The sequence below is a fragment of the Micromonospora sp. DT231 genome (assembly GCF_049847025.1).
Taxonomy (GTDB): domain Bacteria; phylum Actinomycetota; class Actinomycetes; order Mycobacteriales; family Micromonosporaceae; genus Micromonospora.
On the sequence record NZ_JBNCNO010000001.1, the window covers coordinates 571,675 to 626,721 of the forward strand.

Genomic DNA, 55,047 nt, shown 5'->3' on the forward strand with positions numbered 1-55,047 from the left:
CGCCCGACCGGGCCGGGTGTCAGTCGGCCGGGCGGCGCAGGACGCTCACCGCGAACGGGGCGTCGTCGCGCCACGGGCGCAGGTCCCAGGTGGCGAAGCGCTGCTCCACACGCAGCCCGGCGGCCACCGCGTCGGCGTCGAACGCGGTCAGCGGGTAGCCGCGCTCGGTGCCGAAGCCCACGGTCAGCACGCCGTCGGGCCGCAGGTGCTCGGCGACCCGGCGCAGCACCTCCGGTTCGGTGCCGACGGCGACGAAGGCGAGGACGTTTCCGGCCAGCACCGCCGCGTCGAACGGCTCCGCCTCACCCATCGCCGGCAGGTCAAGCTCGGCCAGGTCGGCGACCAGCCACGTCGGGCCGGGATAGTCGACGCGGGCGGCAGCCACCAGGGCGGGGTCGGCGTCCACCCCGACCACCGTGTGGCCGCGCTGGGCCAGCGCGGCACCGACGCGGCCGGTGCCGCTGCCGGCGTCGAGAATCCGGGAGCCGGGCGCGACAAGGGTGTCCACAAGCCGAGCCTCGCCGGCCAGGTCCGCGCCCTCGGCCGCGAGTTTCCGGAACCTGTCGATGTACCACTGCGAGTGCTCGGGGCCGGTGTCGGTCGCCCAGCGGGTCGGGTTGGCCATACGGCCACCGTAACCGGGCCGGTGGGGATGCTGCGGGGGAGTCGAGGGGTCGGTGACGGCCTGGTCGACTACGGCGCTCCAGGCGCACCGATCGGTGGCAGCTCAGCAGGGCGGCGCTCGGTGTGTCGAATCGCCCAGCTGCCAACGATCGAGGAACGGTGGGGCGCTGGACGGCGTCACGCCGCCCAGCGCCCGTACGCCTTCGGTCATCCCTTCTCCGCGCCGCTGGTGAGCCCCTCGGTGAGCAGCCGCTCGCTGGCGAAGAAGAGGATCACGATGGGCAGGGTGAGCACGACCGACCCGGCCATCAGCACCGTCTTGGGCACCTCCACCCCGTCGGAGAGCAGGGACAACCCGAGCGACACCGTCCACCGGTTGGGTTTGTCGATAAGGAACAACAGGGCGAAGAGGAACTCGTTCCAGGCGATCATGAAGTCGTAGAGCGCGACCGCCATGATCGACGGCATCGCGAGGGGCAGGCTGACGCGGCGGATGATGCCGAGTCGACCAGCGCCGTCGATGGCGGCGGACTCCTCCAGACTGACCGGGATGGTCTCGAAGTAGTTCCGCAGCATGTAGACCGACACCGGCAACGTCTGCGAGATGTAGACCAGCACCAGGCCGAACAGCGAGCCGCGCAGGTCGACGAGGCTGAACGCCACGAACAGCGGGATCGCGATGACGATCGACGGGAACAGGTAGACCGCCAGGAACAGGAAGTCGACCTGCCGCCGGCCGAAGAACCGCAGCCGGGCCACCGCGTACGCGCCGGGGATCGCCACCAGCAGGGTGAGCACGGTCGCCGCGACCGCGACCAGCCCACTGTTGCGGATGAAGGTGAGGAACCCCTGGCCACCGTCGTCGGTGGCCTTGAGGACCTCGGCGTACGTGGCGACGGTCAGCTCACCGAAGCCGACGAGCAGCGCGCCGGGGTCGAGCAGCAACTTCTCGATGGGGCGCACCGACAGCACGAGCATGTAGTAGAAGGGGAAGACGGTGACCACCAGGAACGCGGCAATCACCAGGCGGCGCAGCCAGCGCAGGCTGACCGTCTCGACCATGTCCCGGTCCATCAGCTCACCCTCCGTCCGAAGAAGCGCAGATAGATCACCACGAACACGATGAGCACCACGGCCAGCACGACCGCCTGCGCGGAGGCCGCGCCGATGTCGGTGCGGGCGGTGAGGAACTCGTAGACCCGCACGCTGACCACCTCGGTGCCGGCGGCGCCACCGGTGAGCAGGTAGACGTCGTCGAACTTGTTGAACGTCATGATGAAGCGCAGCACGCCCAGCAGGGCGATCACCGGCAGCAGTTGCGGCAACAGGATGTGCCGGAACCGCTGGGTGGGGGTCGCGCCATCGACCCGGGCGGCCTCCTCCAACTCACCTGGCACCGCCTGGAGCCGGGCCAGCAGGAACAGGAACGCGAAGGGGAAGTATCGCCACGCCTCGAAGGCGATGACGGTGCTCAGCGCCGTCGACTCCTGGGACAGGAACGGCACCGGAGTGTCCCAGCCCAGCAGGCGCTGGCCCCACGCGTTGACGATGCCGAGCTGCGGGTCGAGCATCACCTGCCACACGAACGTCACCGCGACCACCGGCGCCACGTACGGCAGCAGCATGGACGCCCGGACCAGCGTGCGGCCCCGGAACGGCCGGCGGACCACGAGGGCCGCCACCAGACCGAGCAGGATCGAGCCGACGGTGCCGCCGATGCTGTAGATCAGCGTGACCCACAGCGTCTCGGCGAAGCCGGGGGTGTGCAGCACCCGGTCGAAGTTGTCCATCGTGACATCGCCGAACAGACCGGTCTTGCGCAACGTGGCGAGCCGGACCCGCTGGAAGGCGAGCACCACGGTCCACACGATCGGAATGCCGATGACCGCGATGGTGACGAGCAGGGTCGGTGCGACGAGCGCGAGCCCGGCACGGGATTCGCGGCGGCGCAGGGTCAGTGGGCGACGGCGGGCGGCCCGTCCCGGCCGCTCCCCGCTGGGGGAGCGGCCGGTCTCGGGCGCGGTGGTGGTCAATTGACGCCCGCCTTGATGGCCTCGACGTCCTTCTTGGCCCGGCTGGCCGCGGCCGCGGCGTCGGACTTGCCGGAGTAGACGTCGGTCAGCGCCTTGGGCACCGGTAGCTCACCGAGCATGGCGCCGACCAGCTTGCCCTGCCCCTGGGTGAGCCCCCACCGCTGGAAGGTGTCCGGGCTGCGGCGCAGGGTGGCGAGCACCTCCTCGCCGTACACGTCGGTGAGGGGCTTCTTCGCGTCCACGCCGGCCTGGCTGGTGTTCCAGGCGGTGAGGTACGCCTCGGGCTCGGCCGTGGTGCCCTTGCGGACCGGGAAGCGGCCCTCGGGGGACATGCCGAACCAGCGCGGGTAGCCGTCGCTGAGCATGTACTCCACGAAGGACTTGGCCGGGTCGGCCACGGCGCCGTCGAGCACCGCCCACGAGCTGATCTCGCCGTACTGTGCCGGCTCGGTGCCGTTCGGGCCCTTGATCGCGGTGACGAACCCGCTGTTCTTCGCGAGGAACGCCGGGTCGGTCTGACACTGTGGGCAGGTCGGCTTGGCGTCGTTGCGCAGCCCGGCCAGCTCGTCGAGGATGAACGGCGACCAGATGACCATGGCCGCCTTGCCGGCGAAGTAGGTGGCCCGGGTGGTGTCCACGTCCTGGGCGCCCTTCACCGAGCTGGTGCGGATCAGGTCGCCGTAGAAGCGGATCGCCTCGACGCACTGGGGTGAGTCGAGGGTGACCTTTCCGGAGTCGTCGGTGAGCTGGCAGCCGTTGGCGAGTGCCAGGTGCTCGAAGGTCTGCTGGGTGAACACGTCACTGGCGGAGGTCGCCGCGGTGATCCCGGCGACGCCGCCGGTGTTGAGTTTCGCCGCGGCGTCGGTGATCCGCTCGTACGTGTCGGGGGCGGGCAGGCCGGCGGCGGCGAACAGGTCCTTGCGATAGACGAGCAGCTGCCCCCACCCGTCGCTGGGGACGGAGAGCTGCTTGCCGTCGTCGGAGGTCAGCTCCAGCGCCCGGGGGGAGAACGTCTGCTTGCCCAGCTTGTCGACGACCTCCGCGTTCGCCGATGCGTGCAGCAGCTCGTTGCCGGCGAGCGTACGGATGCCGGCCAGGGAGACCGAGCCGACCACGTCGGGCAGGTCGCCGGCGGCGGCGTTGGCGGCGATCAGGGAGGGGAACTGGTCCTCGTTGACGGTCACGAGGTCGACCTGGATCCCGGTCTTGGCGGTGAAGTCGGCGATGATCGCCTTGGTGGCGGTGACCCGGTCGGCGACGTCTTCCAGGCTCCAGACGGTGATTTTTTTGCTGTTGCTGTCCGGTTCGTCGTCGCCGCAGGCCAGCAGGGTGGACGCTGTCAGTGCCATGATCAGGGTGGTGGCGAGTATCCGCCTCGGAGGTGCTGACATCGGTGGCACTCCTCTCGAAGGGTACATGACGGATTCAACACGTTCGATAGATCAATAACAAGACATATGGATATTTTTTGCTATCCTGGAGCCCAGTGCTACCGGGATGTGACACATGGGCAACTGGGTCGTCTCTCTCGCCGGGCCTCGACGGATCAGCCTCGAGCCCTGCCCGCCGGATCCGCTCGGCCCCGGTCAGGTCCGGGTCCGCACCTGCTACTCGGGCATCTCCGCCGGCACCGAGTTGACCCTCTACCGGGGCAGTAATCCCCGGCTCAGCAAGGACTGGGACGACACCGCCCGGATGTTCGTCCCCCGGCAGACCCCGGTTCCCTACCCGCTGATCGGCTTCGGCTACGAAGAGGTCGGCGAGATCATCGAGGTGTCCCCGGAGGTCACCGACCGGCACCCGGGGCAACTCGTGTGGGGCATCTGGGGGCACCGGGCCGAGGCGGTGCTCGCCGCCGGCGCGGTCCGTGCACTCCCCGCCGGGCTGGACCCGCTCGCCGCCGTCTTCGCCCGGCCCGGCGCCATCGCGCTGACCGCAGTGCTCGCCGGTGACCTGCACCTCGGCGACTGGGTCGGTGTCTTCGGGCAGGGCGTCATCGGGCTGCTCGCCACCCGGCTCGCCGTGCTCTCCGGCGCCCGGGTGGTGGCCGTCGACCCGGTGCCCGGCCGGCTGACGCACGCCGTCGACTACGGAGCCAGATCCACTGTGGACGCTCGGACCGAATCCGCGGCGGCAGTGCTACGTCTGGCCACCGGCGGCCGGGGCGCGGACGTCTGCCTGGAGTTGTCCGGCGCGTACCCGGCGCTGCACGAGGCGATCCGGTCCACCGCACACGCCGGACGGGTGGTGGCCGCCGGCTTCTACCAGGGCCAGGCCGATGCGCTCGGCCTCGGCGAGGAGTTCCACCACAACCGCATCCAGTTGGTGGCCGCCCAGGTCTCCGGACCCACCCCCGCGCCGAGCATGGCCGGCCGGTGGACCGGCGACCGGGTGGCGCAGACCTTCATGGATCTGGTGGCTGAGCACAGCCTCGACCCGATGCCGCTGGTCAGCCACATCGTCGACGCCAGCGCCGTCGCCGACGCCCTCGCGCTGCTCGACCGCGGCGCCGGTGACGTCCTCCAAGTGGTGCTGAGGTTCTAGATGACCACCATCGCGCTGGCCTGCCAGGAACAACTCCTGCCGGGCACCGACCTGACCCAGAAGTACGCGCTCGCGCTCGCCCTCGGCTACCAGGGCATCGAGTTACGCGGGCGTGGCGACCTCGCGTTCGCCCGCCGCCTGCCGGAGCTGCGTCGGGCCCGCGCCGGCGGGGCCGTGCTGCCCACCGTCTGCGTCGAGATGGACCACTTCATCGGCGACTTCGACCCGGCCCGCTCCGCCGACGCCGTCCGTAACCTGCGCTCGCAGCTCTCGGTGATCGCCGAGCTGGGCGGCGTCGGGGTGATGACCCCGGCGTCCTGGGGGATGTTCTCCCGCCGGCTACCGCCGTTCGAGCCGCCGCGTTCGCCGGCCGGTGACCGGCAGGTCCTCCTCGACGCCCTCGGCGAGCTGGGCGAGCACGCCAGGTCCGAGGGGGTCACCCTCTTCCTCGAACCCCTCAACCGGTACGAGGACCACATGGTCAACCGTCTCGACGAGGCGGTCGCGCTCTGCGCCGCGCTCGGGATGCCGTCGGTCCGGGTGGTCGCCGACACCTTCCACATGAACATCGAGGAGGACGACATGCACCGCGCGCTGCGTGCCGCCGCGCCGTACCTCGGGCACGTGCAGGTCAGCGACTCCAACAGGTGCCAGCCCGGTGCCGGGCACCTGGACTGGCCGGCGCTGCTGCGGACCCTGCTGGAGCTGGACTACCGGGGCTGGCTGGCCCTGGAGTGCCGGCTGCGCGGCGACCCGGTCCGGGCCCTGCAACAGGCCGCGACGGTCCTGCGACACGCGCAGCCCCGCGAGGCCGCCGCGTGACCGCCGGCGGTGTGACGGCCGACGCCGACCCCGCCCGAACCGGCGGGCCGGCCGACGTCGCCGGGCTGCGCCAACTCGCCGTCGACACGCTCGACGCCAACTGGGAACGCGACCACACCGTGCCCTCGCGCACCCTCTACCCGCACCAGTGGAGCTGGGATTCGGCCTTCATCGCCATCGGGCTGGCCCAGGTCCGCCCCGAGCGCGCCTGGCGGGAGCTGGCGAGCCTCTTCCGGGCGCAGTGGGCCGACGGGCGGGTGCCACACATCGTGTTCAACCCGGCGATGCGGGTCGGCACGTACTTCCCCGGCCCGGAGCTGTGGCGCTCGGCGAGCGTCGCGGGCACGCCCGCCGTGGACACCTCAGGTCTGGTCCAGCCACCGGTGCACGCGCTCGCGGCGTGGCTGGCGTACCAGCGGGCGCCCGATCCCGCCGGCCTGGCCGTGCTGCGCCGGCTCTATCCCGCGCTCGTCGCCCAGCAGCGCTACCTGGCGACGCGGCGGGATGTGGCAGGTGACGGGCTGGTCTGCATCGTGCACCCCTGGGAGTCCGGGTTGGACAACAGCCCGGCCTGGGACGAGCCGATGGCCGCCGTCGCGGCGGAGGCGGCCGTCATGCGCGCGTACCGTCGGCACGACACCGCGCACGCCGACGCCGCGCACCGCCCCACGGACCTGGACTACGCGCGCTACCTGGCGATCGTCGCGGCCTACCGGGACCACGGCTACTCCGACCGCCGACTGGCCGACGATCATCCCTTCCTGGTGGAGTGCCCGCTGTTCAACGCGGCGTTCGGGTCCGCCGAACACGCCCTCGCCGAGATCGCCGTGCTCGTCGGCGCCGATCCGGGACCGCACCGGGCTCGCGCGGCCCAGGTCACCGAGGCGCTGCTCCGCCGGCTCTACGACCACGACACCGGGACGTTCCAGCCCCGTGACCTGCGCACCGACCGGTTGGTAAGCGCCCGTACCGTGCTCGGGTTGACGCCGCTGATCCTGCCCGACCTGCCCGCGCGGCAGGCCGACGCGCTGGCCGTCGAGGCCCGCTCGGCGCGGTTCGGGGTTGCCCGGCGGATGGACCGGCCGTTGCCCACCTACGACCGCACCGCCGGTGACTTCGAGCCCCTGCGCTACTGGCGGGGACCGAGTTGGCTGAACATCGGCTGGCTGGTCCGGCGTGGGCTGCTCGCGCACGGGCACCCGGAGCTGGCCGCCGGACTGCGGCGTTCGATGATCGACCTGGTCAGCGGGGCCGGCTGCCACGAGTACTTCCACCCGGACACCGGCGCCGGGCTGGGCTCGCCGGCGTTCAGTTGGACCGCCGCGCTGCTGCTCGACCTGCTGGCCGAGTGATCGCGCCCCGGCCACCTGTTGGTAGCGTGCCCGATCTTCGACCGGAAGGGGCGGCGTGCGCGAGATCGACAAGGTGGCCTGGATCCTCATCGAGGACGGGCGGGTGCTGAGCACCCGGTCGGCGGGCAAGGACGTCTGGTATCTGCCGGGCGGCAAGCGTGAGCCGGGGGAGACCGACCTGGAGACCCTGCGCCGGGAGATCGACGAGGAGTTGAGCGTCGACGTGGACGTGGACCACGCCGTGCACGTGGGCACCTTCACCGCGCAGGCGCACGGGCACGCGGGCGGTGTCACCGTACGGATGACCTGCTACCGGGCCGGTTACCAGGGACGGCTGCGGCCAGCCAGCGAGATCGCCGAGATGGCCTGGCTCGGCTACGCCGACCGGCACCGTACCTCGCCTGTCGACCACCTCATCTTCGACCACCTGCGGGCCGAGGACCTCCTGCGCTGACGGCGCCGTTTGTCGCGCCCGGCCGGGGGTAACCGCCCCGACGTGACCGACCGCGACGGGTTCCCGTACTTCATCGACGCGGTGTCCCGCCGGTCCGGCCTGCCGGCCGAGCAGGCCGCCGCACTCGCCCGCGCCGTACTTCAGACGTTGGCCGAGCGGGTGACCGGCGGCGCGCCCGACGACCTCGTCGGGCACCTACCGAACGAGGTCGACGGCTACCTGACGGGCCCGGCCCCGGACCTGACGGGACCTCTCCCGGACCTGCCCGGCTCTGTCCCGAATCGGGCCGGGGCGATTCTGGACCCGGCCGGGTTCGGCGGACCGGGTGACGGTGTGGACGGGCTGGACACCGGCGTCGGGCTGGAGGTCGGCGGGGCCGCCCCGGTTTCTCCGCCACCGGACGCCGGCCCGGCGGAGTTCCTACGTCGGGTGGGAGAGCGCGCCGGAGTGGACCCGGCCACCGCTCGAGCGGGAACCGGCGCGGTCTTCGGCACCTTGCGGTCGGCGATGACCGTACGGGAGTTCCGGCAGTTGGTGGCGCGACTGCCGCGCGACGGCGACGCTCCGCGATACCTGCCCTGAGCCGCCCCGCGCCGTGCTGCCCGGAACACGAGCCACTCATCGCGCCGACGGCGCCGTCCGCGCGCATCTGATCGCGGGCTCACGTCGCGGAGTCGGACAGCTCCTCCGGCTCGGTGACCCAGGCGGAGAACACCGGCACCCCGTGCCACGGCCCGGTCGTCCCGTCCGGCCGGGCGTCGGTGGCGAGGGCCACCACGGCGTACGGATGGCCGAAGCGCAGCTCCGCGGTGCGGGCCACGCCCTCCGGCGGCAGGCTGACCAACCCGAACATCCCGGTCACCGCGGCCGCCTCGAAGCCGTACCGGCCGTACCGGGCCAGCGCGGTCTGTCGTGCCTCGAAGCCCCGCACCGGTTGGGCAAGCGCTCCCGCCAGCGCCACCGTCGCCGCCGGAAAGCCCAGCTCGGCAGCGCTCAGGTCGTGCTCACTGCGGGCCGACCAGCAGGGGAGTACGGCGGTGTGCCGTTCCTCGCGACCGTCGCGGGCCCGGGTCCGGACCCGCTCCTCGCTCAGCGTCCACAGCGCTGTCTCGCCGAGCGGCAGGTCGAACAGCGATCGGCTGCCGGCCGGCGGGGTGCCGTCGGCCGCGCCGGCGCTGAGGTCGTACGCGAGGGCCAGCACCTCGGCGGGCGACACCTGCGGTGCGGCGGCCACCGAGAGGACGACAACCCCCGCGCCGTCGCTGCTCTGGGCGGGTGCGGCGTGCACGATCACGTCGCCGACAGGCGTGCCGGACACGATGGCGCACCGGTGGCCCTGGGCCGGGCTGCGCAACACCTGGCGTAGCCGGCGCGCCCAGGCACTGCCGGCGCCGAGCGCGCGGGCGTCGGCGGCGTCGAACGGGGTCGCCCAGGAGATCCGGGTGGCCAGCGCGCTGGCCAGGGCGAAGACCACCTCCGGGCCGATCTTCAGGGGGAACGTGTCGATCAGGCCGTCGGTGTGCTCGCGCGCCCAGGCGTCCAACCCGGCCTGGTCGGGCAGCGCGCCGACCTCGGTCGTCGCGGGCAGCGTGGCCCGCCAACCGGTCGACCCGCCGCCCTGGCCCGCCCGGTGCCAGAGCGCGGTGGCGGACGCGACAAGCGGATGCGGCGCGTCCAGTAGCGTTCGGGCGACCTCCGCCGCGCTGGCCAGGTCGGTGCCCAGAGCGCGAGCCAGGTCCTCGGCGGCCGGGTCGGAGTCGGCCGCGGTGGCGCAGACCGCGAGCAGCAGCCAGGCGCCGAGCGGGGAGGCGACGTGGTGCCGGTCGCCGATCGTGGCGTGCAACCGCGCGGCGTACGCGGCGAGTGGCCCGTGCGGAACGGTCGTCATGCCCCCACTCTGCCCGCCGGCCCGGCTCACGACCACAGCTCGAAGGGCTCGTCGATCTCCTCGCCAGCCAGGAAGGGTGTGATCAGCCGGGGGAGTTGCCCGGGGTAGAACCGGTCCGGGCTGGCCACCACCTCCGGCAGCGGCCACCAGCGGAAGTCGAAGTAGTCCTCCCGCTCGTAGTCGAGGCGGTGCGCCTCGTCCACGTCCGGGCCGGGGCCCGTGAGTCGTACGCTGACGACGACCTCGTCCTGGACGTGCCGCACCTGACGGTGCAGGAAACTCGCCCGCCGTCGCCAGGTCGGTGCGCCCAGCTGGTCGGCGGCGACCACGATGCCGGTCTCCTCGCGTAGCTCGCGCACCGCCGTGTCGCGGTAGGTCTCCCCGGGGTCCATGCCGCCACCCGGCAGCTCCCACCACCTGCCCAGCCGGGGATGGTCCGGGTCGTGGGTGTGGAACAGCAACACCCGTTCGGTGTGGTCGACGACCACCACCCGCACCGCACGCCGTTCGAGGATCGGCAGGTCGTCGGGTACGGCAGTCATCGGCCCAGTCTGCCGCAGCAACTCCCACGCCGGTGGCTGGCGCGGCGACCGGTAGGCTGCCCGCCGTGGCTGGTCTGTTGAGGAATGTCGCGGCGCGTATCTCCCGGGTGGGCGCGGTGATCCCGTCGCCCCGGCGTACCGGGCCGGCGCCCGCGCAGGTGGCCCGCCGCCGTCAGGTGAGCGCGTTGCAGCGACGGGAGCTGACCTACGCCCCGGAGCGGGACGGTCAGGCCGACCCCGGCGAGATCGTCTGGACGTGGGTGCCGTACGAGGACGATCCCCGGCAGGGCAAGGACCGGCCGGTGCTTGTCGTCGGGCGGCACAGTCGGACGCTGTTCGGGCTGATGCTGTCCAGTCAGAGCGAGCGGGACGGGCAGCGGCACTGGTTCGCGCTCGGGCCGGGTGAGTGGGACCGGGACAACCGGCCGAGCTGGGTTCGGCTGGACCGGGTGCTCACCATGCGGGAGGACAGCATCCGCCGCGAGGGCGCCGTGTTGGATCGGCCCCGCTTCGACCGGGTCGGGCAGGCGCTGCGCGCGGGCTACGGCTGGCGCTGACCGCGCGCCCCGGCGCGGTTGCCCCTGTCGACCTGCTGCGGGGACGCTGGCGGTGGTGCTCGGTGCGTCACTGGTCATGCCTACTCGCGGCTCGGGCCGACCGCGGCGCCCTGCGCGTCGGGCGGTGGGTACGGCTGGTCGGCGAGCAGTCGTGCCAGGTGCGCGGTATTGAGTGCCAGGGCCTTCGTGGTGCGGCCGGTCGTGTCGGGCTTCGGACCGACGTCGCGGTAGTCCACCTTGTGCAGTGCCTCGCCGACCCAGTAGGTCGCGGCGGCGGCGGCGAGGGTGAATCCGACCTCGTTGAGCGCCTGCTGCACCTCGCCGATGGTGTGGTGCGCGCCGTCCTCGTTGCCGACGACGGCGACGCCGGCCACCTTGCCGTAGGTGAGCAGCCGACCGGCGTCGTCGGTCTCGGACAGCTCGGCGTCCAGGCGTTCGAGGACCATCTTGCAGACGCTGGCCGGCTGACCGAGCCAGATCGGCGTGGCGATGATGAGCACTTGGGCCGCGAGCAGCTTGGCGCGGATCGTCGGCCAGCCGTCGCCGTCGCCCTCGTCCGTGGATACCCCGAAGCGCACGTCGTGGTCGACGACCCGGACCAGCTCGCCCTCGACGCCCTGCGCGGCCAACTCGGCAAGCACCTCCCGACCGAGCTGCTCGGAGCTGGACGGGGCCGGTGACGGCTTGAGGGTGCAGTTGAGCACGAGGGCGCGAATCGTCGCCACGTCGGTTCCTTCCCGGCAGTTGTCTGGGGCCGCTGTCTCATACCCGGACAGTGGCCCCGGACACCCCCCACTCGCATCCGACCGCCTGCTGTGGGACGACCGTTACGACACCCCGGACACCGCTGGTCGCCGGTAGGTCTGGTCACCCTCGCCGACGCGGCGCTGCGCGACCTTGAGCACCGCCGCTGAGCGGCGACCACGCCCGGGGTTGGCAGGCAAGAACAAAGGCGAGGGGGTCGTCCCCCTCGCCACTCCCACCATATAGCGCAGCCGGGGCCTTGCGGCAAGACCCGGGTGGTGCAGCAGAATCCTCAGCCGAAGCCCAAACTCGGGAAAATCGGGGGATTCTGTGCTCGATGTGATCATTGCTGGCGGTGGACCGACCGGCTTGTGGCTGGCCAGCGAGTTGCGGCTGCACGGGTTGCGTCCGCTCGTGGTGGAGAAGCAGACCGAGCCGACCAGGTACGTCCGCGCGCTCGGCCTACACGCGCGCAGCCTCGAGGTGCTGGACCAGCGCGGTCTGCTGGAGCGGTTCCTCGCGCTCGGCACGCGGCACCCGGTCGGCGGCTTCTTCGCGGCCATTCCCAAGCCGTCGCCGGGCGGGCTGGACACCGCGCACGCGTACGTCCTCGGCATTCCGCAGACCAGCACCGACCGCCTGCTGGGCGAGCACGCCAGCGACGTCGGCGTCGAGATCCGGCGCGGCAGCGAGCTGGTCGGGCTGAGCCAGGACGACCACGGGGTGACCGTGGAGCTGGCCGATGGCACGCGGTTGGGCGGGCGTTTCCTCGTCGGTTGCGACGGTGGCCGCAGCACCGTACGCAAGCTGCTCGGCGTCGGTTTCCCGGGTGAGCCTTCGAGGGTCGACACCCTGCTGGGCGAGATGGAGGTGGGGGTGCCACCGGAGGCGGTGGCGGAGGTCGTGGCCGAGGTCCGCAAGACCCATCTCCGGTTCGGTCTCGGGCCCCTCGGCGACGGGGTCTACCGCGTCCTCGTCCCCGCCGAGGGGGTGGCCGAGGACCGCGCGGTCCCGCCGACCATCGGGGACTTCAAAGACCAACTGCGGGTGTACGCGGGCACCGACTTCGGCGTCCACTCACCGCGCTGGCTCTCCCGCTTCGGCGACGCCACCCGGCTGGCCGAGCGTTACCGGGTCGGCCGGGTGTTGCTGGCCGGGGACGCGGCGCACATCCATCCACCGACCGGGGGACAGGGCCTCAACCTCGGAATCCAGGACGCGTTCAACCTTGGCTGGAAGTTGGCCGCCGAGATCGACGGCTGGGCGCCGGAGGGGCTGCTGGACAGCTACCACACCGAGCGGCACCCGGTGGCCTCCGACGTGTTGAACAACACCCGCGCGCAGATGGAGCTGCTGTCGCCCCAGCCCGGCCCTCGGGCGGTGCGCCAGTTGTTGTCGGAGCTGTTGGACTTCGAGGACGTCAACCGGTACCTGATCGAGAAGATCACCGCCATCGGGGTCCGCTACGACGTCGGCGAGGGCCACGACCTGCTCGGCCGACACCTGCGCGATGTGCGGCTGCGGCGAGGGCGCCTCTACGAGCTGATGCACGCCGGGCGCGGACTGCTGCTCGACCAGACCGGTCAGCTCTCCGTCGCCGGGTGGTCGGACCGGGTCGACCACGTCGTCGACGTCAGCGACGAATTGGACGTACCCGCCGTACTGCTGCGACCGGACGGACACGTGGCCTGGGTGGGCGACGACCAGACGGGCCTGCTCGGCCAACTGCCCAGATGGTTCGGCGCGCCCGGTCAGCTCCCGGGGTGACCTTGCCGGGTCGACGTCGGTCAGCGTTCGGCCAGGCGGGCGCTGTCGACGAGTTGCCGGGGTGACCGGGCGCCGCCGAGGCTCTTCGCCTGGTACATGGCCGCGTCGGCACGACTGAGCGCGTCGGTGAGCTGGGCCGGACCGGTCACCGGGGCGAGCCCGACGGACGCGGTGACCCGGACGCTGCATCCGCTCAGCCGGATCGGCGCGGCGACGGTCTCGCTCAGGCGGCGGGTGGCGTGCTCGATCCAGCGCCGGTCGACGGTGGGGGTGGAGAGCAGTCCGGCGAACTCGTCTCCGCCGAGGCGGGCGACGAGGTTGTCCCCGGCGAAGCCGGCGAGCCGCTCGGCCACACTGATCAGCACCTGGTCGCCGGCGGCGTGCCCGTACTGGTCGTTTATCTGTTTGAAGTCGTTGAGGTCGAGCACGACGGCGATCAGCGGCTCGCCGGCCGCGTCGGTGAGCAGGGTGGCCGCGAGGCGGTAGAAGGCGCGGCGATTGGGCAGCCCGGTGAGTGGGTCGTGGCTCGCGGCGTGCCGTTCGGCGGCCAGCTCGGCGTGGAGGTGCCCGATCTCGGTCTCGGCGCGCAGCGCCCGTCGGCGTAGTTGCCAGGAGGAGAGCAGGGCGCCAGCGGCACAGATGCCGGAGGCGACACTCATCGGATCCGGCACGAACCCTCCCATCGCCTCGACCGCCCCCAGCCTCGCCTCGACGCGGCGTGCCGCGTCCGGGCCACGTTTTGCCTGATAGTTGCCCCTGCGGGGGTAACTCATAGTGAACGGATGGCCACCGATCACGTGCGTTATCATGCTCGCCGTCCGGTGCAGATGCAATAGCAGATGCACGTGCATGACCGTCCGATGTCGATATGGCACCCCCCTCGCCGTCACCGCTCCTCCCACGGCCACCGGCGGGCTCGTGAGCAGAAAGACGCCTCCATGCAGCAGCCACCCAATGGCGTACCGATCCACCAGTTGCCACCGCTGACCTGGCAGAAGAGCCGCCGGAGCAACCCCAGCGGCAACTGTGTCGAACTCGCCGAACTGCCCGAAGGAGCGGGCATCGCGGTCCGCAACTCGCGACACCCGGAGGGGCCAGCACTGATCTACACGGTGGACGAGATCACCGCCTTCGTGCTCGGTGCCCGAGACGGCGACTTCGATCACCTCATCAACTGACCGTTCGTCAGCGGGAGCGTCCCGGCGACGGGACCGAATCGCCGGTCCGGAGGAGTTCACCTCACTGTCGGTCCATGGCATGCTTACACGTCGGCCGGGCCGGGGTGCCCGGCCATCACGGGTTGGTGTCCGGAGGTCCGCACGTGACGATGGTTCCTGCCGAGGGTGGCCCGACAACCGGGCCGACGGTGCTCCGGATGCTGCTCGGCGCCCAGTTGCGCCGTCTGCGGGAGTCCAGCGGGGTGACCCGCGAGGGCGCCGGCTGGGAGATCCGCTCCTCCGAATCCAAGATCAGCCGGATGGAGCTGGGCCGGGTCGGTTTCAAGGAGCGCGACGTCTCCGACCTGCTGACCCTCTACGGCGTCACGGAGGAACACGAGCGTGACGCGCTGCTCAAGCTCGCCCGGGACGCCAACAGTCCCGGCTGGTGGCACCGCTACGGGGACGTGTTGCCGACCTGGTTCCAGTCGTACCTCGGCCTGGAGGCCGCGGCCGCGCTGATCCGCAGCTACGAGGTGCAGTTCGTGCCCGGCCTGTTGCAGACCCGGGAGTACGCCAGGGCGGTCGTGCTGCTCGGGCACGGCACGGCCGGTCCGGGCGAGATCGACCGACGCGTCGCCCTGCGGATGCAGCGTCAGCAGTTGCTGCACCGGGACAGCCCGCCGCAGCTCTGGGCCGTGGTGGACGAGGCGGCGTTGCGTCGACCGATCGGCGGCGCCGAGGTCATGCGCGGTCAGCTCACCGCACTCATCGAGGCGACCAAATCCCCGAACATCCGGCTCCAGGTGATCCCGTTCGCCGCCGGGGGGCACGCCGCCGCCGGGGGCGCCTTCACCATCCTGCGCTTCGGCGACCAGGAGTTGCCCGACATCGTCTACATCGAACAACTCACCAGCGCGATCTACCTCGACAAGCGCGATGACCTGGACTACTACGCGGTGGCCATGGAACGGCTCTGTGTCGAGGCCGAGCCACCCGAGCGTACGGCGGAGATTCTCGGCCGGCTGCTGGACGACCTCTATCCCGCGTGATCGTCGGGTGGGGCCGCGGCCCCACCCGACGTGGCACTACCATGGTCCGCGAACGGCGACAGTGGACACTCGTCATTGCGGGGGCTGCCTTGACCACCGATGCTGCTGGCACGACGGCCGGCTCGCCGAGCGACCGGATCGACACCTCGGTGCCGCACCCGGCGCGCCGCTACAACTACTGGCTGGGCGGCAAGGACAACTTCCAGGCCGACCGGGAGTCCGGCGACGCGATAACGGCCGCCTTTCCGACCGTCCGCACCGCCGCCCTGGAAAACCGCCGCTTCCTGCAGCGGGCGGTGGGCTACCTGGCCCGTGAGGCGGGCATCCGGCAGTTCCTCGACATCGGCACCGGCATCCCGACCGCCAACAACACCCACGAGGTCGCCCAGGCCATCGCGCCCGAATCCCGGGTGGTCTACGTGGACAACGACCCGATCGTGCTGGCCCACGCCCGCGCGCTGTTGAGCAGCTCGCCGACGGGCGCCACCGCCTACATCGACGCCGACCTGCGCGACCCGCAGCGGATCCTCGCGCACCCGGAGTTGAGCCGCGCCATCGACCTGTCGCAGCCGGTCGCGCTCATGCTGGTCGCGGTCCTGCACTTCCTGCCCGACGAGGACGACCCGTACGCGTTGGTGCGGCAGGTGCTCGACGCGCTGCCGCCCGGCAGCTACCTGGCCGCCTCGCACGGCACCCACGACTACCTTCCGTCGGCGGTCGCGGCCGACTTCCGGGCGAAGGCCCGAGAAGGCGGCCCGCACGGGCTGATCAACCTACGCGGCAGTGACGAGTTCGCCCGCTTCTTCGCCGGCCTCGACATGGTCGAGCCGGGCATCGTCTCGGTCGCCGAGTGGCGGGCGGAGAACGAGCCGCCGCCACGTCCCTCGCCCGTCGAGGTGAGCGTGTACGGCGCGGTCGCCCGCCTTCCCTGACCCGGCCGGGCGACGCCTCCCGAGTGGAGGCGTTCAGCTCTCCGGGGCGTCGTAGTGGGCCCGCGCGGCGTGCACCTCACCGATGTGCGTCTCGGCCCAGGCCTTGATCGCCCGCTGCACCGGCAGCAGGCTCTCGCCCAGCGGGGTGAGCTGGTAGTCGACCCGGGCCGGCACGCCGACGGTCACCGACCGGCTGACCAGGCCGTCGCGCTCCAGTTTGCGCAGCGTCTGGGTGAGCATCTTCTGACTTGCCCCGGCCACCGTGCGGGCCAGCTCGCTGTGCCGTCGCGGCCCGTCGGCGAGCGCGCTCACCACGAGCGTCAACCACTTGTCGCTGAGCGTCGCGAGCAGTTCGTGACCCGGGCACTCGGCCAGGAAGGCGTTGTACGAGCGCCGGTCCCGCTCGCGGCGTTCGTCGGCGGTCATGGTGGCCATCGTGTCCCTCCCGGGTACCCAGGGCACCTCGCGGTGCCTTCTTCTCGCCGGATGCTAACGCTTCTAGCGTCGTCGGCATGAGAGCTGTGATCGTCCGCCGGTTCGGCGGCCCCGAGGTCCTGGAGATAGCCGACCGGCCCGAACCGGAGCCGGGGGTGGGGCAACTACGGGTGCGCGTCGCCGCCGCCGGCGTCAATCGGATCGACCTGTCCACCCGCAGTGGCGCGCTGACCGCCGCCGGCCTGCTGCCCCCGTTGCCCGTCGTGGGGCTGGGCTGGGATGTGGCGGGGACCGTGGACGCGGTCGGGCCGGGAGTGCGGCGGTTCGCGGTGGGTGCCGCGGTGATCGGTCTGCGGGACCTGCTATCCGCGCCCGGAACCCAGGCCGAGTGGGTGGTGTTGGACGAGGGGGCGGTGGCGCGGGCACCGCGTACCGTCGCTCCGGAGGTCGCGGCGACGCTGCCGTTGATCGGTCTCACCGCGTCCCGGTCGCTCGCCCTCACCGGCCTGGACGCCGGGCGCACGCTGCTGGTCACCGGCGCGGCCGGCGGGGTGGGTGGGCTTCTGCTCGAACTGGCCGCGTTGCGCGGCATCCGGACCGTCGCCGTGGCCGACGCGCGGGACGAGGAGTTGGTCCGTTCGCTGGGCGCGGACTGGTTCGTGGCGCGGACCGACCGGCTCGGGACGGCGGTTCGCGCGGTGGTGCCGGGCGGGGTGGACGCGGTGGTCGACGCGGCGGTTGTCGGCGTCGCCGCGCACGAGGCCTTGCGGGGTGGGGGAGTGTTCGTCGCGCTCGTGGCGCCGTTCGCCCCGCCGCCGCTGCGCGCCACCCGGGTCGTCGTGCAGGAGGTCCACGCCGACGGTGCGCTCCTGGCCGAGCTGTCGGCGTTGGTCGACAGTGGCCAGCTCAGCCTGCGGCTGGCCGGGCGGCTGCCGCTGACCGACGTGGCGGCGGCACACCAGCGGCTGGCCGCCGGCGGGTTGCGGGGGCGCCTGGTGCTGGAGCCCTGAGGCCGACGCCGCCGACCGCCGTGCTGGCGGGTCCGACGTGCTCGTCAGCGGCGGCGGTTCCCGGGTCCGGATCCACGTATTGACCGACGCCGACCGGTCGAGCTAGTCTCTGTATCGATACAGACTGAATCGATACAGAGAGGTGCCGGTGAAGCCGACCCTGCAAGCCGTGGCCGACGCTGTCGGCGTCTCCCGCAGCACCGTGTCCAACGCCTACGGCCGCCCCGACCAGCTCTCGGCCACCCTGCGCGAGCGGATCCTGGACGCCGCGCGGCAACTCGGCTACCCCGGCCCCAACCCCACCGCACGGTCCCTGCGCCGGGGCTTCGTCGGGTCGATCGGCGTGCTGTTCACCTCGCACCTGTCGTACGCCTTCACCGACCCGTTCGCGGTCCGCTTCCTCGCCGGGGTCGGCGTGGCCGCCGAGCGGCACGGCACCAGCATGCTGCTGGTGCCGCTGCCGCCGGCGGTGACCGACGCCCGGCGGGCGGTGGAGAACGCCGCCGTGGACGGGTTCTGCGTCTACTGCGTCGCCGACGAGGAATGGGCGTTGGACGTGATCCGCGCCCGCGGGCTGCCGTTCGTCAGCACCGCCGCCCGCGACGACGCCGGCCCGGACGAGCGGTTCGTCGGCATCGACGAGCGCGCCGCCGCGCGTGGTGTCGCCGCACACGTGGCCGGCCTCGGTCATCGCCGGGTGGCGCTGCTCGCCGATTCCGTCGTCCCCGACGCCCCCGCCGGCCCGCTCCGCCTGTCCGGCGTGCACGAGGCGGGGCACCCCACCACCCGGGGCCGGCTCGCCGGATTCGCCGACGCGTTCGCCGAGGTCGGCGTCCAGTGGGCCGACCTGACCCTGCTCAACGCCGCGGGCAACAGCCGCCCGGCGGCAGCCGCCGCCGTCGCCGGCCTGTTCGACTCACCGACGCCGCCGACCGCCGTGCTGGCCGGCTCCGACGTGCTCGCCCTCGGTGTGCTCGACGCCCTCGAGCGGCAGCCGGGCAGCATCCGACCGGCCGTCTCGGTGACCGGTTTCGACGATGTCCCCGAGGCCGCCGCTGCCGGCCTCACCACGGTCCGGCAGCCCGCCGAGGAGAAGGGCCGCATCGCCGCCGAACTCCTGCTCGACCCGCCCGCGGACGCCGCGGCCGGCCATGTGTTGTTGCCCACCACACTCGTCGTCCGGACCTCCACCGGACCTGTCCCGAGGAGCTGACCATGGAACTTCCCACCGGATACGTCACCGCGCTCGACGCCATGAACCGGCACGTCAACTCGGCCCGACCGAACGCCCCGGTCCAGGTCGAACGCGTCCGCCCGGCCCTGCTGGCCCCGACCCGGCAGGCCGCCGCCGTCGCCCTGCGCCGCCTCGCCGACCGCATCCAGCCGCGACCGCTGCCCGCCGCGCCGCGCTGCTCCTGACCCGCTCGAAACTCATTCCGGTACGCACGGGACGAACAGTGTGGGTCCGGGCACGCAGGGTGGTCGAGTGGGGCGTGGCCAGGCAGACTGGTGAGGCCATGTCACCCTTCATGCCCACCCTCCGTCTCCACGACCGCTACGTGCTGCACGAGCGGATCGGTCTCGGTGGCATGTCCGAGGTGTGGCGGGCCGACGACGACGTGCTCGGCCGACCGGTCGCGATCAAGGTCCTCGCCGGGCAGCTCGCGGCCGATCCGCAACTGCGGGCCACCATCCGACGCGAGGCCCGCGCGGCCGCCCGGCTGACCCACCCACACGTGACCCAGGTGTACGACTACGCCGAGGCGACCCTGGCCGGCGGCGTCGTGGTCCCGTACCTGGTGATGGAGCTCGTCGACGGTCACAACCTGGCCGACCGCCTACGGAACGGGCCGCTGCCCTGGCCGGAGGCGGTCCGGGTGGCCGGGCAGATCGCCGCCGCGCTCGCCGCCGCGCACCGCATCGGCGTCGTGCACCGCGACGTCAAACCGGGCAACGTCATGCTCACCGACACCGGCGCCAAAGTGCTCGACTTCGGCATCGCCGCGCTCGGCGGACTCGACGGCCAGTCCGGCGAGCCCCTGATGGGCACCCCCGCCTACTTCGCCCCGGAGCGACTGACCGCGGGCCCGCCCGATCCGGCCAGCGACGTCTACGCCCTCGGCGCGCTGCTCTACCGCACCCTCACCGGGCAGGCGCCGCTGCCGGTGCAGAGCTGGGAGGACGCCCTCGAGGTGCACCGGCGCGGCACTCCGGTGCCGCCGCTGCGGGTGCCCGGCCTCCCCGCCGACATCGCCGAGCTGACCCTCGCCTGTCTGGCCGCCAACCCGGCCGACCGGCCGAGCGCCGCGCACCTGGCCCGCCGCTTCGGCGCCGGCCAACCTGTCGAGCCGCCCACCGAGCTGCTGCGCATCCAGCCCGTGGCGCACCCGCCCACCCTGATCGACCGCTCGGCGGTCCGTCCCGCCCCGGTCGCCGCCGAGCCCACCCGCCGCCGCTCACGTCGACCCCTCGCCGTGCTGGTCGCGGCCGGCCTCGCCGTGCTGGTCGGCGTCGGCGCCCTGCTCGCCGAGGGGCAGTTGGGCACGCCGAGCGCGCCCACCTCGCCCCAGGTGGCCGCCCCGCCGTCGTCCTCCGCTCCGAAACCCGCGCCCACCACGCACTCGCCGACGCCGGCGGCACCCCGACCCAGCGCCAGCACCGCGCCCCCGACCACCGGGCAGGTGCCGGTCAGCCTCCGGGAGGTGACGAGCGAGTTCGCCGCGGTCCTCGCCGGGGCGGTCGCCCGCGGAGACGTCGACTGGAAGACCGCCGCAGACCTGCGCGACGACCTCACCGACCTGGACCGGCACACCAGGGACCGGGCCAAACGCGTCGCCGAGTTGCGCGAACACCTCGCCGAGCTTGTGGAACGCGACCGGCTGCCCGCGCAGACGGGCGCCCAACTGGACGCTCTGCTGACCCGGGCCGGCAGCTTCTCCACCGGCCGTACGGACGACTGACAGCGCTGTCGATGCCGCTGGCATGATGTGCCGATGCGGACACGTCTGATCTTCGTACGGCACGGCGAGTCGCTTCACCAGGTCGAGGGAATCGTGGGTGGGCCGCGTGGTTGCCGAGGCCTCACCGCCCTCGGCCACGAGCAGGCACACGACCTGGCCAACCGGCTCTCCCGTGACGTCGCCGGCGACGGACCGGTGGCCGTCTACTCGTCCGTCCTGCGCCGAGCCGTCGAGACCGCGCAACCGATCGGCGCGGCGCTCGGCGTCCGACCGGTGGCCGACTGCGGCCTGTGCACCTGGCACACGCCCCCGTACGCCGACGGCCTGCCGACCGCCCGCTTCCGGACCGACCACGCGGTGGCCGGTGGGGGTGTGTTCCGTCCCTTCGAGGAGGGCAACGAGAGCTGGGCCGAGCTGGTGGTCCGGGTCAGCCGCGCGATCATGGAGATCGCGCATCGACACCGGGGCGCCACAGTGGTGCTCGTCGGTCACAGCGAGACCGTCGAGGGCGCCTTCCACGCGCTCGCCGCGCAGCCGATCTTTCGGGCGTTCGACCTGGACGTCGCCCCGGCCTCGATCACCGAGTGGACGACCGATCACGACCCCGGCGGTTGGCCGCCGGCCCGCTGGACGCTGCGCCGCTTCGGCGACCTGGGCGGCTGGGCCAGGGCGTGATCCAGGAGGGCCGCGTCGGGCCTCCAGCAGGGCCGCGTCGGGCCTCCAGCAGGGCCGTGCCGGGCCTCCAGCAGGGCGGTGCCGGGCCGAGATCGCCGGCACGGCGTGCTCGCCCATCGGTTTCCGCCGGCCGTAGTCTCACCGACATGACGACAACGCAGACGCACACCCTCGCCGTGCCCGGCGTCGACCTGGTCTACGACGTCCGCGGTCCGCTGCCCCCGTCCGGCGGGCGCCCCGTCCTGCTCATGATCGGTCAACCGATGGCCGCGGAGGGCTTCACCGCGCTCGCCCCGCACTTCACGGACCGCACCGTGGTCACCTACGACCCGCGCGGCCTCGGCCGTAGTGTCCGCACGGACGGCCGCACCGACCACACGCCGCAGCAGCAGGCGGCCGACCTGCACCACCTGATCGAGGCCCTCGGGGCCGGCCCGGTCGACCTGTTCGCCAGCAGCGGCGGCGCGGTGACGGCGCTCGAACTCGTCGCGGCCTACCCGGGCGACGTCGTCACGTTGGTGGCGCACGAGCCGCCGATCAACGCCGTGCTTCCCGACGCCGGGGCTGCCGAACGCGCTCGGGCCGACTTCTACCAGGCGTACCAGGCGAAGGGCGCCGGCGCGGGCATGGCCGCGTTCATCGCGATGACGTCGTGGCAGGGCGAGTTCACCGACGCCTACTTCGCCCAGTCCGCGCCGGACCCGGCGACGTTCGGCCTGTCCACCGAGGACGACGGCAACCGCGACGACCCGCTGCTGTCGGACCTGTCCTGGGCGATCAGCGACTACCGGCCCGACGCGAGCCGGCTCACCTCGGCGCCGACCCGGATCGTGGTCGCCGTCGGCGAGGAGTCGGCCGGGACGTACACCGCGCGGACGGCCCTCGGCCTGGCGGCCCTGCTCGGCCAGGAGGCCGTGGTGTTCCCGAGTCACCATGGTGGCTTCCTCGGAGGCGAGTTCGGCTATGCGGGCAAGCCGGAGGAGTTCGCGGCACGGTTGCGGGAGGTGTTGGACGCCGGCTGACCGCCCGAACTACTCGGCCAGGAGTTGCTCGCGCAGGATCTCCGCGTGCCCGCAGTGCTGGGCCAACTCGCGCAGCACGTGCAGGTACACCCAGCGCAGCGGCAGTGGACCGCGCCGGTTGCCGCGCAGGATGTCGTCCAGACCCAGCGAGGACGTCGCGCGGCGAGAGGCAGCGCATGCCTCGCGGTGTGCCCGCTGGACGCTGTCGATCGTGTCGTCGTCGTCCAGGCTGAACGACTCGTCCGGGGTGGCGGGGATGCCGATCTCGGCGCGGGACCGGCACGTGACGGCCTCGTCGAACCAGACCTTCTCCACGAAGGTGGCGTGCTTCACCAGACCCAGCAGCGTGGTCCGGGACGGCACCAACGAGCGGCGCACCTGCTCCTCGGTCAGCCCGTCCAGACAGCCGTTGAGCGCTCGGCGATGCTCGTCGATGAACGTCTCGACCTGCGCCTGTGCCGGCTGGTCGATGACATCGTCGGCGAAGGTCCCGGGAAAGGAAGTCACCCGCGAAGCATTCCAAGGTCGTGGACGAGGCGCAAACACCTGCCACTCAGCCGAACCCGACGAGCGCGCCGCGCTCGTCGAAGCGGGCCGAGCCGGCCCAGGCGATCTCCCAGCGGTTGCCCTCCGGGTCGGCGACGTAACCGGAGCGCCCACCCCAGGGCCGGTCGGTCGGCTCCGCCACCACCGTCGCGCCCGCGGCGACCGCCGCGGCGAAGGCCCTGTCGACCTCCCCGCGACTGTCGACATTGCAGGCCAGGGTGACGCCGGACCAACCTCCCGCCGGACTGGGCACGCCCGGCGCCGCCTCGGCGGCCAGCTCCGGCAGCGGGAAGAGCGCGAACAGGACGCCACCGAGCAGGAAGGCCGACCAGCCGTCGTCGCTGGCCGGCAGCTCGGGCCACCCCAGGGACCGGTAGAAGGACCGCAGCGCGCCGATGTCACGTGCTCCCAGCGTGACCACGGACAGGCGGGAGGGGACGGTGCTCATCAGCCGATCCTGCCCGAGGCGTACGACACGTGCGAGTCAGCCGGCGGCGTTTCGCACGGTGTCGGGGAGGGTCACGGCTACCGACTCTCCCGGCTCGGTGCCCGCGCGCGCGAGGACCTTTCCCTCCGGCGTCCACACCCCGGACCGTCCCGCCGCCTCGGTGTAGCCACCGCCGGTCGAGCCGGCGAAACTCGCCACCGCCACCCAGACCCGGTGGGCGGTGGCGATCCGGTGCGCCCGCTGGTCGGTCACGGAGGCGTCGCGCGCGGACTCCAGGACACCCGCCGCGTAGACGTCGATGCCGAGCGCCGCGGTCCGCTCCGCGTGCGCGGTGACGCCGGTGTCCTTGCAGACGGCCAACCCCACCCGCCAGCCGTCCACGTCGAGCACGACCGGCGCCTCGCCCGGCCGGAACCGATCGGCCTCGTCGGCGCCCAGCCACATCTTCCGGTAGGCCACCGTCACTCCGGTGCCGGTCACCGCCAGCACCGCGATGTGGTCGCCGGCGACCGGCGCGCCGACGAGGGCCACCGTGCCCGTCTCGGCGCACGCCTCGACAAGCGGCACCAACCGCGGATCGTCGACCGGCACGACCGGCGCGTCCAACTCGTACCCCGTCAGGGACAGCTCGGGAAAGACCACCACTCGGGCGCCCGCCGCGCGGACCGCGGCGGCGTGCGTCCGCGCGTTTGTCGCGACATCCCGGGGTACGCACCGCGGCTGCACGACGGCGAGCCGCAGTGGGGTGCGGTTTTCCACACCCTCAGCGGTGTGGTCGAGTCGCGCGGCCGGGAGGTCAACCGCATGGTCGGCTCTCAGGATCGCTTCGTACGGTGGGCGCATGATTCGAACGTCCCACGCCCTGCTCGCCACCGGAACCCCCACCGCCGCGGCCGAACCACCGCAGGGTGGCCTCGTCGGTTACGTCACCGACCTGGTGGAACGACTCGGCGGGCCGGGCGCCGGCCTGGCCGTGGCGCTGGAGAACCTGTTCCCGCCGATCCCCAGCGAGGTGATCCTGCCGCTGGCCGGGTTCGTCGCGGCGCAGGGCCGGATGAGTCTGGTCGGTGCGATCTTCTGGACCACGCTGGGCTCGGCGGTGGGCGCGATGGCGCTCTACCTGGTCGGCGCATCGCTGGGCCGCGACCGGATGCGCGCCATCGTGGCCCGGCTGCCGCTGGTGAAGCTCAGCGACGTGGACCGGACCGAGGCGTGGTTCCTCCGGCACGGCGTGAAGGCCGTCTTCTTCGGCCGGATGATCCCGATCTTCCGCAGCCTGATCTCCATCCCGGCCGGGGTGGAGCGCATGCCGGTGGGCACCTTCCTGCTCTACACCACGCTGGGCAGCCTGATCTGGAACACCACATTCGTGCTCGCCGGCTACCTGCTCGGCGACAACTGGCACCTCGTCGAGGGGTACGCGGGCACGCTGCAGAAAGTGGTGATCGTGGTCTGCGCGGCGGCGGCCGCCTGGTTCGTCGGGTCCCGCGTGCTGCGCGCCCGCCGGGCCGCCCGCGACCCCGAGCCGGCCGATCCCGGGCACGGCGAGCCGGCGCTCGGCGTGCCCGACCCGGGCGGGCGCGGCACCCTCTACCGAAGCGGCTCGTGGACCTCGGACGAGCGCTAGCACTTCCTGGCTCTGCTCCACCTGTCGGAGCAGGGCCGTGGACGACGGATTCGGCCCGGGAGGGGGAGGGCAGGTGACCGGGGAGTCCCGGATCGACAGGTGGTGGACCCGTCTCCGACTGCCGGTCGGCGTCGCCGCCGGCAGCGTGACCGCCGCTGTCGAGCTTGCCTTCCTGGTCGTCACGGCCGTCGCGACCGCCGTGTCCGCCCCCGCGCCACCGGCCGCTCGCGGGGTCACCAGGCTCACCCAGCGGTACGCCGGATAGCTCGTCCGCTGGGAACGCGACCGACTCCGTCGACTGCTGCTCCCCGAGGGCGAAACGCTCCCGGTCCACCCGGTGGCGACCCGCCGGCAGATCGGCTACCTGGCGGCCCGACTGGTGCCCGGCGCGCTCGGCCTCCTGGCGTACGCGATGCTCGGCGTCGGCCTGGTCTTGGCCGGCATCGTGCTCCGCGCGGCGGTACGCGGTGAGCTGTCCCCTGTCGACACGCTGGCACAGGTCGCCGTCGGGGTGGTCCTCCTGCTGCTCAACGTCCAAGCCCTCGCCAGCGTCGCCGCGCTGGACGTCCGGTTGGCTCGGCGGCTGCTCGGCCCGGGGAGTCGGGCCGAGTTGGCGCGGCGGGTCGACGAGCTGACAAGCAGCCGGGCCGGGGTCCTCGCGGCGGTCGACGCCGAACGGCAGCGCATCGAACGCGACCTGCACGACGGCCTCCAGCAGCGGTTGGTCGCCCTCGGCATGCTGCTCGGCCGGGCTCGGCGGGCCCGCGACGCCGATCGCACCGCCGCCCTGCTCGCCCAGGCACACGAGGACGTGCAGCGGGCCGTCGAGGAACTGCGCGAGGTGGCGTGGCGGGTCTACCCGTCGGCGTTGGAGGGCAGCGACCTCGGTGCGGTGCTCACCATGGTCGCCCGTCGTTCCGAGGTGCCGGTGCGGATCCACTGCGACCTGCCGACCCGCCCCGATCGGCAGATCGAGACGGTGCTGTACTTCGTGGCCTGCGAAGCGCTCACCAACGCCGCGAAGCACGCCGCCGCTACGCTGGTCGCGGTCGAGATCGGGGTACGGGAGGGGTGGGTCCGGTTGCGCGTACACGATGATGGTGTCGGCGGCGCGGACCCCGCCGGGCGAGGCCTGGCCGGCCTGGCCCGACGGGTCGCCGCACTCGACGGCCGGCTGTTGGTGACCAGCCCGGTCGGCGGCCCGACCACCGTGCTGGCGGAGCTGCCGTGCGGCTAGTCCTCGCCGAAGACTCGACCCTGCTCCGCGAAGGCCTGACGCGGCTGCTCGCCGAGGAGGAGCACGAGGTGGTCGCGGCGGTCGGCACCGCCGACGAACTGCTCGAGGCGGTCGCGCGAACCCGTCCGGAGGTGGTCGTCACCGATGTCCGGATGCCGCCCACCCACACCGACGACGGGCTGCGGGCCGCCCTGGAGATCCGTCGACGGTGGCCCGAAACCGGTGTCCTGGTGCTCTCCCAGTACGTGGAGCGGCGCTTCGCCGGCCGTTTGCTCGCGGACCGTCCCGAGGGGGTGGGCTACCTGCTCAAGGACCGGGTCGCCCAGGTGGACGACTTCCTCGACGCGCTGGACCGGGTGGCCGCCGGGGGCACGGCACTCGACCCGGAGGTGGTTCGGCAGGTGGTGGCCGGTTCGCAACGGCCCGACCCGTTCGGGCGGCTCACACCGCGCGAACGGGACGTCCTGCACGAGATGGCCCAAGGCCACACGAACAGCGCTGTCGCGCAACGGTTGCACGTGTCGCAGAGCGCGGTGGAGAAGCACGTCAACGCCATCTTCGACAAGCTCGATCTCGGCGAGACCACAGGTTACAGCCGGCGAATCCTCGCGGTGCTGCGCTATCTGGGCGCCTGACCCCCGCATCGCTATCTGGGCGCCTGACCTCGCATCCTCAGGCCCGGCCGGGACGTCATCAACCCGGTGTCCGTGATGTCTGGGTGTCGGGTGTCGGGTGTCCGGTGTCCGTGGTCTCCGACTTCCGCTGAGGCGAGTGGATCGTGCCCGGCGGCGGCGGCTCGGGGGTCGATGCCGCGTGGTGTGGGTGGTTTGTCCGATCGAAGGGAGTTGTGGGCTGTGACCGGTCGCATCCGTGGGCCGGAATCGTGGCCGGGGCGGGGTCGTTACACATCCTGACGATCGCAGCAACACCGGCTCGCGCCCCCGTGCCTCGGGGTGGGAATGCCCGCCCGCGCTCGGTCGTTGCAGTCCCCACGAACGGCCAACCGGGCACCGCCTCCACGAGAGCGCGACCGATGGGCCACCCCCGGAATGACCCCGGCCCCCGGGCCGTTACACCTGGACCCGGCGCCACGAGCCCAACCGCTCGCAGGCCGCCGACCCCAAGACTTCCCCCTTGTTTGTGCAGCGCCGGACGAGGTGCTCACACCCGTGCCGCCGACCCCCGTTTGGTGGCTGGGTGTTTCCTACCCCCGAAGGAGCTACCCCCATGAACACGATCATGCGTAAGAGCGTGCTGTCTGTTGCTGGTCTCGCGTTCGCCGGTGGTGTCTTCGCCGGTCCGATCGCCGCCCACGCCAACCCGGTGGATGCCAAGCCGGTCGCGGTGGCCGTGCAGACCGCTGCGCCGAAGCCGCAGGGCGACCAGTCGCACATCTCCCTGAACGATGAGCAGACTGCGAACGTCAAGGCGATCATCGCCGCGACGAAGAAGGCCGGCCTGCCCGAGCGCGCCGCGGTCATCTCGATCGCGACGAGCCTGCAGGAGTCGAAGCTGGAGAATCTGGGCCACCTCGGCGACGCCAACGACCACGACTCGCTGGGCCTGTTCCAGCAGCGCCCCAGCTCGGGTTGGGGTACGCCGGAGCAGATCACCAACCCGGAGTACTCCACCACCGCGTTCCTCAAGGGCCTGCGTCAGGTTGACGGCTGGCAGGACATGCCGCTGACCGACGCCGCGCAGACCGTCCAGGTCTCCGCCTACCCCGACGCGTACGCCCAGTGGGAGCAGCAGGCCACCGACCTCGTCAACCAGCACTGGAACAGCTGACACCGGCACCACCGCACCACCGCACCGACCGCACCGACCGCACCGACCGCATGACCGCACCACCGCACCCGACCGCTGACCGGCACCCGCACCCGGGGTGCCGGTCGGCGGTGTTTCCATTTCCGTGCGGGGGTGTATGGAGTGCTCGCGCTAACGGAAACCGTCCAAGATCTCGGCGGGACATGGCCGAAGCGCGGCGCTTGGGGGCGTGCGTGCCGTGGCCGGGAGGCGACCGGCCTTACCGCGATGGGACCCGGCGCGCGGGGCGGGCGCGCGGGACGGGCGCGCGGGGCGGGCGCGCGGGGCGGGCGCGCGGGGCGGGCGCGCGGGGCGGGCGCGCGGGACGGGTGGCGGGACGGGCGGGCGCTGCGACCGGATGGGCTCGCGCGGCGGAGCGTGGGAACCCGGAGTGCGGGAACAACGTGGGGGACCGGCTGGTTGTGGAGGGTGTCGGTGTGACTCAGTGTCCCCGGGCCTCACCTAATATCGCCGTCGCGGAATACCGTTTGGCTGGAGCCGCGTCGCGCCACTCGCCGAGAGGCGACCTGCACACCGACACCAGCGCCGCCCCCGGTCCACAAGGCCGGGGGCGGCGCTGTCTGTACCCACCGGTTGGGCCGGGAGCGGCACAATGGGTCGGGTGACCGCTTCTCCGTCCTGGTCCGAGCAGTCTGGTTTGCTCGTACTCCCCAGCGGTGCGACGGTGCGCGGACGCCGCGTCGCCGCCGTGACCTCGCCGGCCGACTTCGCCCTGCTGTTGGCGCCCGGCCCGGTTCCGGCGTGGCCGCACCGGCGGATCCGGTGGCCCGATTTCTGGGTGCCGACCGATCGGGCGGATGCCCTCGATGCTCTGCGGGCGGCGTTGCGGCGTGCCCACGACGGTGCGCGCGTCGAGGTGGCCTGTCGGGGTGGGGTGGGGCGTACCGGGACCGCGCTGGCCGCGTTGGCGATCCTCGACGGCTTGCCGGCCGAGCGGGCGGTGGCGTGGGTCCGGGAGGGTTACCACCCCAAGGCGGTGGAGACGCCCTGGCAGCGGCGCTGGCTGCGCCGCGTCGCCTGACCGCCCCCGCCGCCGGGCCTACCCCCCGCCGCGCGGCCCCGCTGGGCCTAGCCCCTTCGGGTGACCGCCGGCTCGGTGACGTATTCGCGCAGGTGGGTGGCGGTCAGCGTGTCACCTCGGGCGACCAGGTCGGCGGGTGTGCCGGTGAAGACGATCCGGCCGCCGTCGTGGCCGGCTCCCGGTCCCAGGTCGACGAGCCAGTCCGCGTGGGCCATGACCGCCTGGTGGTGCTCGATGACGATCACCGTGTTGCCGGCGTCGACCATCCGGTCGAGCAGGGCCAGCAGTTGGTCCACGTCGGCCAGGTGCAGGCCGGTGGTGGGTTCGTCCAGGACGTACGTGGTGGTCTTCTCGGCCAGGTGGATGGCGAGCTTGAGTCGTTGCCGTTCCCCGCCGGACAGGGTGGTCAACGGTTGGCCGAGGCTGAGGTAGCCCAGCCCGACGTCGACCAGTCGACCGAGGACGAGGTGCGCCGGACCACCCGGAAAGAAGGCGTACGCCTCGGTGACCGACATGGCCAGCACCTCGCTGATGTTCTTGCCGCGCAGCGTGTACGTGAGCACCTCGTCGGTGAAGCGTCGCCCCTCGCACCGTTCGCAGACGCTTGCGACGCCGGCCATCATCGCCAGGTCCGTGTAGATCAGCCCGATCCCCTTGCAGGCCGGGCAGGCGCCCTCGGAGTTGGCGCTGAACAGGGCCGCCTTGACGCCGTTGGCCTTGGCGAAGGCGGTACGGATCGGGTCGAGCAGCCCGCTGTAGGTGGCCGGGTTGCTGCGCCGGGACCCGCGGATGGGGGACTGGTCCACGATGACCACCCCGGATCTGCCGCGCAGTGACCCGTGGATCAGGGAGCTCTTGCCGGAGCCGGCCACGCCGGTGACCACGGTGAGCACGCCGAGCGGGATGTCCACGTCCACGTCGCGCAGGTTGTGCAGGTCGGCCTGGCGGATGGCGAGCTGCCCGGTCGGTGGGCGTACCGCCTCGCGCAGGGTCACCCGGTGATCCAGGTGCCGGCCGGTGAGGGTGTCGGAGCGGCGCAGCGCGGGCACGTCGCCGGTGAAGCAGATCCGGCCGCCGTCGGTGCCGGCGCCCGGCCCGAGGTCGACAACGTGGTCGGCGATGGCGATGGTTTCCGGCTTGTGCTCGACCACCAGCACCGTGTTGCCCTTGTCGCGCAGTCGCAGCAGCAGGTCGTTCATCCGGGCGATGTCGTGCGGGTGCAGGCCGACCGTGGGTTCGTCGAAGACGTACGTGACGTCGGACAGGCTGGAGCCGAGGTGCCGGACCATCTTGACCCGTTGCGCCTCACCGCCGGAGAGGGTGGCCGACTCCCGGTCCAGGCTGAGGTAGCCCAGTCCGATCTCGACCAGGGAGTCCAGCAGTTCGCGCAGGTTGGCGGTCAGGGGCGCGACCCCCGGGTCGTCGATGTCCCGGACGAACGTCGCCAGGTCGCTGATCTGCATCGCGGAGCAGTCGGCGATGCTGCGTCCGGCGATGCGCGACGACAGGGCCGCCGCGTTGAGTCGGGTGCCGCCGCAGTCGCCGCAGGTGGTGAAGGTGACCGCCCGGTCGACGAAGGCGCGTATGTGCGGTTGCATCGACTCGCGGTCCTTGGCCAGGTAGAGCCGTTTGACCTTGACCGCCAGACCCTCGTACGTCCAGTTGTTGCTGCCCACTTTGATCTTCGTGGACGGCTTGTGGAGGAAGTCCTCCCACTGTTGCGGGGTGAAGTCCTGGAGCTTGACGTCCGGGTCGAACAGGCCGGAACCGACGATCGTCTGCCAGTACCAGGAGTCGACAGCGAAGTTCGGCACGGTGATGGCGCCGTCGTTGAGGGAGCGCTCGACGTCCACCAACTCGTTGATGTCGAGGTCGGAGACCCGTCCCAGCCCTTCGCAGGTGAGGCACATGCCCTCGGGCAGGTTGAAGCTGAACGCACCGGCGCCGCCGATGGACGGCTGGCCGAGCCGGCTGAAGAGGATCCGCAGCATGGCGTACGCGTCGGTGGCGGTGCCGACGGTGGAGCGGGAGTTGACGCCCATCCGCTCCTGGTCGACGACGATGGCCGCGCTGAGGTTGCGCAGCGAGTCGACGTCCGGCCGGTTGAGGTTCGGCATGAACGACTGGAGGAACGCGCTGTAGGTCTCGTTGATCATGCGCTGGGACTCGGCGGCGATGGTGCCGAAGACGAGCGACGACTTGCCCGACCCGGAGACGCCCGTGAAGACCGTCAACCGGCGTTTGGGGATGTCGACCGAGACGCTCGCGAGGTTGTTCTCCCGCGCGCCGCGTACCTCGATCATATCGTGGCTGTCGGCGGCGGACCATGCTGGCTGCGACATGCGAACCCTTCACGGAGTCGTGGCGGGACCTCGCCCCGCCGATGCTGGCGGGTTCCATTGTCTCATTCATCTACATGTAGAGACTTTCGTCGACAGTCAAGCGCAGGGTGCGGCAGCACGTCCGGGAAAGTCTCAAATCACGACGTAAGCGGTACGGTGGCTGGCGTGGACGTCGCCGGTAAGGATCGGCTGCGCGCCGTGGACCTGGCGGCCACCGTCGGGATCTCGGTGCAGCAGGTGCGCAACTACGTCGAGCAGGGTGTGCTGCCGCCGGCTCGGCGTACCCCGAGCGGTTACCGGATCTTCACCACCGAGCACGCCCGCGCGCTGAGCGTGGCGCGGCGGCTGGCCGAGGGACACGGCTGGAGCCGCACCCGGGAGATCATGGCCGCGGTGCACAGGGGTGACCTGCCGGCGGCCCTCGCGGCGCTCGACGGCGGCCACGCCGAGGTGGACCGGGAACGCGCCGAGATCCGCCGGGTGCTCGGCGCCTTCGAGACCGTGCTGGCCAGCCCACCGGCGTCCCGGCCCGCACCCCGCCGCGCCGCCCGCATCGGCGAGGTCGCCACTCTGGTCGGGGTGCGAACCTCCCAGCTACGACTCTGGGAGCAGCGCGAACTGCTGCGCCCGGGCCGCAGCCCGGGCACCAACTACCGGGTGTACGACGAGGCGGAACTCCGCGCCGCGCAGGTCATCGCGCTGCTGCGCCGGGGCGCGTACCCGTTCGAGATCATCGAGGCGGTGTTGGCGGAGCTGCGGACCACCGGCAGCCCTCAGCGGGTCCGTGCCGAACTCGCCCGCCGTGAGCAGGACCTGCACATCCGCAGCCTGCGCCGGCTGCGGGGCACGGCCGCCCTGCACGACTACCTGCGTGGTCGCGGCGAGGCGGGTTGACCGACAGGCGCATCCCGTCCCGCCGGGCGATCTTGTTGACTAGGGTCGGGCACATGAGAGCTGCGCTGCTGGCGGCCACGGCCTCCGCCGTCCTGCTCGCTCCCGCGCCGGTCGCCGCCGCGGGAGCGTCCGCCCAGGCAACCGTGCGCTGCCCACGGGCGCCGGCCCCGGCGATGTCCCGTCCGCCCCGGCCCTCGCCCCCGCCCGCCGTGCCCGAGCAGCGGGTGGTCGGCGGCGCGGCCCTGGACACGACCGGCCTGGTCGTGCCGGCCGACGCCGCCGCGCCACCGGCGATCACCGCCACGTCGTGGCTGGTCGCCGACCTGGACAGCGGCCAGGTGCTCGGCGGTTGCGGACCACACGAGTACGGCACGCCGGCCAGCGTGCAGAAGCTCCTGTTGGCGGCCACGATGCTGCCCCGGTTGGACCCGAAGCAGACGGTCACGGTCACCGAGGACGATATGAACATCGAGCCCGGCTCCTCGGCGGTGGGCCTGGTCGCGGGCGGTCGCTACACCATCGAGACCATCTGGCTCGGGCTGCTGCTCAACTCCGGCAACGAGGCCGCCAACGCGTTGGCCCGCCTCGGCAGCGGGACGGACAGCGCCGCCGGTGTACGCGCCATGAACGAGCAGGCGCACCGGCTCGGCGCGCTGCAAACCCACGCGGTCACCCCGTCGGGGCTGGATGGCAGGGGACAGTTCACAAGCGCGTACGACCTCGCGCTGATCGCCCGGGCCTGTTTCGCCGAGCCGACCTTCCGCCGGTACGCGCTGACCCAGGAGACGGAGATTCCCACCCAGGCGGCGCAGCGCACGAAGGGTTTCCAGATCCAGAACGAGAACCAGCTCATCTACCGGTATCCGGGCGCGCTCGGCGGCAAGACCGGCTTCACCGATCTGGCCCGGCACACCTACGTGGGTGCGGCGGAACGCGGCGGGCGGCGGCTGGTGGTGACCCTGTTGGGTGCCGAATCGGCGCCGCTGCGCGGCTGGGAGCAGGGTGCCGCGCTGCTGGACTGGGGCTTCACGCTGCCCCGGAACGCCTCCGTGGGCCGGCTTGTCGAAGCGGGGGAGTTGACCGCCACCGCGTCGGCGACACCGTCCGCGCTGGCCGCGCCCGGCGCGCCCCGGCCGGCGGCGGCCAGCGGGCCCGCGCGTACCGGCTCGGGGTGGTTGTGGTCGGTGACCGCGGTGAGCGGCGCGGGGGTGCTGGCGTTGTTGGGCGGGCTGCTGTGGCGGCGTCGCCGTCGGCTGCCCTGAGCCGCCGACTGCCCGGACGGATCGACATCGGGCGCTGGCCTCCATAGACTCCGGTCTTTCTGGCACCACGAGTCCAGGAGGATCACAGTGTCGAGTGAACTCGAACCGCGCCGCGGCGGAGCGGCACCCCGCCGGCCGGTGCGCGCCCTGTCCCGCCTCGCGGGGGTGACCGTACTCGCCGGGGCGCTGGTCGTCGGGGCGTCCGCGAGCGCGGTCGCCGCGCCAGCCGCCCCCGAGGGCGCTTCCGCCGCTACTGACGCCGCCACCCGACCGCCGCGCACCACCCACGGCCCGTGCGCGTACACCGAGACACCCGACGAACCCGCGGCCCGGCCGGTGCCGCTGCCGCCGGACCCGCGGCGCACCCCGGCCCGGGGCAGCGTCCGGGTGACCCTGACCACGAACCACGGACCGATCGGGTTGACGCTGGACCGGGCCGCCGCGCCGTGCACCGTACAGAGCTTCCTGCACCTGGTCGGCAAGCGTTTCTACGACCGCACCCCGTGCCACCGACTCACCGCGTACCCGACGCTCAGCGTGTTGCAGTGCGGTGACCCGTCCGGCACCGGCGAGGGCGGCCCGGGATACCGGTACCGCGACGAACTGCCGACCGACCTGCCACCGGCGCCCACCGACCCGACCGGGGAGCGCCGCGTGTACGCCCGGGGTGTGCTGGCCATGGCCAACGCGGGGCCGGACACCAACGGCAGCCAGTTCTTCCTGGTCTACGCCAACTCGGCGCTGCGCCCCAACTACACGATCTTCGGCGAGGTCGACGCGGCCGGGCTGGCCACCCTGGACCGGATCGCCGCCGGGGGAGTAGCGCCGACCGCCGAGGATCCGGCGCCGGTCGACGGCGCGCCCGCGCTGCCGGTGACCATTCGCAAGGCCGTCCGGGCGCACCACCACCACTGAGCACGCGGCGCGGTGGGCGGCCCTCGGCCGCTCACCGCCCCGGGCCGGAGTCGGCCCGGCGACCGAAATTCTCGGGAGCGGATCGGAACTGGTCCAACCGGTTACCGACCCAGGTCGGGCCTCACGACGGCCCGGGCGACCCGGACGGTGGGGCGGTGCTGTCGCGGACGACGAGTTCCGTGGCGAGTTCCACCCGGGGCGAGTCGATGCCCTCGCCCTGGGCCAGGCGCAGCACGGTCCGGGCGGCCAACCGTCCCATCTCGACCAACGGCTGGCGCACCGTGGTCAGCGGTGGCGATGCCCAGCGGGCCTCCGGCAGGTCGTCGAAGCCGACGACGCTCACGTCGTCGGGCACCCGCAGCCCGCGGCGCCGGATGGCCTCGTAGACGCCGAAGGCCATCTGGTCGCTCGCGGCGAAGATGCCGGTCGGCGGGTCGGCGAGGTCGAGCAGCGCGGTCGCGCCGGCGAACCCGGAGGCGTGGTAGAAGTCGCCCGGATAGACGAGCGCGTCGTCCACCGGCACCCCGGCGCCCTCCAACCCGGCCCGGTAACCGTCGAGGCGCGCCCGGCTGCACAGCAGGTGCGTCGGCCCCGCCACCAGGCCGATGCGTCGGTGCCCGATCGCGAGCAGGTGTTCGGTCGCGGCGAGCCCACCGGCCCAGTTGGTGGCGCCGATCGTCGGGACGTCCATGGCCGGCACGCCGGACGGGTCGACGACCACCACCGGCACGTTGAGGCGGCGGAGTTGCGCGTGCAGCGGCGGGCTCAGGTGCGAGGTCACGAAGATGACGCCGTCGGTGGCCCGGGTGCGCAGGTTCTGCAGCCACTGCCGGGCCGCGGTGGGCTGACGGTGGATCGCGGAGACCACAGTGCCGACACCCGCGCCGTGCCCGACATCCTCCACACCCCGGATGATCTCCACGGCCCAGGGGCTGTCCAGGTCGTTGAAGACCAGGTCGACGAGGCCGGCGCGGCGAACGCTGCGACTGGTGCGTCGCCGGTAGCCGTGGTGGCGCAGCAATTCCTCGACTCGCTCCCGGGTGTCCGGGGCGACATCGGAGCGACCGTTGAGCACCCGGGACACGGTCGGCACCGACACCCCGGCTTCCCGTGCGATCGCGGTGATGGTCACCCTGCGTCCGTCGTCCGCGCCCACCCGCGTCTCCTTCACCGAGCCGGAAGAACGACCACGAGACGTCGTCAACCGAGGATCCCGGAACGGTGTGCCCGTTCCACGCGCCATCTTGCCTCACGGACGGGGGTTGACGACATGCCAGGTCGGTTCTAGCGTTCGCCAAAGTTACGGAATCTTTCCGGAACTTCGTCGACCGAGGACGGCATGTACACCGATCTACCTGAGGAACAGCTGCGCGACTACCGCGGCGTCGTCCAGGACCCCGCGGACTTCGACGATTTCTGGGCCGACACCCTGGCGGAGGCCCGGCAGGCGGGCTGGCCGCTGCGGGCCGAGCCGGTCGCGACCGAGTTGGACAGCATCGACGTGTTCGACGTGACCTTCGCGGGGTTCGCCGGCCAGTCCGTGCGGGCCTGGCTGCGGGTGCCCCGCGGCGCCGACACGGCGCTGCCGACGGTGGTCCAGTTCGCCGGCTACGGCGGCGGGCGCGGGCACCCGTTGGAGAACCTGCTCTGGGCCGCGGCCGGGTTCGCGCACCTGCAGATGGACACCCGGGGGCAGGGCTCGGGATGGAGCCGAGGCGACACCCCGGACCTCGGCGCGGCCGGGCCGGAGGCGCCCGGCGTCACCACCCGGGGCATCGCCGACCCGAAGACCTACTACTACCGGCGGCTGATCACCGACGCGGTCCGGGCGGTGGACGCCGTCCGGACCCTGCCGCTCGTCGATCCGACCCGGGTGGCGGTGCTCGGGCACAGCCAGGGCGGCGGGTTGGCGCTCGCGGCCGGCGCGCTGGCACCCGGGGTGCGGGCGGTGGTCGCGTTCGTGCCGTTCCTCTGCGACATCCCGCGCGCGGTGGTGACCACCGCCGCCCGCCCCTACCGGGAGATCCGCGACTACCTGGCGATCCACCGCGACGCCGAGGAGCGGGTGCTGAGCACCCTCGCGTACGTCGACGGGGTCAACTTCGCCCGGCGCTGCCGCCGCCCGGCGCGGTACTCGGTGGCGTTGATGGACGAGGTCGTGCCGCCGTCGACGGTCTACGCGGCGGCCAACGCGCACGCCGGGCCGACCGAGTTGGCGGTGTGGCGCTACAACGGCCACGAGGCCGGCGGAATCGACGACGACGAGTCGGCGCTGGTCTTCCTGCGCGCCCACCTGACCGAGAGCTGACCGGATCGGCGCTGCCGGGCGGGGCCGGCCCGGAACCGGCGCATCCGGCCCCGGCAGCCGTCCCGGCTGATAGACAGGAGAAGTGGGTCACCGGATCGCCGTCGCGCTCGCGTTCGCCGCGCTGCTCGGCGGCTGCTCGCGGCCGGAGCCGCGCCCCGCGCCGGCCGCCCCGCGGTCGACGCCGGTGAGTCCCACCCCCCGGGCGTCCACCCCCGCGACGTCCGGCCCCGCGACGTCCAGCTCCGCCGCCGGCCGGCTGCCCGGATTCGTGGTGCTGACCGACCTCGACCCGCGCATCCACGCCGACATCCGCTACGCCACCGCGCACAACTTCGTGGGCCGCCCGATCACCGGCTACCCCGAGCCGCTGTGCCTGCTCACCCGGCAGGCCGCCGAGTCGCTGCGTCGGGTGCAGGACGCCGCGCTGGCCGGTGGGCACAGCCTCAAGGTGTACGACTGCTACCGCCCCCAGCCCGCGGTGGACGACTTCGTCGCCTGGTCGAAGCGCCCCGGCGAGCAGCAGACAAAGGCCGAGTTCTACCCGGACCTGGCCAAGGACCAGCTCTTCGCCGAGGGCTACATCGGGGCGCCCACCGCGCACAGCCGCGGCAGCACGATGGACCTGACGCTCGTGGACGAACCCGCCGCCAGCCAGCCCGCGTACCGGAGCGGGCAGCCGCTTGTCGCCTGCACCGCGCCCCGGGGGCGGCGCTTCGCCGACAACAGCATCGACATGGGTACGGGGTTCGACTGTTTCGACTCCCGGGCGCACACCGCCGACCCCCGCATCAGCGCGACGGCGCGGGACAACCGACGGTTGTTGCAGCGGCTGATGACCGACGCCGGCTTCGTCAACTACGACCGTGAGTGGTGGCACTACAGCCTGCGCGACGAGCCGTACCCGGACACGTTCTTCGCCGCGCCGGTCGCCCGCTCGTCGGTCGGCTGACGCGCCGCCCGACCGCACCGCCAGCGGCGCCATCCGGCAAGATCACTCCAATGACCACCGAACGGATCGGCCCTCCGCTCACCGGGGACGAGCGGGAGACCCTGCGCGCCTTCCTCGACTTCCACCGCGCCACGCTGGCCCTCAAGTGCGCGGGTCTCTCCGACGAGGAGTTGCGCCGACAGTCGATGCCACCCTCCACGCTGTCCCTGCTGGGCCTGGTGCGGCACATGGCCGAGGTGGAACGCGCCTGGTTCCGGCGGGTCATCGACGGTGCGGACATCCCGTTGGTCTGGTCCGAGGCGGGCGACTTCCAGCAGGCGTACGACGCCAGCTCGTCCACCCGGGCCGAAGCCTTCGAGGCCTGGCAGCGCGAGGTCGAGCACGCCCGCCGGATCGAGCGGGCCGCGGCGTCGCTCGACGTGACAGGTCGCAACGTCCGCTCCGGCGAGACCGTGTCGCTGCGGCTGGTGATGCTGCACCTGATCCACGAGTACGCCCGGCACAACGGCCATGCCGACCTCCTCCGCGAGGGCATCGACGGCACCGTGGGCGTCTAGGGCGTGTGTCGAAGTCCTCGGTCGAGCCGAGGCGGCGTCCAGGCGGCGGTCCGGCAAGGCGGAGATTGGTCCGGATACCGGTGTTGTATCCGGACCAATCTCCAACGCGGCCGGTCGTCGTCTGGACCCGCCGCAGGCCGGCCAGGGGCTTTGACACACGCCCTAGTGTGGGTGCGGCTGCGCGAGCCGCACCCACACTTCCGCCTGGGTGGTGCGGACCTCAGAGGGTGAACACGAGTGTGGAGATGCTGCGGGCGCCGACGTTGATGGTGGCCTGACCGCCGTTGACGCTCGTCGGTTGGCTTGCCGCGTTGGCGTTCTGCGAGGTGAGGTAGTGCTCGGCCCGGGTGACGTTCTGCGGCGCCTGGACCACCGTGTTGTTGACCGCGCTGTTCGAGCGGTTGAGGATCACCAGGGTGACCTTGCCGTCGCCCTGGTAGGCGGTCACCTCCAGCGGGGAGGCCTTCGAGCTCTTCGTCAGCGCGACCCGCTGGTAGCCGGGGCGGACGTACTTGGCGTACTGCGAGAACGCGTACCCGCGCTTGAGCGGAGCGCCCGCGACGGTGCCGAACGCCGACTCGCCGTCACCGATGAAGGAGTAGTAGCGCTTGCCGTACCACCAGATGTAGGCGTTCCAGTTGGCCTCCATCGACTTGTGCACGGTGCGCATGATGTCGTCGAGGGTCTCGTTCCACACCGCCGCGTTGGCGGGGTTGCCCCAGATGTTGGAGCCGCCACCGTCGGCGGCGTGCAGGTTCCACTCGGTCATCCACACCGGCTTGTTGTACTGCTGGGCCAGGGTGTACGGCCGCAGCCGGCCCGACTCCTCGGTGCCGTAGAGATGCCCGCCGATGTAGCCGATGTTGTTGCGGGCGGTCGCGTCGTTGAGGGTGGGATCGGTGAAGTTGTAGTTGAGGTTCACCGCCTCGGCGACCATCAGCTTGGTGTTCTGCACCTTGGTGCCCTGGTCGCGGACGAAGGTGCGCAGCTCGGTGCCGCTCCAGTCCATCGAGTCGTAGTTCGGGTGCCAGTCGGGCTCGTTCTGCACCGAGGTGACGTCGATGGTCACGCCCTGGCCGCGCATGTACTGGACGTAGCTGTTGAGATGGTTCGCGTAGTCGTCGTAGTAGTCGGTCTTCAGCTTGCCGCCGTTGACCCGGCTGTTGTTCGTCTTCCACGCGGCCGGCGCGGTCCAGGGTGAGGCGAGGATCTTCACGTTCGACCCGTACGCCTTCGCCGTCTTCAGCGAGTCCGCATGTATTGGCCACTCGCTGGATTCCGGCGACAGACCGGTCCGCACGATGGACAGACCCAACTGGTTGGCGCCCAACCCGACGAGCGTCTGCGTGTCCGTCGTGGACCACGCGCTACCCCAGATCGACTGCGCGGCACCGAACCCGTCGACGGTCTGGTACTTGGTCGCGCTGTTCACCGTGATGTCCGCCGGCCCGTTCGGCGGCGGGGTGGTCGGTGGTGGCGTCGTCGGCGGCGGCGTGGTCGGCGGTGGGGTCGTCGGCGGTGGGCTGGTCGGCGGTGGCGTGGTGGGCTCCGGGTCGCCGGTGCAGGTCACCCCGTTGAGCGTGAAGCTGCTCGGAGCGGGGTTGCTGCTGGTCCACGAGCCGTTGAAGCCGAACGAGACGGTGCCGTTCGTGGCGATCGCCCCGTTGTAGCTGACGTTCTTGGCGGTGACCGCCGCGCCGCTCTGGGTCAGTGTCGTGTTCCACGCCTGCGTGACGGTCTGTCCGGCGCTGTAGGACCAGGCCAACGTCCAGTTGCTGACCGGATCACCGAGATTGGTGATGGCGACGGTGGCGCCGAATCCGCCCTGCCACTGCGACGACACGCTGTAATCCACCGCACAACCGGCGGCTGCCGCCCCGGCCGGCATCGCCACGGCGATCGCTGTCGATGCCACGAGCACCGCGCCGGCCGAGACCGCGGCGGCCCTGATGACTCTGGGTCTCCTCATAGATCATTCTCCTGAAAGATCGGGCCGCTGCCAGTGCGGAGGCGGGGGCCACGAATGGCCGCCCAGGTCCTGGTGCGGAACGCAACCGACACGGTTGCCACGACATCGACAGATCGCTGTCGGGTCACGCCGCCACCGTGACCAGGACAGCGGTGCGGCGCATTGTGAGCGTTAACAGGTGTCGCCCGTCGCAGCCGACACTGAATGTGCCGCAATGCCCCGCTGGCGGCCGAGCTCCCGACGGCACGCCACTTACGCCCACATCGACTCTGGTAGATGAGCCGGTTGTCGTCAAGCAACGACGGCGAGGTTCGCGAAAGTTTTCCGAAACAAGCCGGACGTCAGGTCCAGTAGAGGATCCGGCAGGCCGGCACCCGCGCGGCGAGTTCGGCGGTGAACCAGCCGCGCAACTCGGCCATGGTGTCGCGCGGGTAGACGTACTTCACCGCGCCGAACTTGCCGTGTTTGCGGCTGCGTGACTCCTCGTCCATCTCCAGCCGGGTGCGGGGGTACCAGCCGAGCAGCACCTCCTTGCTGCCCGGGGTGAACCGGTGGGTGATCAGCTCGGCGGTCAGGTCCAGCTCCGGCACCCCGTCGACCGCCGCGCGGACCTGGTCGAGCAACTCGCCGTAGCGGTCCCGCCAGTCGGGCAGCGCGATGATCGGGGCGATGGTCAGTCCGACCGGATAGCCGTCGAGCGCGAGCCGGCGCAGCGCGGCCAGCCGCTCCGGCACCCGGGCCGTGCCGCCCTCGTACCGTTCGCTGACCGGGGCGCAGTTGACGCTGAGCCGGACCCGGGTACGGCCGGCGTGCGGCAGCCCGACGAACGTGTCCACGTCGGCGTACTTGGTGGTCCAGCGCAGTTGCACGGGCGCGTCCCAGGCGGCGAAGTGTTGCACCGCCCGCCGCCAACTGCCGGTCAGGTGCTCCAACGCGAGGGGGTCGGTGTAGCAGGACGCCTCGAACGTGGTGCCCTCGTCGGCGCGTCGCGCGTTGCGGCTGGTCACCGTCCCGCGCCCGGCGTACGCGGCCAGACCGGCCAGGATGTCGTCGAGGTCCGCGTACACCCGGGTCACCGGCGGGCCGGACAGCGAGCCGGCGAGGTAGCAGTACTGGCAGTGCGCCGGGCAGCCCTCGGCCAGGTCGACCCGCCAGTCGGCGCTGGGCGCGATGGGTTGCAGGGCGCGTCGCGAGGGTGGGCTGACCACGATCGCCATGGTGGCCTTGGCCCGCGCGTACGTCTCCCGGTCGGTTTCTCCGCGTACCCCGGTGAGCCGGTTGGATCGCAGGTGTTCCACCTCGATGCCCTGGGCCTGCACCCGCTCGACGATCCGCTGGCCGTGCGGGTGTTCCAGGGCGGCCGGGGTGGCCACCACCCGGCGCGGGGTCCAGCGGCGGGCCGGCCGGGCCGCGGGCGCCAGCCCGGCGAGGTCACGGGTCGGCACCCACTCGCCGCTGGCGTCGTGTGGCGCGGCCGGCACGTCGACGGCGAGGGGAACGTCGACGTCGACGGCGTCTGGGCTGGTCATCGCGCCGGGGTACCCGTTGTCACGGGAATCCCACCCGATCGGCCGACCGTGATTGACGCCGCCGGTGCCACGGCATAACCTTTCGTCTATCTGTAAACCTTGTGAACAGATGTAGGTCGACGCGGCGGCGCGCGTCCCCACCGAAGGGACGATCAGGTGATCGCAGAACTCTCCTCCCGTACCAGACGAATCCTGTCGGTGTTCGTCGCCCTCGTCGTCGCGGTGAGCGCCGGCCTCACGGTCACCGCCTCGCGGTCCGCGCAGGCCGCGCCGACGTTCAAGGTCCTGGCCTTCTACAACGGCACCTGGGACGCCGCGCACATCGACTTCGTCAAAGACGCCCGGGCCTGGTTCCCGCAGGCCGCCGCCCAGCACGGCTTCTCCTGGGAGGCCACGAACAACTGGGGTCTGCTGAACACGGCCAACCTGGCCCAGTACAAGGTCGTCATGTTCCTGGACGACGCGCCGCCCACCGCGCAGCGGGCCGCGTTCCAGCAGTACATGCAGAACGGCGGGGCGTGGCTGGGCTTCCACGTCAGCGCGTGGACCGACAACCCGTCGAGCTGGAGCTGGTACTACAACACCTTCCTCGGCACCGGCTCGTTCCAGACGAACACCTGGGGACCCACCCGGGTCACGATGCGCGCCGACAACCGCACCCACGCGGCCACCCGCAACCTCCCGGCGACCTTCCCGTCGTCGATCAGCGAGTGGTACTCCTGGAGCAACGACCTGCGGCAGAACCCGAACATCGACATCCTCGCCTCGGTCGACCCGTCCAGCTTCCCGGTCGGCACCGACCCCAACCAGTCCTGGTACGGCGGGTACTACCCGCTGGTGTGGAGCAACCGGCAGTACAAGATGCTCTACGCCAACTTCGGCCACAACGCCATGAACTACAGCACCAACACCGGGCTGTCGTCGACGTTCGACAGCGCGCAGCAGAACCAACTGCTTATCGACGGGCTGCACTGGCTCGCCGGGGTCGGCACCGTCCCCCCGACCACGCCTCCGCCGACCGACGGCATCTCACCGACCGCCTGGCACACGGTGGTCAACCGAGGCAACGGCAAGTGCGTGGACGCCCGCGCCGCCGCCAGCGCGAACGGCACCGCCATCCAGCAGTACGCCTGCAACGGCAGCGCGGCGCAGCAGTACCAGTTCGCGCCGACCAGCGGCGGCTACCTGCGGGTCAACAACCGCACCAACAGCGCCCAGGTGCTCGACGTGACCGACCGGTCGACAGCCGACTCGGCGCGGATCCAGCTCTGGTCCTACAGCGGTGGCAACAACCAGCAGTGGCGTGCCGAATCGGAGGGCGGAGGCTACTACCGCCTGGTCAACCGGCTCAGCGGCAAGTGCCTCGACGTGCCCGGAGCGTCCACCGCGGACAGCGTCCAACTCGTCCAGTACACCTGCAACGGCACCGCGGCGCAGTCCTTCCGGCTGGTGCCGCAGTCCTAGGGGGAGCGCGCTCCCTCGCCGGAGGGAGGTGCCGCGCACGCTCGCTTCCTAGCGTGAGCGGCATGACGACAAGTGATCGACTGGCCGGGGCGTGGCGCAGTGCCCACGCCCCGGTGGCGGGAGTGCCCCGCTGGGCACGGGTCGCCGCCTACCTCATCCCGTTCACCGTGCTGCCGTCGGGCCTCTGGCGGCTTCCGGTCGCGTTCCGCGACGGCATCGGCTTCGACGGGCGGGTGTACGTCGTCTGCCTCTCGATCGTGGCGGAGCTGATCGCGTTCACCGCCGTCGGGCTCGTCGCCGGCTGGGGAGAGCGGTTCCCGCGCTGGATCCCCTGGCTGGGTGGCCGCCGGGTGCCGACCCCGGCCGCCCTCATACCGGCGACGCTCGGCGCGACGGTCCTGACCGTCCTGTGGACCGCCGCCTTCGCCCGGATCTTCGCCGGGGTCACCATGCGAGGTACGCCGCTCCCGCCGGACTTTCCCACCCAGGGCGGCGCGTGGGAGGCCCGGATCTTCTACGCCTGTTATCTCCCGCTGCTGCTGTGGGGGCCACTGCTCGCCGCGGTCGCCTACGCCTATCACCGGCGACGCCGGGGCCGCTACGACACCTGAGCGGCCCGACCGAACCGGGCGGCGACGGCACGCACGACGGCACGCAGCTCCGGCGGGTCGAGGACGTCGAAGTCGACCTCGATGGTGCTGAGAAAGGCGGCCAGGTTGCTCAGCGACTCCCCACCGGTGTGCAGCAGGCAGGTCCGCTCGTCGATCGCCTCCAGCAGGCCCGCCGTGGTGGGGATCCGCTGGGCCACCTGGTCGGCCGACGCGTGCAGGCGTACCCGTGCCGGGTGTGGCCAGGCGGTGGAGCCGACGCCGCGCAGCACGTGCGCGACCGCGTCACCACCTGGCGGCTCCCGAGGGGTGAAGCGCGGGCCGGTCGGCACCCGGGGCCGGATCCGGTCGGCGCGGAAGGTCCGCCAGTCGGCCCGGTCGGTGTCCCAGCCCAGCAGGTACCAGCGCCGGCCGGTGTAGACCAGCCGGTACGGTTCGACGTCGCGCACGGTGGCCGTGCCGTCGTGCCCGGCGTAGTCGAAGCGCAGGCGCTCCGTGCGGTGCACCGCCGTCGAGATGGCGGTGAGCGTGCCGGCGTCCACGGTCGGGCCGCCGCCCGCGGCGGAGACCGTCGCGGCCCGCAGGGCGTCCACCCGGTGCCGCAACCGCGACGGCAACGACTGCTCCAGCTTGGCCAACGCCCGCAGCGACGTCTCCTCGATCCCGGTCACCGAACCGCCGGCCGCGGCCCGCAGCCCGACGGCCACCGCCACGGCCTCGTCGTCGTCGAGCAGCAGCGGCGGCAGGGCCGAGCCGGCGCCGAGCCGGTAGCCTCCGGCGACCCCGGGGTGGGACTCGATCTGGTAGCCCAGCACCCGCAGGCGCTCCACGTCGGTGCGGACGGTGCGGGTGGTGACGGCCAGCCGTTCGGCCAGCTCCGCGCCGGACCACTCCCGGCGAACCTGTAGGAGGGTCAGGAGCCGCAGCAGCCGCACCGAGGTCTCCACCATGCCCGCGAGTCTGCCCTACGGCTTCGGGAGCGTGGCTCGGCGGCGGTCCGTCGCCGCGCCGCGCCGCGGGTCTGGGTCGGTCGTGCCCGGATGGCCGCCCGAACTCAGTCCTGGCTCGACCGAGGGCTTGGCACTACACCCTCATGCCCTGTAGGAGGGTGATGCTCAGCAGCGGGTACCGCCAGCGCTGCGCCTCCCGGTAGCCGGCGCTGATCCGTTCCCGCTTGCCGGCCGCCATGCCCCACAGCGGGTCGGCCGCGGGATCGGCCCCGACGACCCAGATGCGCGGTGGCGTGCCGAGGCAGGCGGCGTCCGGGCATTCGGTTGCCAGGAACCTGCCGTCGCTGCGTTGCGGGGCGACGCGCAGCACGTCCGGGGGGCGTGGGGTCGGCAGGTAGCGCTCGTAGATGTCGCGTGGTGACCACGGGATGCTCGGGTGGCTGTCGGGAAACACCACGACGTCGCCGGGTCGGTAGCGGGGACCGATGACCGCCGCGATGCGGTACGAGTCCTGGCTGTGACCGGCGTGGGCGCGAATGGTGACGTGTGCGGGGAGGGCCAGCACGACCGCCAGGGCGAGCGCGACGATGGCCGACGATCGTCCGACGCGGGCCAGGGCGGACGCCGCGAGCACGGCCAACGGCGGCAGCACGACAAGCACGTAGCGGGCCACCCAGACGTGCAGTTGGGTGCCGGCGAGCAACAGCAGCGCCATCGGGACGAACGCCGCGCCGGCCAGACAGACGTACGCCGGGGCGCGGCGTACGCCGAGAACCGCGAGGACGAGGACGAGCCCGCCGACGGCCGCGGAGTGGAAGAGCCGTTCCGGGAACGCCTGGAGGGCACCCAGGTCGACACGCGCGATCCAGGACACCTGGGCGGTCTGCCCCCGACCCCAGACGGACAGCGCGAGCGCCGGCAGCACGCCCACGCCGGCCGCCGTCACCCACCGCCGTACGGTCCGCCAGCCCTCGGCTCGGTGGGAGAGCTGCCACCAGCCGACCGCGACGGCGTGACCCGCGAGCATCAGCAGGCCGTTGAGCGGGTGCAGCAGCCCGACGACGCCCACGGCGGCGGCGTACCCGGCGAGGCGACGGCGCGCGGGCTCCTCCACCAGCCGGATCAGGCACCACACGCCGACAGCGGCACCGAGGATCACCAGGGCGTAGGACCGGGCCTCCTGCGCGTACCGGGAGGTCACCGGCAGGATCGCGAAGAGCAGCCCCGCCACCAGGCCCGTTCCGGCGCCGCCGAGTCGACGCCCGAGCGCGGTCACCACCACCGTGGCGACGGTGATGGCGGCGACCGAGGGCAGCCGCAACGCGGCCGTGGACGTGCCGGCCACGGCGACGTACACCTTCATCAGGGCGTAGTAGGGGGTCAGGACCGCGTCCACCGAACCGGCGAGCTGCCACAGCTGCGACCAGCTCAACCGGACCACGCCCCAGGTGGCCAACTCGTCGGCCCAGAGGGCCGGACCGGTCAGCCGCCACCGGCCCAGCACAAGCGCGACGAGCGCGGGGAGCACCCAACTCGCCACCGTCGCGCCGGACCGGGTGTCGCCCGGTTCCCGATGCGCGTCCGCCCGAGGCAGGTCCGGTGGGGTGGTGACGGCGTGGTGCGACGGCCAGGTGGCGGTGATTGTGGTTCTCCCGGAACAGGGGCGGACGGTGCCGCGCGAACCTAGCCGCGTCAGGTGAGCACGCGGCGTCGCGGAGCCGGACGGAACGTGAACGCGAGTGCCCGTTAAATCGGTTGTCCGAGCCGCGATGGCCTGCTGAACTACCCGAAACCGCCACCAACAGTCAGGGAGCACCAATGCGCGCTGCGTCGATGTCCGACCAGAAGGTATCTGTCGCCTACCTGAAGGACCTGACGCCGCGTGAAGACCCTGAACCTCGGCATCCTGGCGCACGTCGATGCCGGTAAGACCAGCCTGACCGAACGGCTGTTGCACGACGTCGGCGTGACCGACCGGCTCGGCAGTGTCGACGCGGGCAGCACCCGGACGGACTCCCTGGCCCTGGAACGGCAACGCGGGATCACCATCCGCTCGGCCGTCGTCTCCTTCGTGCTGGACGACGTGACCGTCAACCTGATCGACACGCCCGGCCACCCGGACTTCATCGCCGAGGTGGAGCGGGTGCTCGGTGTGCTCGACGGCGCGGTGCTGGTGATCTCCGCGGTGGAGGGGATACAACCGCAGACCCGGCTGCTGATGCGGACCCTGCGTCGGCTGCGCATCCCGACGCTGATCTTCGTCAACAAGGTCGACCGGGCCGGGGCGGACCCCGAGCGGGTCGTGCGGGCCGTCGCGGAGAAGCTCTCCCCGGCCGTGGTGGCGATGGGCTCGGTGGCGATCCCGGGGACCCGTGCCGCCCGCTGCTCGCCGTACGGCCCCGCCGACGAGGCGTTCACCGACCGGCTGCTCGACGTGCTCGCGGGGCAGGACGACGGGCTGCTCGCCGACTGGGTGGCGAACCCGTCGGCGGTGCCGTACCCGCGACTGCGCGGTGCGCTGGCGACGCGGACCCGCCAGGCGCTCGTGCAGCCCGTGTACGCCGGCTCGGCGATCACCGGCGCGGGCGTGGACGCGCTGCTCGCCGGGATCACCGAACTGCTGCCGACAGCTCAGGGTGACGTCGACGCCCCGCTCTCCGGCACCGTGTTCGCCATCGAGCGGGGTCCGGCGGGGGAGAGGATCGCCCTGGTCCGGCTCTTCGCCGGCACGATCCGGGTCCGCGATCGGGTCCGCGTCGGTACGGCCGACGCCGCGCTGGTCACGGCGATACGTGTCGCCACCCTGGGGGCTGACGTGGTGGCGTCGTCGGTCGGCGCCGGCCACATCGCCCGGCTCTGGGGTGTGACGGAGGCGCGGATCGGCGACCCGGTCGGCGTACCCCCGGAACGTGCCGGCGCGGACCGCCACTTCCCGCCGCCCACGCTGGAGACGGTGGTGGTGCCGGAGCGCCCCGTCGACCGGGTCACGCTCCACGCGGCGTTGAGCCAGCTCGCCGAACAGGATCCCCTGATCAACCTGCGGCAGGACGACCGGCACCACGAGATCAGCGTGTCGCTCTACGGCGAGGTGCAGAAGGAGGTCATCCAGGCCACCCTGGCTGACGACTTCGGCGTGCGGGTGACGTTCCGGGAGACCAGCGTCGTGCACGTGGAGCGGGTGTGCGGCGTCGGCGGGGCGGTCGAGGTGATCGCGGTGGCGCCCAACCCCTTCCTGGCCACCGTCGGGCTGCGGATCGCGCCGGCGCCGCCCGGCGCCGGTGTGAGTTTCCACCTCGGCGTCGAGTTGGGGTCGATGCCACCGGCCTTCTTCGCCGCCGTCGAGGAGTCCGTGCGCCGGACCCTGCGCCAGGGTCTGTCCGGGTGGGAGATCCCCGACTGCGAGGTGACGATGACCCACGCCGGCTACTGGGCGCGGCAGAGCCACTCCCACGGCAGCTTCGACAAGAGCATGTCCAGCACCGCCGGGGATTTCCGCAACCTCACCCCGTTGGTGCTGATGGCCGCGCTCACCCGTGCCGGCACGCGGGTCCACGAACCGGTGCACCGCTTCCGGCTGGAGGTGCCCGGTGACGTCCTCGGCACGCTGCTGCCCGCGCTCACCCGACTGGACGCGGTGCCGACGGACACCGTCGGGCGGGGCACCTCGTATGTGGTGCGGGGCGAGATCCCGGCGGGCCTGGTGCACGCGCTGGAGCGTCGGCTGCCCGCGCTGACCCGGGGTGAGGGCGTCCTGGAGACCGAGTTCGTCAGATACCGCCCGGTGTCGGGTGTCGCCCCCACCCGGGCCCGCTGGGACAACAATCCGTTGGATCGCAAGGAGTATCTGCTGGCGGTCGCCCGCCGGGTCGGCGGCCGGTAACGGCGATATCCATTGCGGACGCCCCGGGGACCTCCTAGTCTCGTCGAAGCAAGGTCAACCGAGCACACCCCGAAGGGAGTACGCCGTGCCACAGCGCGTCCGCACCGTTGCCGCCCGGCGTCTGCTCCCTGCCGGCGCGGCCCTGCTCGGCACCACCACAACCTGTGTCCGTCGGTCGTTGCGGCGCAATCAGCCGGGGTGGCGCGACTGACGTGACGCTGACGCGTCCGCCGGCCGCCCATCCCACCGGGATCGGGCGGCCGTTTCGTATCCGCGCACCGCCGCCGCGCTCGCACCTGATCATTAACGGTCATCGCACGACAGGAGGAGACCACGATGGGATTCACCCCTCTCGCCGGTACCCGGGCACCGGTCCGGGTCTGGACCGACCCGTACGCCATCGAGCCGCAGGCCGCCAAGCAACTGCGCAACATCGGCGCGCTGCCCTGGGTGCAGGGCGTCGCCGTGATGCCCGACGTGCACTTCGGCAAGGGCGCCACGGTCGGCTCGGTGATCGCGATGCGGCAGGCCGTCTCACCGGCGGCGGTCGGCGTCGACATCGGCTGCGGGATGTCGGCGGTACGCACCTCGCTGACCGCCGCGGACCTGCCGGACGACCTGGCCGGGCTGCGGTCCGCGATCGAGGCCACCATCCCGGTCGGCTTCGCCCAGCGGCAGGACTCCGTCGACACGCGTCGGATCCGTGGCCTGGAGCAGGCCGGCTGGGACGACTTCTGGGGCCGGTTCGCCGGTCTGGACCGGCGGGTGGCGCAGTTGGAGACGCGGGCGCGGCGGCAGCTCGGCACCCTCGGCGGGGGCAACCACTTCATCGAGGTCTGCCTGGAGCAGGGTGGCGCCGACGAGGGGCGGGTGTGGCTGATGCTGCACTCCGGGTCCCGCAACATCGGCAAGGAGTTGGCCGAGCGGCACATCGGGGTGGCCCGGGGGCTGCCGCACAACGCCGACCTGCCCGACCGGGACCTGGCGGTGTTCCTCGCCGGGACGCCGGAGATGGACGCCTACCGGCGGGACCTGTGGTGGGCGCAGGAGTACGCGCGGCGCAACCGTGCCGTCATGCTGGCCCTGCTCTGCGGTGTGGTGCGGGAGCACTTCCCGCAGATCTCCTACGACGAGTCGATCTCGTGCCACCACAACTACGTGTCCGAGGAGAGCTACGACGGGGTGGACGTGCTTGTCACCCGCAAGGGCGCGATCCGGGCCGGGCGGGGCGACCTGGGCATCATCCCCGGCTCGATGGGCACCGGGTCGTACATCGTGCGGGGTCGGGGTAACCCGGACGCGTACTGCTCGGCGTCGCACGGGGCGGGGCGGCGGATGTCGCGGGCGCAGGCCAAGCGGACGTTCAGCACGGAGGACCTGGCCGCGCAGACCGCCGGGGTGGAGTGCCGCAAGGACGCCGGGGTGGTCGACGAGATCCCCGGCGCGTACAAGGACATCACCGAGGTGATGGCCCAGCAGGAGGACCTGGTCGAGGTGGTGGCGCACCTCAAGCAGGTGGTCTGCGTGAAGGGCTGACGTGCCGTGCGGGCCGGGGTGACCGGCCCGCACGGCCGCCGCTCAGAAGCCGACGAAGACCCGGCGCAGGTCGTCGAGGGTCACCGCGCCGGTCACCCGGACCCCTTCGGGGGTGTGCTGGGCGCCCAGCCGTCCGGTGGCCAACCGCAGCCACGCCTCGGCCGGTGCCGCCAGCTCCCCGTCGGGACGCTCCGGCGCGTCGACGATCTCGACCTTCTCGCCCAGCCGCAGCCCGAACGTCCGCTCGGGGGTGTCCAGCCGGACCAGCAGTGTGGCCTCCCGCCCGGCCAGCTCCTGCGGGCGGCTGGTCCAGGACAGCATGCCGCCGATCTGATCGAGCAGCAGCGCCACCGCCGCCGGCGTCACCGCCGCGAACGGGTTGAACGCCACCTCGGCGTCCCACTGGTGCAGGGCGAACTCGCTGAGTCGGAACCGGGCCGCGGTGGCCACGTCGATCGGCTCCGGCAGGAAGCCGAGGTCGACACGCATCGTGGCCCGGGTCTCGGCGTCCAACGCCTCGTACGCCTCGACCAGCCGCTCGTTGGCGGCGAGGAACCCGGCGGCGTGCTCGGCCGGGGACATCGCGTCCCAGCGCGCCCAGACGCCACGGTTGAAGTCCCCGTCCGGGCCGGGCGCGCCGGTGCGGGCGGCCTCCAGCGTCGCCAGGTTGATCTCGGCGCCGCTGCCCAGGTGGCTCAGCACCTGGGACACCTGCCACTCGCTGGCACCCGACGGGCGGAGCAGGTCGTCCTCCTTGAGGTCGCGGACGAGCGCGGCGAGTTCCTCGTGGCCCGCGCGCAGAGCCGTGATGATCTGGTCAGCAGGGGTCGGCATGGATCTCCTCAAACGGATATTCGACGATGGTCGGGACGTTACCGGACGTGACCGCCGGCCGGCCCACCCCACGCTCGGAGCGATCCGGCCGGCGGCCACGTCGGTCGGCTCAGCCCATGTGCACGGTGGTGCCGGTCGGGACGTCCTCCTTGCGCACCTTCACCAGGATCAGGGTTGCCAGGCCGGCGAGCACGATCAGCGCCGCCCCCCAGGCGAACGCCACCCGGTAACCGTGCACCAGCGCATCGACCTGGGTGACCGGGTTCGGCGCCCGGCCGACCAGGTAGGCGGCGACCGCGCTGGTGTAGAAGGTGTTCAGCAGCGCGGTGCCCAGCGAGCCACCGATCTGCTGGGTGGCGTTGAGCGTCGCGCTGGCCGCGCCGGCGTCGTGCTCCGGCACCCCGACCAGGGCGAGGCTGGACAGCGGGACGAAGGTGAAGCCCAGCCCGAGGCCCAGGATGACCTGGGCGGGCAGCAGGTGGGTGAGGAACGAGGTGTCCGCGTCGATCTGGGTCAGCACCAGCATGCCCAGGGCGGCGAGCACGGCGCCGGCGACCATCAGCGGCTTGGCGCCCAGTCGCGGCATCAACTGGCTGGCGCCACCCGCGGCGATGAGCACACCGGCGGTGACCGGCAGCGACGCGAGACCCGCTTCCAGGGGCTTGTACTGCAGCACCACCTGGAAGTAGAAGGTCAGGAAGAGGAACGCCCCGAACAGGCCGGCGCCGATCAGCGTGGAGGTGAGGAACGCCCCGCCCCGGTTGCGGTCCAACACGATGCGCAGCGGCAGCAGCGGGTGGCTGGAGCGCAGCTCGATCACCACGAAGGCGGCGAGCAACACCACGCCCGCGGCGATGAATCCGAGCGTCGCGGTGGCGTCCCAACCGTCCTCGGCCGCCTTGGTGAAGCCGTACACCAGGGAGACCAGGCCGGCGGTCACCACGATCGCGCCGGGTACGTCGTAGCGGGTGTTGCCGTGCGCCCGGCTCTCCGGCACCAGCGGGATCGCGAACGCGATGGCGATGGCGGCGACCGGAATGTTGACGAGCAGGCACCAGCGCCAGTCGGCGTACTCGGTGAGCACCCCACCGAGCAGCAGACCGACAGCCGACCCGCCGCCGGCGATCGCGCCGTACACCGCGAACGCCTTGGCCCGCTCGGTGGCCTCGGTGAACAGCACGGTGAGCAACGCCAGCGCGGCCGGGGCGAGCAGCGCGCCGAAGGCACCCTGCAACGCGCGGGCGGCGAAGAGCATCTCGCCGCTGGTGGCCAGACCGCCCAGCGCGGAGGCGAGCGCGAAGCCGGTCATGCCGACGATGAACGTGCGCTTGCGGCCCCAGTAGTCGGCGATCCGGCCGCCGAGCAGCAGCAGGCCGCCGAAGGCCAGCGTGTAGGCGGTGATCACCCACTGTCGGTTCGCGTCGGTGATGCCCAGGTCGGCCTGCGCCTGCGGCAGCGCGATGTTCACGATGGTGGCGTCCAGGACGACCATCAGCTGCGAGACCGCGATGACCGCCAGCGCGATCCAGCGCCGCGGGTGTGGCGCGCTTGTCGACGCCCCGGCGCCGGGTGCGCCAGGTGCGGTCGAGGTGGTTCCGGACATGGTGAAGCCTTCCGTGTTGCGGATGTCGATGGGTCAGGCCTGTGACGGGCGGTCGGGTTGGTAGCGGAGTACCGGGATCAGCACCTGGTCGACGACCTGGATGAGGAACGCGTCGTCGGCGGGCAGGCCGTGCGCGACGAGGCGGGACATGGTGAGCGCGGGCGCGAGATCGTGGAACAACTCCCGTTCGCCGGCCTCCGGCGGGATCTCTCCACGGGCGGCGGCCCGGACCAGGATGGCGGTGCTGGCCACCCGCCCGGCCGGCAGCACCTGGTGGCGTACCAGGCGTTCCAACTCGGGGTTGGTCCGCATGGCGAAGGTCAGCGCCTGCATCAGGTCGCAGTCGGCCACGCAGATCGCGGCCGTGGCGCGCAGCAACTCGATCAGGTCACCGCGCAGGCTGCCGGTGTCGGGCGGGTTGTGCACACCCACGTGCCGGTCACGCAGGGCGGCGACGACCAACTCGGCCTTGCCGTCCCAGCGCCGGTAGATGGTGGCCTTGCTGACGTGGGCCCGGGCGGCGACGCCGTCGATGGTCATCCGGTCGAAGCCGACCTCGCGCAGCAGGTCGATGACCACGCCGAACAGGTCGCTGTCGGTGCAGCGCGGACCCCGGGCGGCCGGCACCCCGGCGCCCGCGCCCACCTGCTGACCACCAAGCATCCCGACCCCCCGCGAAACGATGTCGTACTGACCCTAGTTCGCGGAGGGCTGATTGTGCAGGCTTTCGTGAGTTGCCTCGCACTGAGTCGACGAAACGATTGCGTTTCGCCCAGGCGTCCGGCAGATGAACCCGGTGGTCAGCCGCCGGCGTGCACGCACCGCACGTGCTCGGGCTGAACGAACAGGGTGCGTCGGGCGATGGCGTGACCCCTGCTGTCGAGCTGGTAGCAGTCGATCCAGCACCAGCCGTGGTAGGTGGGCCAGTCGAGCCTTCTGATCACCCGCACCGCAATCGGGATCATGAACTGGACACTGGCGGCACGATCCAGTCGCAGCACGTCACCTGCCTTCACGACCGCTGGTTCTCCCGGTCGCGCCAGGCGTTGAGGCGTACGGCGGCCTGTCGCAGACGAGGGCACGAGCCATCAGGGCGGCACTTGGAGCAGACGTCGCGATGATGAAAGTCGATCACGTAGCCAGCCATGATCACCAAGAACGGCGGCTCGGGCCTGATCTCCTCACGCATCATGACGGTCGTCTCGCTGGTTGCCACGCATGCGCGCTCGTCGCTTGCTCGTGGCCTGATCCGGCTGCACTGGTGGCGTAGGAGGATCGCACGCCACGGGTTGGTAGGCGGAGCGCTCGACACGTCGATCGGTCCGTCCGGACGCTGGAACCACTTCCATCGACGCACATCCGCCTCCCGAGATAACTGGCCTCTGGCAGGCACGATTCAGTAGCGTCGAAGTCTCGTGCAAGACTCCACGTGAGACTCTCATGAAGAGATGCGCCTTCGGAGTGTTGATGCATGAGCAGTCTCACTACAAGCCAGATGACGCGTCGGGATGAGACGAGGAAGATGGTGGTCGATGGCTGAGGTTGGTTCGACCGTGCCGAGAAGAGAGCTTGGCCGGCTGTTGCGCCAGACCAGGGAGCAGGCCGGCGTCGGGCTGGAGGCCGCGGCCTCTGACCTGGAATGGTCCCGAGCCAAGATGTATCGCATCGAGTCCGGCCAGACACCCGTGCGTGCCCTGGACGTAGAGCAGATGTGTCGGCTGTATGGAGCCTCGCCGGAGATGACCGAAGTCCTGGTGAGCCTCGCCAAGGAGTCCAAGAGCAAGGGCTGGTATCACGCCTACGGGGAGATCATCCCGAGGTGGTTTCAGCTGTACGTAGGGCTTGAGTCAGCAGCCAGCAACATCCGGACCTACGAGCATGCGTTAGTGCCTGGCCTGTTGCAGACGCCGGAGTACACCGCTGCGGTCGTCCGCACGAGGCAGGGTGCCTCCGACGAGGAGGTGGCCAAGGTCATTGGGCTCAGGACGGAACGGCAGCGGCTTCTCACCAGGCGGCATCCTGCGGCACCTAAGTTGGAGGTGGTCATGGAGGAGGTGGTGCTTCACAAACTCGTCCCCGGCATGGCCAAGCAGATAGACCGCCTGTTGGCCTCAAATGAAGCCCCTAATGTGTCCCTCAGGCTCCTGCCGATAGCTCACAAGCTGAGCAGG

The 55,047-nt window shown here is 72.0% G+C and carries 56 protein-coding genes (1 of these 56 only partly in view); 34 read left to right on the top strand and 22 right to left on the bottom strand.

The genetic code is table 11. From position 1 onward, the window contains the following. Positions 1 to 19: 19 nt before the first annotated feature. The 4 genes from ACPXBU_RS02390 to ACPXBU_RS02405 form a co-directional block, all read right to left on the bottom strand. On the bottom strand, positions 20 to 625 hold the full coding sequence (locus ACPXBU_RS02390) for a class I SAM-dependent methyltransferase (RefSeq protein WP_425756049.1): 606 nt from the start codon (positions 623 to 625) through the stop codon (positions 20 to 22). Positions 626 to 831: 206 nt separating this feature from the next. Continuing rightward, on the bottom strand, positions 832 to 1,698 hold the full coding sequence (locus tag ACPXBU_RS02395; protein ID WP_393368786.1) for a carbohydrate ABC transporter permease: 867 nt from the start codon (positions 1,696 to 1,698) through the stop codon (positions 832 to 834). Further along, positions 1,698 to 2,657 carry a carbohydrate ABC transporter permease gene (locus ACPXBU_RS02400; RefSeq protein WP_425756051.1) on the bottom strand — a complete coding sequence of 320 codons (960 nt, stop codon included), beginning with the start codon at positions 2,655 to 2,657 and terminating at the stop codon, positions 1,698 to 1,700. The genes ACPXBU_RS02395 and ACPXBU_RS02400 overlap by 1 nt, the downstream gene beginning before the upstream one ends. Continuing rightward, the gene (locus ACPXBU_RS02405) at positions 2,654 to 4,048 is read right to left on the bottom strand and encodes an ABC transporter substrate-binding protein (protein WP_393368791.1); all 1,395 of its coding nucleotides are present in this window, start codon (positions 4,046 to 4,048) and stop codon (positions 2,654 to 2,656) included. The genes ACPXBU_RS02400 and ACPXBU_RS02405 overlap by 4 nt, the downstream gene beginning before the upstream one ends. A 115-nt stretch (positions 4,049 to 4,163) precedes the next feature. On the opposite strand from ACPXBU_RS02405, the gene ACPXBU_RS02410 reads away from it, so the two are divergent. From ACPXBU_RS02410 to ACPXBU_RS02430, 5 genes are read left to right on the top strand one after another with little or no spacing between them, the layout of a single operon-like run. Continuing rightward, entirely contained in the window at positions 4,164 to 5,201 is a 1,038-nt protein-coding gene (locus ACPXBU_RS02410; RefSeq protein ID WP_425756052.1) for a zinc-dependent alcohol dehydrogenase, read from the top strand. Continuing rightward, entirely contained in the window at positions 5,202 to 6,023 is an 822-nt protein-coding gene (locus ACPXBU_RS02415; protein WP_425756053.1) for a TIM barrel protein, read from the top strand. It begins immediately after the preceding gene. Continuing rightward, a complete protein-coding gene (locus ACPXBU_RS02420) occupies positions 6,020 to 7,375 on the top strand; it encodes an MGH1-like glycoside hydrolase domain-containing protein (RefSeq protein WP_425756055.1) in 1,356 nt (451 codons plus the stop codon). The genes ACPXBU_RS02415 and ACPXBU_RS02420 overlap by 4 nt, the downstream gene beginning before the upstream one ends. 55 nt (positions 7,376 to 7,430) lie before the next feature. Further along, complete coding sequence (locus ACPXBU_RS02425) at positions 7,431 to 7,829, top strand: NUDIX hydrolase (protein WP_393368801.1); 399 nt, start codon at positions 7,431 to 7,433, stop codon at positions 7,827 to 7,829. 42 nt (positions 7,830 to 7,871) lie between these two features. Next, the gene (locus ACPXBU_RS02430) at positions 7,872 to 8,411 is read left to right on the top strand and encodes a DUF2267 domain-containing protein (protein WP_393368804.1); all 540 of its coding nucleotides are present in this window, start codon (positions 7,872 to 7,874) and stop codon (positions 8,409 to 8,411) included. A gap of 79 nt (positions 8,412 to 8,490) precedes the next feature. Here ACPXBU_RS02430 and ACPXBU_RS02435 read toward each other — a convergent pair whose 3' ends face one another. Then, entirely contained in the window at positions 8,491 to 9,717 is a 1,227-nt protein-coding gene (locus tag ACPXBU_RS02435) for a hypothetical protein (protein WP_425756058.1), read from the bottom strand. Positions 9,718 to 9,743: 26 nt separating this feature from the next. Next, positions 9,744 to 10,259: an NUDIX hydrolase gene (locus ACPXBU_RS02440; protein WP_425756060.1), complete on the bottom strand. Its 516-nt coding sequence runs from the start codon at positions 10,257 to 10,259 to the stop codon at positions 9,744 to 9,746. 65 nt (positions 10,260 to 10,324) lie between these two features. Here ACPXBU_RS02440 and ACPXBU_RS02445 point away from each other — a divergent pair, with 65 nt between their 5' ends. Beyond that, entirely contained in the window at positions 10,325 to 10,816 is a 492-nt protein-coding gene (locus ACPXBU_RS02445; protein ID WP_030336385.1) for a type II toxin-antitoxin system PemK/MazF family toxin, read from the top strand. A gap of 80 nt (positions 10,817 to 10,896) precedes the next feature. Here the strand turns inward: ACPXBU_RS02445 and ACPXBU_RS02450 are convergent, their stop codons facing one another. Beyond that, positions 10,897 to 11,541, bottom strand: coding sequence for a flavodoxin family protein (locus ACPXBU_RS02450; RefSeq protein ID WP_425756061.1), 645 nt, complete (start codon positions 11,539 to 11,541; stop codon positions 10,897 to 10,899). 349 nt (positions 11,542 to 11,890) lie between these two features. Here ACPXBU_RS02450 and rox point away from each other — a divergent pair, with 349 nt between their 5' ends. Beyond that, on the top strand, positions 11,891 to 13,327 hold the full coding sequence (gene rox / locus ACPXBU_RS02455; RefSeq protein WP_425756062.1) for a rifampin monooxygenase: 1,437 nt from the start codon (positions 11,891 to 11,893) through the stop codon (positions 13,325 to 13,327). Positions 13,328 to 13,347: 20 nt separating this feature from the next. On the opposite strand, the gene ACPXBU_RS02460 is transcribed toward rox, so the two are convergent. Next, positions 13,348 to 13,998, bottom strand: a complete 651-nt coding sequence (locus tag ACPXBU_RS02460) for a GGDEF domain-containing protein (RefSeq protein WP_393369124.1) — start codon at positions 13,996 to 13,998, stop codon at positions 13,348 to 13,350. Positions 13,999 to 14,265: 267 nt separating this feature from the next. Between ACPXBU_RS02460 and ACPXBU_RS02465 the strand changes: the two genes are divergently transcribed. The 3 genes from ACPXBU_RS02465 (at position 14,266) to ACPXBU_RS02475 (ending at position 16,468) form a co-directional block, all read left to right on the top strand. After that, positions 14,266 to 14,505 carry a DUF397 domain-containing protein gene (locus tag ACPXBU_RS02465; protein ID WP_393368818.1) on the top strand — a complete coding sequence of 80 codons (240 nt, stop codon included), beginning with the start codon at positions 14,266 to 14,268 and terminating at the stop codon, positions 14,503 to 14,505. A gap of 149 nt (positions 14,506 to 14,654) precedes the next feature. Beyond that, positions 14,655 to 15,536: a helix-turn-helix domain-containing protein gene (locus ACPXBU_RS02470; protein WP_393369127.1), complete on the top strand. Its 882-nt coding sequence runs from the start codon at positions 14,655 to 14,657 to the stop codon at positions 15,534 to 15,536. A gap of 89 nt (positions 15,537 to 15,625) precedes the next feature. Next, on the top strand, positions 15,626 to 16,468 hold the full coding sequence (locus tag ACPXBU_RS02475; RefSeq protein ID WP_393368820.1) for an SAM-dependent methyltransferase: 843 nt from the start codon (positions 15,626 to 15,628) through the stop codon (positions 16,466 to 16,468). 33 nt (positions 16,469 to 16,501) lie between these two features. On the opposite strand, the gene ACPXBU_RS02480 is transcribed toward ACPXBU_RS02475, so the two are convergent. Beyond that, the gene (locus ACPXBU_RS02480; protein WP_425756065.1) at positions 16,502 to 16,903 is read right to left on the bottom strand and encodes a winged helix-turn-helix transcriptional regulator; all 402 of its coding nucleotides are present in this window, start codon (positions 16,901 to 16,903) and stop codon (positions 16,502 to 16,504) included. 77 nt (positions 16,904 to 16,980) lie between these two features. Here ACPXBU_RS02480 and ACPXBU_RS02485 point away from each other — a divergent pair, with 77 nt between their 5' ends. From ACPXBU_RS02485 to ACPXBU_RS02510, 6 genes are all read left to right on the top strand, one after another. Continuing rightward, on the top strand, positions 16,981 to 17,913 hold the full coding sequence (locus ACPXBU_RS02485; protein ID WP_425756067.1) for an NADP-dependent oxidoreductase: 933 nt from the start codon (positions 16,981 to 16,983) through the stop codon (positions 17,911 to 17,913). A gap of 169 nt (positions 17,914 to 18,082) precedes the next feature. Beyond that, a complete protein-coding gene (locus ACPXBU_RS02490) occupies positions 18,083 to 19,126 on the top strand; it encodes a LacI family DNA-binding transcriptional regulator (protein ID WP_393368828.1) in 1,044 nt (347 codons plus the stop codon). Between the two features lie 2 nt (positions 19,127 to 19,128). Then, the gene (locus ACPXBU_RS02495; protein WP_393368831.1) at positions 19,129 to 19,332 is read left to right on the top strand and encodes a hypothetical protein; all 204 of its coding nucleotides are present in this window, start codon (positions 19,129 to 19,131) and stop codon (positions 19,330 to 19,332) included. Positions 19,333 to 19,430: 98 nt separating this feature from the next. Next, positions 19,431 to 20,873 (top strand): protein kinase domain-containing protein, encoded by a 1,443-nt coding sequence (locus tag ACPXBU_RS02500; protein WP_425756069.1) that lies wholly within the window; start codon positions 19,431 to 19,433, stop codon positions 20,871 to 20,873. Positions 20,874 to 20,906: 33 nt separating this feature from the next. Then, positions 20,907 to 21,548 carry a histidine phosphatase family protein gene (locus ACPXBU_RS02505; protein WP_393368836.1) on the top strand — a complete coding sequence of 214 codons (642 nt, stop codon included), beginning with the start codon at positions 20,907 to 20,909 and terminating at the stop codon, positions 21,546 to 21,548. A gap of 146 nt (positions 21,549 to 21,694) precedes the next feature. Continuing rightward, a complete protein-coding gene (locus ACPXBU_RS02510) occupies positions 21,695 to 22,570 on the top strand; it encodes an alpha/beta fold hydrolase (RefSeq protein ID WP_393368839.1) in 876 nt (291 codons plus the stop codon). A 9-nt stretch (positions 22,571 to 22,579) separates the two neighbouring features. Here the strand turns inward: ACPXBU_RS02510 and ACPXBU_RS02515 are convergent, their stop codons facing one another. Genes ACPXBU_RS02515 through ACPXBU_RS02525 form a run of 3 tightly spaced genes read right to left on the bottom strand, consistent with a single transcriptional unit; the run spans position 22,580 to position 24,323 of the window. Then, complete coding sequence (locus ACPXBU_RS02515; RefSeq protein ID WP_393368842.1) at positions 22,580 to 23,077, bottom strand: DinB family protein; 498 nt, start codon at positions 23,075 to 23,077, stop codon at positions 22,580 to 22,582. Positions 23,078 to 23,123: 46 nt separating this feature from the next. Continuing rightward, the gene (locus ACPXBU_RS02520; protein WP_425756071.1) at positions 23,124 to 23,564 is read right to left on the bottom strand and encodes a VOC family protein; all 441 of its coding nucleotides are present in this window, start codon (positions 23,562 to 23,564) and stop codon (positions 23,124 to 23,126) included. Between the two features lie 36 nt (positions 23,565 to 23,600). Further along, on the bottom strand, positions 23,601 to 24,323 hold the full coding sequence (locus ACPXBU_RS02525) for a carbon-nitrogen hydrolase family protein (protein ID WP_425756073.1): 723 nt from the start codon (positions 24,321 to 24,323) through the stop codon (positions 23,601 to 23,603). A gap of 82 nt (positions 24,324 to 24,405) precedes the next feature. Here ACPXBU_RS02525 and ACPXBU_RS02530 point away from each other — a divergent pair, with 82 nt between their 5' ends. The 6 genes from ACPXBU_RS02530 (at position 24,406) to ACPXBU_RS02555 (ending at position 29,276) form a co-directional block, all read left to right on the top strand. Next, positions 24,406 to 25,191 carry a DedA family protein gene (locus ACPXBU_RS02530; protein ID WP_393368850.1) on the top strand — a complete coding sequence of 262 codons (786 nt, stop codon included), beginning with the start codon at positions 24,406 to 24,408 and terminating at the stop codon, positions 25,189 to 25,191. A 73-nt stretch (positions 25,192 to 25,264) separates the two neighbouring features. Next, positions 25,265 to 25,456, top strand: a complete 192-nt coding sequence (locus ACPXBU_RS02535; RefSeq protein ID WP_425756075.1) for a hypothetical protein — start codon at positions 25,265 to 25,267, stop codon at positions 25,454 to 25,456. 72 nt (positions 25,457 to 25,528) lie between these two features. Continuing rightward, the gene (locus ACPXBU_RS02540) at positions 25,529 to 26,428 is read left to right on the top strand and encodes a sensor histidine kinase (RefSeq protein ID WP_425756077.1); all 900 of its coding nucleotides are present in this window, start codon (positions 25,529 to 25,531) and stop codon (positions 26,426 to 26,428) included. Next, positions 26,419 to 27,063: a response regulator gene (locus ACPXBU_RS02545; protein ID WP_425756078.1), complete on the top strand. Its 645-nt coding sequence runs from the start codon at positions 26,419 to 26,421 to the stop codon at positions 27,061 to 27,063. Before ACPXBU_RS02540 ends, ACPXBU_RS02545 begins: the two co-directional genes overlap by 10 nt. A gap of 592 nt (positions 27,064 to 27,655) precedes the next feature. After that, positions 27,656 to 28,216 carry a hypothetical protein gene (locus ACPXBU_RS02550; RefSeq protein ID WP_425756079.1) on the top strand — a complete coding sequence of 187 codons (561 nt, stop codon included), beginning with the start codon at positions 27,656 to 27,658 and terminating at the stop codon, positions 28,214 to 28,216. A 631-nt stretch (positions 28,217 to 28,847) separates the two neighbouring features. After that, on the top strand, positions 28,848 to 29,276 hold the full coding sequence (locus ACPXBU_RS02555; protein WP_425756080.1) for a protein-tyrosine phosphatase family protein: 429 nt from the start codon (positions 28,848 to 28,850) through the stop codon (positions 29,274 to 29,276). A gap of 47 nt (positions 29,277 to 29,323) precedes the next feature. On the opposite strand, the gene ACPXBU_RS02560 is transcribed toward ACPXBU_RS02555, so the two are convergent. Beyond that, positions 29,324 to 31,618: an ATP-binding cassette domain-containing protein gene (locus ACPXBU_RS02560; RefSeq protein ID WP_425756081.1), complete on the bottom strand. Its 2,295-nt coding sequence runs from the start codon at positions 31,616 to 31,618 to the stop codon at positions 29,324 to 29,326. A 165-nt stretch (positions 31,619 to 31,783) separates the two neighbouring features. Here ACPXBU_RS02560 and ACPXBU_RS02565 point away from each other — a divergent pair, with 165 nt between their 5' ends. The 3 genes from ACPXBU_RS02565 (at position 31,784) to ACPXBU_RS02575 (ending at position 34,689) form a co-directional block, all read left to right on the top strand. Continuing rightward, complete coding sequence (locus ACPXBU_RS02565) at positions 31,784 to 32,512, top strand: MerR family transcriptional regulator (protein WP_425756082.1); 729 nt, start codon at positions 31,784 to 31,786, stop codon at positions 32,510 to 32,512. 53 nt (positions 32,513 to 32,565) lie between these two features. Next, positions 32,566 to 33,774 (top strand): D-alanyl-D-alanine carboxypeptidase family protein, encoded by a 1,209-nt coding sequence (locus ACPXBU_RS02570; protein WP_425756083.1) that lies wholly within the window; start codon positions 32,566 to 32,568, stop codon positions 33,772 to 33,774. 87 nt (positions 33,775 to 33,861) lie between these two features. Beyond that, a complete protein-coding gene (locus ACPXBU_RS02575) occupies positions 33,862 to 34,689 on the top strand; it encodes a peptidylprolyl isomerase (RefSeq protein WP_425756085.1) in 828 nt (275 codons plus the stop codon). Between the two features lie 121 nt (positions 34,690 to 34,810). On the opposite strand, the gene ACPXBU_RS02580 is transcribed toward ACPXBU_RS02575, so the two are convergent. Then, a complete protein-coding gene (locus ACPXBU_RS02580) occupies positions 34,811 to 35,845 on the bottom strand; it encodes a LacI family DNA-binding transcriptional regulator (protein ID WP_393368872.1) in 1,035 nt (344 codons plus the stop codon). Between the two features lie 183 nt (positions 35,846 to 36,028). Here ACPXBU_RS02580 and ACPXBU_RS02585 point away from each other — a divergent pair, with 183 nt between their 5' ends. The 3 genes from ACPXBU_RS02585 (at position 36,029) to ACPXBU_RS02595 (ending at position 38,503) form a co-directional block, all read left to right on the top strand. Then, positions 36,029 to 36,997: an acetylxylan esterase gene (locus ACPXBU_RS02585; RefSeq protein ID WP_425756086.1), complete on the top strand. Its 969-nt coding sequence runs from the start codon at positions 36,029 to 36,031 to the stop codon at positions 36,995 to 36,997. Positions 36,998 to 37,079: 82 nt separating this feature from the next. Then, a complete protein-coding gene (locus tag ACPXBU_RS02590; RefSeq protein ID WP_425756087.1) occupies positions 37,080 to 37,946 on the top strand; it encodes a M15 family metallopeptidase in 867 nt (288 codons plus the stop codon). Between the two features lie 50 nt (positions 37,947 to 37,996). Continuing rightward, the gene (locus tag ACPXBU_RS02595; RefSeq protein ID WP_425756089.1) at positions 37,997 to 38,503 is read left to right on the top strand and encodes a DinB family protein; all 507 of its coding nucleotides are present in this window, start codon (positions 37,997 to 37,999) and stop codon (positions 38,501 to 38,503) included. Positions 38,504 to 38,723: 220 nt separating this feature from the next. Here ACPXBU_RS02595 and ACPXBU_RS02600 read toward each other — a convergent pair whose 3' ends face one another. Both ACPXBU_RS02600 and ACPXBU_RS02605 read right to left on the bottom strand, forming a co-directional pair. Beyond that, positions 38,724 to 40,472, bottom strand: coding sequence for a cellulose binding domain-containing protein (locus tag ACPXBU_RS02600; protein WP_393368878.1), 1,749 nt, complete (start codon positions 40,470 to 40,472; stop codon positions 38,724 to 38,726). A 341-nt stretch (positions 40,473 to 40,813) separates the two neighbouring features. Continuing rightward, positions 40,814 to 42,001: a spore photoproduct lyase family protein gene (locus ACPXBU_RS02605; RefSeq protein WP_425756090.1), complete on the bottom strand. Its 1,188-nt coding sequence runs from the start codon at positions 41,999 to 42,001 to the stop codon at positions 40,814 to 40,816. 156 nt (positions 42,002 to 42,157) lie between these two features. On the opposite strand from ACPXBU_RS02605, the gene ACPXBU_RS02610 reads away from it, so the two are divergent. Together ACPXBU_RS02610 and ACPXBU_RS02615 are read left to right on the top strand one after the other, a co-directional pair. Further along, on the top strand, positions 42,158 to 43,465 hold the full coding sequence (locus ACPXBU_RS02610) for an RICIN domain-containing protein (RefSeq protein ID WP_393368883.1): 1,308 nt from the start codon (positions 42,158 to 42,160) through the stop codon (positions 43,463 to 43,465). A gap of 62 nt (positions 43,466 to 43,527) precedes the next feature. Beyond that, on the top strand, positions 43,528 to 44,076 hold the full coding sequence (locus ACPXBU_RS02615; RefSeq protein ID WP_425756092.1) for a hypothetical protein: 549 nt from the start codon (positions 43,528 to 43,530) through the stop codon (positions 44,074 to 44,076). Here ACPXBU_RS02615 and ACPXBU_RS02620 read toward each other — a convergent pair. Further along, the gene (locus ACPXBU_RS02620; RefSeq protein ID WP_425756094.1) at positions 44,064 to 45,023 is read right to left on the bottom strand and encodes a helix-turn-helix transcriptional regulator; all 960 of its coding nucleotides are present in this window, start codon (positions 45,021 to 45,023) and stop codon (positions 44,064 to 44,066) included. The genes ACPXBU_RS02615 and ACPXBU_RS02620 overlap by 13 nt on opposite strands. Before the next feature lie 133 nt (positions 45,024 to 45,156). Beyond that, positions 45,157 to 46,563 (bottom strand): glycosyltransferase family 39 protein, encoded by a 1,407-nt coding sequence (locus ACPXBU_RS02625; RefSeq protein ID WP_425756096.1) that lies wholly within the window; start codon positions 46,561 to 46,563, stop codon positions 45,157 to 45,159. 342 nt (positions 46,564 to 46,905) lie between these two features. On the opposite strand from ACPXBU_RS02625, the gene ACPXBU_RS02630 reads away from it, so the two are divergent. Both ACPXBU_RS02630 and ACPXBU_RS02635 read left to right on the top strand, forming a co-directional pair. Then, positions 46,906 to 48,903, top strand: a complete 1,998-nt coding sequence (locus ACPXBU_RS02630; protein ID WP_425756098.1) for a GTP-binding protein — start codon at positions 46,906 to 46,908, stop codon at positions 48,901 to 48,903. A 336-nt stretch (positions 48,904 to 49,239) separates the two neighbouring features. Continuing rightward, positions 49,240 to 50,439 (top strand): RtcB family protein, encoded by a 1,200-nt coding sequence (locus ACPXBU_RS02635; RefSeq protein WP_393368896.1) that lies wholly within the window; start codon positions 49,240 to 49,242, stop codon positions 50,437 to 50,439. Between the two features lie 42 nt (positions 50,440 to 50,481). Here ACPXBU_RS02635 and ACPXBU_RS02640 read toward each other — a convergent pair whose 3' ends face one another. From ACPXBU_RS02640 to ACPXBU_RS02655, 4 genes are all read right to left on the bottom strand, one after another. Next, positions 50,482 to 51,273: a maleylpyruvate isomerase family mycothiol-dependent enzyme gene (locus tag ACPXBU_RS02640; RefSeq protein WP_425756100.1), complete on the bottom strand. Its 792-nt coding sequence runs from the start codon at positions 51,271 to 51,273 to the stop codon at positions 50,482 to 50,484. A 109-nt stretch (positions 51,274 to 51,382) separates the two neighbouring features. Next, a complete protein-coding gene (locus ACPXBU_RS02645) occupies positions 51,383 to 52,876 on the bottom strand; it encodes an MFS transporter (RefSeq protein ID WP_393368900.1) in 1,494 nt (497 codons plus the stop codon). A 33-nt stretch (positions 52,877 to 52,909) separates the two neighbouring features. Then, positions 52,910 to 53,539, bottom strand: a complete 630-nt coding sequence (locus ACPXBU_RS02650) for a TetR/AcrR family transcriptional regulator (RefSeq protein ID WP_425756103.1) — start codon at positions 53,537 to 53,539, stop codon at positions 52,910 to 52,912. Between the two features lie 137 nt (positions 53,540 to 53,676). Then, entirely contained in the window at positions 53,677 to 53,892 is a 216-nt protein-coding gene (locus ACPXBU_RS02655) for a hypothetical protein (protein ID WP_425756719.1), read from the bottom strand. A gap of 129 nt (positions 53,893 to 54,021) precedes the next feature. On the opposite strand from ACPXBU_RS02655, the gene ACPXBU_RS02660 reads away from it, so the two are divergent. Next, positions 54,022 to 54,279, top strand: a complete 258-nt coding sequence (locus tag ACPXBU_RS02660) for a hypothetical protein (RefSeq protein WP_425756105.1) — start codon at positions 54,022 to 54,024, stop codon at positions 54,277 to 54,279. 129 nt (positions 54,280 to 54,408) lie between these two features. Further along, a protein-coding gene (locus tag ACPXBU_RS02665) for a helix-turn-helix domain-containing protein (RefSeq protein WP_425756107.1) crosses the window boundary here: on the top strand, positions 54,409 to 55,047 show its 5' portion. Its footprint extends 228 nt past the window's final position; the window shows 639 of its 867 coding nt (coding positions 1-639); it begins with the start codon at positions 54,409 to 54,411; its stop codon lies beyond the right edge, outside the window.

Excerpts from the sequence above, each read along its gene's own strand:
- ACPXBU_RS02390 (WP_425756049.1), bottom strand. The coding sequence starts at position 625 with ATGGCCAACCCGACCCGCTGGGCGACCGACACCGGCCCCGAGCACTCG.
- ACPXBU_RS02395 (WP_393368786.1), bottom strand. The coding sequence starts at position 1,698 with ATGGACCGGGACATGGTCGAGACGGTCAGCCTGCGCTGGCTGCGCCGC.
- ACPXBU_RS02405 (WP_393368791.1), bottom strand. The coding sequence starts at position 4,048 with ATGTCAGCACCTCCGAGGCGGATACTCGCCACCACCCTGATCATGGCA.
- ACPXBU_RS02410 (WP_425756052.1), top strand. The coding sequence starts at position 4,164 with ATGGGCAACTGGGTCGTCTCTCTCGCCGGGCCTCGACGGATCAGCCTC.
- ACPXBU_RS02415 (WP_425756053.1), top strand. The coding sequence starts at position 5,202 with ATGACCACCATCGCGCTGGCCTGCCAGGAACAACTCCTGCCGGGCACC.
- ACPXBU_RS02435 (WP_425756058.1), bottom strand. The coding sequence starts at position 9,717 with ATGACGACCGTTCCGCACGGGCCACTCGCCGCGTACGCCGCGCGGTTG.
- ACPXBU_RS02440 (WP_425756060.1), bottom strand. The coding sequence starts at position 10,259 with ATGACTGCCGTACCCGACGACCTGCCGATCCTCGAACGGCGTGCGGTG.
- ACPXBU_RS02465 (WP_393368818.1), top strand. The coding sequence starts at position 14,266 with ATGCAGCAGCCACCCAATGGCGTACCGATCCACCAGTTGCCACCGCTG.
- ACPXBU_RS02470 (WP_393369127.1), top strand. The coding sequence starts at position 14,655 with ATGGTTCCTGCCGAGGGTGGCCCGACAACCGGGCCGACGGTGCTCCGG.
- ACPXBU_RS02480 (WP_425756065.1), bottom strand. The coding sequence starts at position 16,903 with ATGGCCACCATGACCGCCGACGAACGCCGCGAGCGGGACCGGCGCTCG.
- ACPXBU_RS02485 (WP_425756067.1), top strand. The coding sequence starts at position 16,981 with ATGAGAGCTGTGATCGTCCGCCGGTTCGGCGGCCCCGAGGTCCTGGAG.
- ACPXBU_RS02495 (WP_393368831.1), top strand. The coding sequence starts at position 19,129 with ATGGAACTTCCCACCGGATACGTCACCGCGCTCGACGCCATGAACCGG.
- ACPXBU_RS02500 (WP_425756069.1), top strand. The coding sequence starts at position 19,431 with ATGTCACCCTTCATGCCCACCCTCCGTCTCCACGACCGCTACGTGCTG.
- ACPXBU_RS02505 (WP_393368836.1), top strand. The coding sequence starts at position 20,907 with ATGCGGACACGTCTGATCTTCGTACGGCACGGCGAGTCGCTTCACCAG.
- ACPXBU_RS02510 (WP_393368839.1), top strand. The coding sequence starts at position 21,695 with ATGACGACAACGCAGACGCACACCCTCGCCGTGCCCGGCGTCGACCTG.
- ACPXBU_RS02520 (WP_425756071.1), bottom strand. The coding sequence starts at position 23,564 with ATGAGCACCGTCCCCTCCCGCCTGTCCGTGGTCACGCTGGGAGCACGT.
- ACPXBU_RS02530 (WP_393368850.1), top strand. The coding sequence starts at position 24,406 with ATGATTCGAACGTCCCACGCCCTGCTCGCCACCGGAACCCCCACCGCC.
- ACPXBU_RS02550 (WP_425756079.1), top strand. The coding sequence starts at position 27,656 with ATGAACACGATCATGCGTAAGAGCGTGCTGTCTGTTGCTGGTCTCGCG.
- ACPXBU_RS02555 (WP_425756080.1), top strand. The coding sequence starts at position 28,848 with ATGGGTCGGGTGACCGCTTCTCCGTCCTGGTCCGAGCAGTCTGGTTTG.
- ACPXBU_RS02560 (WP_425756081.1), bottom strand. The coding sequence starts at position 31,618 with ATGTCGCAGCCAGCATGGTCCGCCGCCGACAGCCACGATATGATCGAG.
- ACPXBU_RS02570 (WP_425756083.1), top strand. The coding sequence starts at position 32,566 with ATGAGAGCTGCGCTGCTGGCGGCCACGGCCTCCGCCGTCCTGCTCGCT.
- ACPXBU_RS02585 (WP_425756086.1), top strand. The coding sequence starts at position 36,029 with ATGTACACCGATCTACCTGAGGAACAGCTGCGCGACTACCGCGGCGTC.
- ACPXBU_RS02595 (WP_425756089.1), top strand. The coding sequence starts at position 37,997 with ATGACCACCGAACGGATCGGCCCTCCGCTCACCGGGGACGAGCGGGAG.
- ACPXBU_RS02600 (WP_393368878.1), bottom strand. The coding sequence starts at position 40,472 with ATGAGGAGACCCAGAGTCATCAGGGCCGCCGCGGTCTCGGCCGGCGCG.
- ACPXBU_RS02605 (WP_425756090.1), bottom strand. The coding sequence starts at position 42,001 with ATGACCAGCCCAGACGCCGTCGACGTCGACGTTCCCCTCGCCGTCGAC.
- ACPXBU_RS02615 (WP_425756092.1), top strand. The coding sequence starts at position 43,528 with ATGACGACAAGTGATCGACTGGCCGGGGCGTGGCGCAGTGCCCACGCC.
- ACPXBU_RS02620 (WP_425756094.1), bottom strand. The coding sequence starts at position 45,023 with ATGGTGGAGACCTCGGTGCGGCTGCTGCGGCTCCTGACCCTCCTACAG.
- ACPXBU_RS02635 (WP_393368896.1), top strand. The coding sequence starts at position 49,240 with ATGGGATTCACCCCTCTCGCCGGTACCCGGGCACCGGTCCGGGTCTGG.
- ACPXBU_RS02640 (WP_425756100.1), bottom strand. The coding sequence starts at position 51,273 with ATGCCGACCCCTGCTGACCAGATCATCACGGCTCTGCGCGCGGGCCAC.
- ACPXBU_RS02645 (WP_393368900.1), bottom strand. The coding sequence starts at position 52,876 with ATGTCCGGAACCACCTCGACCGCACCTGGCGCACCCGGCGCCGGGGCG.
- ACPXBU_RS02650 (WP_425756103.1), bottom strand. The coding sequence starts at position 53,539 with ATGCTTGGTGGTCAGCAGGTGGGCGCGGGCGCCGGGGTGCCGGCCGCC.
- ACPXBU_RS02660 (WP_425756105.1), top strand. The coding sequence starts at position 54,022 with ATGATCACCAAGAACGGCGGCTCGGGCCTGATCTCCTCACGCATCATG.